Genomic DNA, 56,152 nt, shown 5'->3' on the forward strand with positions numbered 1-56,152 from the left:
TGCGTGCCTTCTTCGGTCAGATCAGTGACCGCGACATTGGCGCCTTCATCGGCGAACACGCGGGCCGTGGCGCGGCCCATGCCGCTGGCGGCACCGGTGACGAGAACGGTGAGGCCCTTCACCGAGCGGCTGAGCTGTTTGAATTCGGACACGACGGACCTCCCAATTGCTTTTTTGCGTTGTGAGACATGCAACGCTGGCACCGATCGGCAGAGAGGTCAAACCAGCGATCCCTCATCGCCGGGCGCGCAGCGCGTTAACGCAAGTTTCTCCGTTGGCTTTTCGAAAAGGATCATGCTCAATCAAGAAAACAGCAACAACGGAGGAACGCGATGAACGAACTCGATTTCGGCGGCAAGCAGATACTGGTGGTCGGCGGCTCCAGCGGCATCGGCAACGGCATCGCGCAGGCGTTCCGCGCCAAGGGCGCGCGCGTTGCCGTGTACGGCACCCGCGCGCAGGCGAGCGACTATTCCGTAGAAGAAGGCTCGCATCTCGATGGCCTTGACTATGCGCAGCTCGACGTCAGCAATTCGCAGGCGATCGAAAGCCTCACGCCGTCGTTCGATCGGCTCGACGTGCTGGTGCTGGCGCAAGGTGCGGTGATTTACCGCCGCGGGGAATTCCAGATGGAAGGTTTCCGCAAGGTGATGGAAGTCAATCTGATGAGCCTGATGGCCTGCGCCACCAAATTCCACGCGATGCTGAGCGCAGCTAAGGGATCGCTGATCATCGTGAGCTCGACCGCAGCCTATCATTCCACCATGGGCAATCCGGCCTACAACGCCTCGAAGACCGGCGCGGTCGGTCTGACCCGCACGCTCGGCGAGGCCTGGGCGGAGAACGGCATCCGCGTCAACGGCATCGCGCCGGGCCTTGTCGACACCAAGATGACCAAGGCGACGACGGCGAATCCAAAGCGGCTCGAAGGCGCCCTCGAGCGCATTCCGCTGAAGCGTCTCGGCACGCCCGCCGACATGGCCGGCGCCGCGCTGTTCCTGGCCTCGCCGCTCGCGTCCTACGTCGTCGGCCAGACCATCATCGTCGATGGCGGGCTGATCCTTTAGCTCCAGGAACTTGCGCGAGGTTCGGCGGTTGGCTCCCTGACAGTTCAGGGAGCACTTGTGATGGACAAAGATCGGATTTTCGGAACGGCGAAGGAATTCGCGGGCAAGGCCGAAGGCGCCGTCGGCGATGCGACCGGCGATGCGCAGACCCAGGCGTCGGGCCGCGCGCGCGAAGCCGCAGGCGCGGTGCAGGATCTCTATGGGCAGGCCAAAGACGCCGCGCGCGACGCCGCCGACACCGCGGTCAACTACGCCAAGGATACGTTCAAGGACGCCTATGAGAACCGCGGCGAGACCATCCGCGGCGGGCAGAAGGCGATGGCGCAAACGGTGCGGGACAATCCGCTCGGATCGCTCCTGATCGCCGGCGGCATCGGCTTTGCGCTGGCGCTGTTGATGACGCGCCCGCCGCGCCGCCCGTTGTCGTCACGCTGGCGCTACTACGGTTGAGCTGCACGACAAAATCGTAGGGCGGGTTAGCGTTAGCGTAACCCGCCATTCTCTCCGCACACACGACTCATCGCGTACACGACATCGGCGGGTTACGGCTTCGCCTAACCCGCCCTACGATTTTGCCATGATCTGAACGCGCGCGCGTCGCGCGCGCCTACTGCCAGGGATTCCCCGGCACCGCGGCACGTTGTCCGACGTTGCGCGGCGGACGCGGCGGCGGGGCGACCAGCGGGCGCTGCTGCTGCGGCGCGCCGAATCCGAAGATGTCACGCAGCCACGGCTGCGTCTGTGGCTGCTGTTGCGGCTGGGCCTGGGCCGGACGGAACACGCGCCTCGGCGGCTTCGGCGCGGTGATGATCGAGCCGTCGGGCGCGATCGCCGTGGTCGAAGGCGGCGGATTGGCAGGGCCACCCGCTGGTGCGGCCGGCGTGGTCGCAGCAACCGGCACGTCGCCCTTGGCCTGCTCGCGCCCCATCTCGCGGCGCGGCCAGGCGAAATCATCGGCGCGGCCGGCCGGCGGCGCCAAGGCCTCGCCTTTCACTAGCGTGCGTGCGGCGAGCGCATCGACGGCGGCGGGCCGCGAGCCCGGTCCGCCGAGCAATTGATCGGTGCCGACCGTGGAGGCGACCAGCGGCAGCACGGGTCCAGCCAGCGGTCGCGGCGCGGGCTTGCCCGGCTCGGTGCTGGTCTCGGGCGTTGCCGGTTCGCTCGGCAGCGCGATCGGGCCGGTGCGCACCGCGAGCAGGCGGGTCACCTCGCGCTCGACATAGTGCGCGAGCTTGCGCGCGCCGGCCTTGGTGAAGAACACGCCGTCATCGGAGCGCAGCTTGCGCGGCTGGCCTTCGAAGTCCGGGCCCTTCGGCATGAAGCGGCCGGCCTCGTCGACAAAGCCGTCCCAGACGTCGACATAGGTGATGCCGGCCTTGCCGGCGCCGTCGCGATAGAGCGCGTCGAGGAACAGCATGTCCGACGTGCCCTTCTGGCCGCGGATCGCGGGCAGGCCGACCCACAGCACCGGCACACCCTTGCTCTTCAGCACGTTGATCAGCTCCTCGATCTTCTTGCCGTAGAGCTCGACCCAGCGGTCGTCGCGGAAGTCATAGAGGCCATTGGGCGAGCGCGCGGTCTTTTCCGGCGCGGCCTGCGAGTCGGTGTCGGCGTCGTCGGCCGGCAGCTCGGCATCGGCCGGCTTGCTGTCGGCCTTGGCGTCAGCCTTGCCATCAGTCTTGCCGTCGGTCTTGGCGGCGGCATCGGGCTTGTCACCGGGCTTTGCGTCCGGTTTGGCGCGCGCGTCCTTTTTCTCGTCCTTCTTGTCGACCTTCTTCTCCACGACCGGTTCGCGGATCGAGGTGCGGTCGTTGAGGCCGAGCATCACAACGATGGCGTCGGGGTTCTCGGTGGCGAGAATGCCCTTGGCGGCCGCAGCCCAGTCCGCCGGATCGCCCTTGGGCTGATAGCGGATCAGGCCGGAGACCGTCTTGTGCTTGCGGATCACGCCCATGTCGGGCTGGTCGGAATAGGCATCTTCCAGGCCGTAGGCGAGCCAGTCGGCCATGGCGTCGCCGATCACAAGCACGTTGCGCTCGGCCGCGGCTTCGCGCTTGGCCGGCGGTGGAGCGCGCGAGAAATCCTCGCGTGGCCGCTGCGGCTGTGATGATTGCGGCTGCTGCTGGAATGGCGCGAAGAAATCGCCCCCGAACCAGCCGCCACCGCCACCGCCACCGTGCTGCGGCGGAGCGCGGCGCTGCGGTTGCGGCGGTCCACCACCGAAGCCGGGGAAGCCGAAGAACTGCGCCGAAGCGGGCTCGGCAATGCCGATCAACAGCGCAAGCGCCACCGTCAGCGCGACCAGCGGACCGGCTTCGGTGAGTAGGCGCAGGAAGGATTTCGGCTTCGCCATCGAGTTCGTCGCAATGATCAGGAAGTACGTGAGCATATTAGCGGAATCGGGCCGCAAGCGGGCAGCTTTTCCACCATAAATCGGGTGCCTCCGGCCGCCGTCAAGTCGCCGGGCAAATATCGGATTTCACGGTTAGTTTTGGGGGGAGGGGCAAGTACCTCGTCCGGGTTCGCTTCGCGCCCCGGAATGACATCGTTGAGCTGTAGCCCGGATGGAGCGAAGCGTAATCCGGGATCAGACGAGCCGCATGGTGAGAACCCCGGATTTCGCTGCGCTTCATCCGGGCTACGGCAGCCTGTGACCTCGGCCTACCGCCCCCGCAGCCGCTCCAGCACCTCGGCGGTGGCAAAGCCGTCGGCGGGCGCCCCGATCGAGACCTGGAAGCCGCGCAGCGCCTCGCGGGTCTGGCCGCCGAACTGGCCATCGGGCGTGCCCTTGTAGAAGCCGCGCTGGGCCAGCAGCTGCTGCAGTTCCAGCCGTTCGGCGCGTGACAGCACCCGTTCCTGGCGCGGCCAGGGCTGCACGAAGGGCTGGCCGCCGCGCAGGCGGTCGGCGAAATGCCCGATGGCGAGCGCATAGGCCTCGGCCGGGTTGTACTTCATGATCACCCGGAAATTCTGCAGCATCAGGAAGCCCGGACCTTCGGCACCGGCGGGCGCCAGCAGATAGGCCTTGTCGGATGGCCGCGGGAACGACTGGCCGCCCGGCCGCTTGACGCCGAGTTGCTCCCATTGCGACAGCGGCATCGCCTTGGCACGGTCGGCCAGCATGTAGTTCAGGCCCTGTGGCAGCACCACCTCGTAGCCCCAGCTCGCGCCGGTCTGCCAGCCGTCCTTCTTCAGATTGTTGGCGGTCGAGGCGATCAGGTCGTTCGGATCGTCGACGACGTCGCGGCGGCCGTCGCCATCGCCGTCGACGGCGTAGCGCTTGAACGCGGTCGGCATGAACTGGGTCGGGCCGAAGGCGCCGGCCCAGGAGCCGCGCATCTGTTCGGGCTTGAGATCGCCGCGGTTGAGAATTTCCAGCGCCGACAGGAACTCGTCCTTGAAATAGGCCTGGCGGCGGCCGATGCAGGCGAGCGTCGCGGTCGACTGCACCACGCTGCGATCGCCCATCTGGGTCGAGTAGTTCGACTCGATGCCCCAGATCGCCGCGATGATGTAGCGATCGACGCCATAGGCCTTCTCGGTCGCGTCGAACTGCGGCTTGTATTTGGCGAGGATCTCGCGGCCCTTCGCGAGCCTGGTATCGCTGACGAGAATGTCGAGATAGTCCCAGATCGCCTTGGTGAATTCCGGCTGCGAATCCAAGAGATCCATGATGCGCAGGTCGGGCTGCAGGCCCGCGGTGAAGCGCTCGAAGTTCTGCTGGGTGATGTTGCGCCGCGCGGCATCCGGCCACATCGCTGCGACGCAGTTCGGGAAGTCGGATGCGGCCTGGCGGATCGCGGCGGCCGTCATCAGCGGGTGTCCGGAGGCGCCGTCTTCGCCACTCCAGGGCGGCGCTGCGCCGTCCTGTCCGGTTGCGGCCTGCGGCGGCGTTGCGGCGTTCGGGGAGAAGATGCTGTCGATCAGATTGGTCAGGCCGTTGCCGGCCGATTGCGCTTGCGTCGTGCCCGGCAGCAGCAGGGCCAGCGCGATCAGGCTCGCGCTGCAAAGCCTGGTCCTTGGTTTTCCGGTCGCGCGCATGTGTCGTGTGCCTGTCAAAATCGTGCCGCCTCAGAAGGCCCCGTCACGGTTTCCAATAGCTTAACAAAGGGCGGCATTTGGGGCGTGACGAAATCGCGCGCGACGGTTTGATCGGGACAAATCGTCCGGCGTCGTCAATCCGCCTTCGACTGTTCCCTGAGACCAGCCAGAACAGCTTCGGCATTCTCAAAGCAATCGCCGCCCGGCGGCGTGGCTTCGATCCGGGCGATCACGGCCTCGAGCCCGGCCTGGGTTTCAGCCAATCGGCGCTGCAAGGCTGCGACCTCGACCACCTTGGTCTTGAGCGCGGCCACCAGCTTGTCGCGGCTCCAGTCTCCCTTGCCGTGTGGCGGCAGCAGGTTCCGGATCTCGTCGAGCGAGAACCCGGCCTGCTGGGCCATCACGATGATCTCGAGGACCTGCCTGGTTCCGCGCGAATACTGCCGATAGCCATTCAGGCCGCGATCGATCGACCCGATCAGGCCCTCCCGCTCATAGAAGCGGATGCGCGACGGCGCGAGGCCGGACTCCCGAGCCAGTTCCCCGATCTTCACCGCCGCGCTCCTTGCTGCTTGACCTTAAAGTTCACTTTAAGGTTAGGGTGCGCGCAGATCAACAAGGAACTCGATAAAGGACCTGTTCATGTCGCCGTTCGATTCACTCACTTTGCCCAACGGGACCAGCGTTCCCAACCGTATCGCCAAGGCGGCGATGGAGGAGAACATGGCTGACGCCGGGCATCTCCCGTCGGCCGAACTGCTGCGCCTCTATCAGGCCTGGGCCGACGGTGGCGCCGGCCTCATCATCACCGGCAACGTCATGATCGATCGCCGCGCCATGACCGGTCCGGGTGGCGTCGTGCTGGAGGACGGCACGCCGCTTGAAGCCTTTCGAAACTGGGCGCGGATTGGCCGGGCTAGGGGCGCGCAAATCTGGCTGCAGCTCAGTCATCCTGGGCGGCAGATGATGAAAAACATGGGCCAGCCAACCCTGGCGCCATCGGCGGTGGCGCTCGATCTCGGCAAGCATTCGAACCTGTTTGCGATGCCGAAAGCGATGACCGAGCACGACATCGACGAGGTGATCGCGCGCTTCGTCACGGCCGCGAAACTCGCCGAGCAGGCCGGCTTCTCCGGCGTGCAGATCCATGCGGCGCACGGCTATCTGATCAGCCAGTTCCTGTCGCCCTTGAGCAACCGGCGCACCGACCGCTGGGGCGGCTCGCTGCAAAACAGGGCGCGTCTTTTGATCGAAACCGTCAAGGCCGTCCGCGCCGCGGTGTCGCCGGGCTTCTCGATCGCGGTGAAATTGAACTCGGCCGATTTCCAGCGCGGCGGCTTCGACGCAGCCGATGCGAAGACGGTCGTCGAGATGCTGAACGAACTGCCGGTGGATCTGGTGGAACTGTCGGGCGGCAGCTACGAGGCGCCGGCGATGCAGGGCGATGCACGCGACGGCCGCACGCTGGCGCGCGAGGCCTATTTCCTCGACTTCGCGCGCGATATCGCCGGAGTCGCCAGCATGCCGGTGATGGTCACCGGCGGCATTCGCCGCATCGGCGTCGTTCAGCAAGTGCTCGACAGCGGTATCGCCATCGCGGGTATCGCCACCGCGCTTGCCGTCAGGCCGGATTTGCCGAATGCGTGGCGCAGGGCTGAGGATCTGCGGCCAGAAGTCGCGCCCATCCGCTGGAAGAGCAAGCCGCTGGCCTCGCTTGCCGCCATGGCCGTCGTGAAATTCCAGCTGCGGCGGTTGAGCCGGGGTCGCACGGCCAATCCGAACGTTTCGCCGCTGAAGGCGTTGGTTCTCGCCCAATTGCGCACGGCCTCGCTCACCCGCAAATATCGCCGCTGGATCGCGTCATCTGCCAACGCGACGGCTGCATCTCGCGGCGCGTCGGTTTTGCCACGCGCGAACGCGCGGGCCGTCGGGATGCCTCGGTAGACGGCCATTCAGTTCGGAAACACTTGGGTGGACAAGGCGGATTGGTGCGCATCACACATCCGCCTTTGTTCTCGGCTGCAAAACGGGTACCAAGGAGCGATTAGATTTCGCGCCGCCGTCCCACCCGTCTCAAGGCTTCCGATAATCCCATGAAGATCCGCAAAGCCGTGTTTCCCGTCGCCGGTCTCGGCACCCGCGTGCTGCCCGCCACCAAGGCGATGCCGAAGGAGATGTTGACGATCGTCGACAAGCCCTTGATCCAGTACGTGGTCGATGAGGCCCGCGAAGCCGGCATCGAGCACTTCGTGTTCGTCACCGGCCGCAACAAGGGCGTCATCGAGGATCACTTCGACCGTATGTTCGAGCTCGACACCACGCTCGCGCAGCGCGGCAAGAAGACCGAGCAGGACATCCTGGCGCAGAACCAGCCTGAAGCCGGCGCGATGAGCTTCACCCGGCAGCAATCACCGCTCGGGCTCGGCCACGCGGTGTGGTGCGCGCGCGACATCGTCGGCAACGAGCCGTTCGCGGTGGTGCTGCCGGACGAACTGGTGCTGAACACGCCGGGCTGCCTGAAGCAGATGATCGATGCCGCCAACAAGCTCGGTGACAAGTCGAACGTGATCGCGGTCGAGGCGGTGCCCGACGAGCTCACCCATCAATACGGCATCTGCGGCGTCGGAAAACGCACCGGCAACATCTTCGAGGTGGACGGCATGGTCGAGAAGCCGCCAAAGGGCACCGCGCCGTCGAACCTGTCGATCACCGGCCGCTACATCCTGCAGCCGGAGATCTTCAACATCCTGGCCACCCAGGAGCGCGGCGCCGGCGGCGAGATCCAGCTCACCGACGCGATGATCGGCCTCGCCAAGACGCAGAAGTTCTACGGCGTCGAGTTCGAGGGCGAGCGCCATGATTGCGGCTCCAAGCCCGGCTTCCTCCGCGCCAACATCGCCTTCGGCCTCAAGCGCCCCGAGCTGCGCGACGGCCTGATCGCCGAGATGAAGAAGTATCTGGAGAAGTAGGGGCGCTGCCTCATCTCGTCATTCGCGAGAATGCGGACGTATGATTCACAGACCGCGCCACATATTCGATGTCGTCCCTGCGAAAGCAGGGACCCATACTCCGCAGCAGGCGTAGTGAATGGGACTCGTCGTTCCAGAACTGATCAACAATGAACGTTCGTGGTTATGGGTCCCTGCTTTCGCAGGGACGACAATTGTGAGTGTGGCGCGACCTCTGCGTCAGACACGGACGGCATCGTCTCCACCGCACCCCGAACCGATCACGCCACCTTGCGCCGCCCCGCACGCTTCGTGTCCTTCGCCCCATCCTGCTTCGGCGCGCGCAATTCCCGGGCGGCGAGCGAGACCACCTCGGCGATCTGCTGCAGCTGCGCGGCGAGCGGGCTGGTTTTGCGCCAGACCATGCCGATGGTGCGCGAGGGCTGCGGGTTCTTGAAGCGCGAGACCGTGACGGGCGCCGAGCGCGTCTCGACCGTTACGGCCATCTCAGGAATCAAGGTGACGCCGATGCCGGCGCCGACCATCTGCACCAGCGTCGACAGCGAGCTTGCATCCAGCACCTCGCGCGGCGGCGAGGATTGCATGTTGCAGAACGACAGCGCCTGGTCGCGGAAGCAATGGCCTTCCTCGAGCAGCAACAGCCGCATCTCGCGCAGCATCTCGGCGCTCGGCACCGGCGTCTTGGCATCCTCGCCCGGCCGCACCAGCAGGAAATTCTCGGAGAACAGCGCGACCTCGGTCAGCGACGGTTCATGCACCGGCAGCGCCACGATCGCGGTGTCGAGCCGGCCCTCGGCGACTTCCTTGATCAGCTTCGGCGTCAGCGTCTCGCGAACATGGATGTCGAGTTCGGGATGCAGCCGCGCCAGCGTCTCGATCACCCGCGGCAGCAGATATGGCGCAATGGTCGGGATCATGCCGACGCGCAGCCGCCCGGCAAGCTTGTCGCGCGAGGCGCGTGCGAAGTCGCCGAGCTCGTCGACCGAGCGCAGGATGTCGCGCACGCGATGCAGCAGGTCCTCACCGAAGGTCGTCAGGGTGACCTGCCGGGCATTGCGTTCGATCAGCACGCCGCCGACGGCCCGTTCCAATTCGCGGATCTGCATCGACAGCGCCGGCTGCGACACCGCGCAGGCATCCGCGGCGCGCCCGAAATGCCCGTGCTGGGCCAGCGCATCGAAATACCTCAGTTGCCGGAGTGTGACATTTATCATCAGATTATCTTATCGACGCGATCACTAAAGTCAATTTCACCTGATGGATTGGGGCGCGTAGAATCGTTCTTGGAAGAGCTCCAGCGCATTCCAGAATCCATCACCTCGGAGAAGAAACATGGACGCAAAAACCGACGACGGCGCGGGCAAATGCCCATTCACGGGCGGGCCCCGCGGGCACGCGAATCGCGACTGGTGGCCGGAGACGCTCGACGTTCAGGTGCTGCATCACAATTCCAACCTGTCCGATCCGATGGGCAAGGGCTTCGACTACGCCAAGGAATTCAAGTCCCTCGATCTCAATGCCGTGATCAAGGACCTCACGGCCCTAATGACGACGTCGCAGGAATGGTGGCCGGCTGACTTCGGCCATTACGGTGGCCTGATGATCCGCATGGCCTGGCACTCGGCGGGTACCTATCGCATCACCGACGGCCGTGGCGGCGCCGGTGCCGGTCAGCAGCGTTTCGCCCCGCTCAACAGCTGGCCTGACAACGCCAACCTCGACAAGGCGCGCCGGCTGCTGTGGCCGATCAAGCAGAAATACGGCCGCAAGATCTCCTGGGCCGACCTGATGGTCCTCGCCGGCAACGTCGCGCTGGAATCGATGGGCTTCAAGACGTTCGGTTTTGCCGGTGGCCGCGCCGACGTGTGGGAGCCGGAAGAGCTGTACTGGGGTCCGGAAGGCACCTGGCTCGGCGACGAGCGCTACAGCGGCGAGCGCCAGCTCTCCGAGCCGCTCGGCGCGGTGCAGATGGGCCTGATCTACGTCAACCCGGAAGGCCCGAACGGCAATCCGGACCCGGTTGCCGCCGCGAAGGACATCCGCGAGACGTTCTTCCGCATGGCGATGAACGACGAGGAGACGGTTGCGCTGATCGCCGGTGGCCACACCTTCGGCAAGACCCACGGTGCGGGCGATCCGTCGTTGATCGGTCCGGAGCCGGAAGGTGGCGCGATCGAGGAACAGGGCCTGGGGTGGAAGAGCAAGTTCGGCACCGGCGTCGGCGCTGACGCGATCACCGGCGGTCCCGAGGTCACCTGGACCCAGACCCCGACCAAGTGGAGCAACCACTTCTTCGAGAACCTGTTCAAGTACGAATGGGAGCTGACGAAGAGCCCGGCGGGTGCGAAGCAGTGGAAGGCAAAGGGCGCGGCGGCAGACATTCCGGACGCGTTCGATTCGTCGAAGAAGCATGTCCCGACGATGCTGACCACCGACCTGTCGCTGCGCTTCGACCCGGCCTACGAGAAGATCTCGCGCCGGTTCTACGAGCATCCGGATCAGTTCGCGGACGCCTTCGCCCGCGCCTGGTTCAAGCTCACGCACCGCGACATGGGTCCGATCGCGCGCTACCTCGGCCCGCTGGTGCCGAAGGAGACGCTGATCTGGCAGGACCCGGTGCCTGCGCTCGATCACGCCGTGATCGACGACAAGGATATCGAAGCGCTCAAGGCGAAGATCCTGGCCTCGGGTCTCTCGGTGTCCGAACTGGTGTCGACCGCGTGGGCCTCGGCCTCCACGTTCCGCGGCTCCGACAAGCGCGGCGGCGCCAACGGCGCGCGCATTCGCCTTGCTCCGCAGAAGGACTGGGATGTCAACGAGCCGGCGCAGCTCAAGGGTGTGCTGGCCAAGCTCGAAGCCATCCAGAAGGAGTTCGGCAAGAAGGTCTCGCTGGCCGATCTCATCGTGCTCGGCGGCGCGGCCGCGATCGAGAAGGCTGCGAAGGACGGCGGCACCAATGTGAAGGTCCCCTTCACGCCGGGCCGCACCGATGCGACGCAGGACCAGACCGACGTCGAATCGTTCGCTCCGCTCGAGCCGCGAGCTGACGGCTTCCGCAACTACATCAGCGGCAAGCATCAGTTCCTGCAGCCCGAGGAGGCCTTGGTCGACCGTGCGCAGCTCCTGCGGCTGACCGGACCGGAATTGACGGTCCTCGTCGGCGGCCTGCGCGTGCTCGGCGCCAACGCCAAGAAGTCGAAGCACGGCGTCTTCACCGGCAAGCCGGGGACGCTGACCAACGACTTCTTCCTCAACCTGCTCGACATGGGCACGGTGTGGAGCGATGCCGGCCAGGGCGTCTATGAAGGCCGCGACCGCAAGACCAAGGCGGTGAAGTGGACCGGCACCCGCGCCGACCTGATCTTCGGCTCGCACTCGCAGCTGCGCGCGTTCGCCGAGGTCTACGGCTCGTCGGATGCCAAGGAGCAGTTCGTGAACGACTTCGTCGCGGCCTGGGCCAAGGTGATGAACGCCGATCGCTTCGATCTCGCCAAGTAAAATTGGACGAGTAAGCGGCCGGTACGTCACGGCAATCAGGGACAGGGCGGCGCTTCGGCGCCGCCCTGTTTCATTTCGGGGACGCAATTTGGAAGAGATAAGCTTTCCGCAGCCTTGCTCAGTCGTGCAGCTTCATGTCCCGCATCATCTCCTCGAACTCCGCCTGCGTCGGAATCGCCGGCGGCGATTGCGCCGCGCTGCTCATCACGATGGGAGCATCGCATTGCGAGGCCCCGCGCGAAGGCTCGAAGATCGCGGTCAGGCTCGCCCAGCACACCAGGAGAGCCACGATCCAGTCCAGTACATTGGATGCTATCATTGCAGCACCAGCATCAGCATTTCCATGCGCTGATGGTGCAGCCGACGCGGCGTTTGCGCAATTCGGAAGCTACGAAACGTGACTTCGGCGTGGCCGAGCGGAATGCCGAAGCCTGGACGCTATCCGGTCCGCGCGCGGCGCCCTTCGATCGGATAGGCCGGATCGTTGAAGCCCGGCGTCGAGGGATGGCCGGCCACGACGAGGCGGTCGATCAGGGCTTCGTCCTCGGCGGTGAAGCGGTAGTCGAGCGCGCGGATGTAGTCGTCCCATTGCGCTTCGGTGCGCGGTCCCGCAATGACCGCGCTGACGAACGACGAGTTCAGCACCCACGACACCGCGAACTGTCCGGCGGTGATGCCGCGGCTCTCGGCGTGACGCTTGATCTCCTGCGCGAGTTGCAGCGATTCCGGCCGCCACTCGGTCTGCATCATCCGCTTGTCGTTGCGGCCGGCGCGGGTGTCGGCGGGCGGTGCGTCATCGGGTGCGTATTTGCCGGTCAGCACGCCGCGGGCCAGCGGGCTGTAGGGCACGATGCCGAGGCCGTAATAAGCGCAGGCCGGGAAATGCTCGACCTCCGGCATCCGGTTCATCGCATTGTAATAGGGTTGGCTCGCGACGGGACGGTCGATGCCGAGTCGGTCGCAGATGTTGCAGATCTCGGCGACGCGCCAGGCGCGGTAGTTGGAGACGCCGAAATAGCGCACCTTGCCGGCGCGGATCAGGTCGCCCATCGCGCGCACGGTCTCGTCGAGCGGCGTCGTGTGGTCTTCCTTGTGCAGGTAGTAGACGTCGATGTAGTCGGTGCCGAGCCGCTTCAGGCTTTCGTCTGCGGCCTGGAGCACCCAGCGCCGCGACAGCCCGCCATGGTTCGGATCGTCGCCGATCGGATTGGCGAGCTTGGTCGCGAGCACCCAGTTCGAACGGGCGTTGGAGATCGCGCGGCCGACGACCTCCTCGGATTTGCCGCCATTATAGGCGTCGGCGCTGTCGATGAAGTTGATGCCGGCCTCGCGCGCCTTCGCCGCGATCCGCGACGAGGTCGCCTCGTCGGTCGGTCCGCCGAACATCATGGTGCCGAGGCAAATCGGCGAGACCTTCAGGCCGCTGCGGCCGAGTTGGCGATATTGCATCGGGCTTTCCTTTCCTGTTGTCATTCCGGGGCGATGCGCAGCATCGAACCCGGAATCTCGAGATTCCGGGTCTGGTCCTTCGGACCATCCCGGAATGACAAGGATCAACTCTCGTTCTTCAGGATCTTGAACACGCCGTTGGCCATCGCGATGCAGCGCTTGTCGACGGTGACCTCAGTCGTGATGAAGATCAGGCTGCGGGTCGAGCGCACCACGCGCGGACGCGTCGTCAGGATCTCGCCGATCTTGCCGGCCTCGACGAAATGGGTGTCGAGCTGCACCGTCGCAAGCGTCGGCTTGCCTGAGACGAAGCGTGCGGCCATGCCGCAGGCGCGGTCGGCGAAGGTCATGATCACGCCGCCCTGCACGAGGCCACGGCGATTGTGGTGCTTGTCCTCGGTGATCAGCGCGAGCTCGAGCGCGCCGTCCTTCAGCCGCTCCCACAACGGGCCGATCAGCGTCAGGAAACCCGTGGTGTCGGCGATCTTCCAGCCGTCGGATTTGAGTTTGTCCGCGGCCTTGGCCGTCATGAGGAGGGATCCCTTGCTTGCAAATGATTGATCGCAGGAGGCATGTCGTTCCGCTCATTTCATCAAACGCTGTTGTGTTGTAGTCAAGCTCCATGGCCCGCACATTTGACGATGCCACCCGGCGGAATATCGCAGAGCTCTGCGCCGCGTTCGCGCGCCTCGCGCCGGCCGACGCCGCGCCGACGCTGAAGCGCGCCGCGGTCGCGATCGCGCTGACCGAGGGTGATGACAACAGCAGCACCGCCTTCCTGCTGACCCGCCGCAGCGCGCGCCTGCGCGCCCACGCCGCGCAATGGGCGCTGCCCGGTGGACGCTGCGACGCCGGCGAGACCCAGCCCCAGGCCGCACTGCGCGAACTGCACGAGGAGCTTGGCCTCGCGCTGTCCGAACGCGATGTGCTCGGCATGCTCGACGACTATCCGACGCGATCCGGCTATCTGATCACGCCGGTCGTGGTCTGGGCCGGTGCGCATGCGCCGATCACGCCGAACCCGGACGAGGTCGCGTCCGTCCATCGCATCGGCCTCGACGCAATCGAGCTCGACGATGCGTTCAGCTTCGTCACGATTCCCGAGAGCGCGCGGCGCGTGATCCGCTTCCGGCTCGGTGGTCAGCAGATACATGCGCCGACCGCCGCGTTGATCTATCAGTTCCGTGAGGTGCTCGCCGGCCGCAACACCCGCGTCGCCGATCTCGAGCAGCCGGTATTCGCATGGAAGTAGGCCGCAACGATGCGGCTATTTGTGACGCCGCTTGCGGGCGTTCATCTTCATTACCGTGCCTTGGGCAACAGGCGAATGCGCTGCGGTCGCGGGTTCCGGCGGCGCCCGCGACACATTCTCGTAACAAGAGAGCCGTGAGCGCGTATCCGGAAACGACCCGCAATCCGGACGCTCGGCGTGCGCAGGTGCGGCGAGCGTCAACGCGCCGGCGGTGGCGAGCCAGAGTGCCATTCTCATCGCAATCTCCACAGCTTTGCTCCGAGAACACCGCATTGTGGCGAAAATTCTGGACCTGATCGCGGCATCCGGCCGCTTGCGCTCCGGACATTTCCGGGCTGACTTCGCGGCGGCGCTTGCTACAACGAGGCCATGCGCCCGCAACTGATTCGCCTCGTTCCTGGATTTGTCGCGCTCGCGCTCGCCGCCAGCGCGCCGTCGGTATCGGCCGGCGAGGCCGATGCGTTGCCGCCGTCCGTCGCCAATGCGATGGCGCAGGCCTCCCCGCAGGCGATCATGGAGTATCGCCGCAAGCTGCAGGAATATCAGGCAGCGCGCGACGCCTTCGAGCAGGACGCCACCGCCTATTGGAGCGCGATCGCCGACAAGCGGCGCGGCCGCAACGCCAAGCGCCGCGACCGCGTGCAGATCACGCTCGACGACTACGTGCTGCAACAGCCGCCGGTCTACGAGGGTCCGAAGCGGCCGGTCAATCCGGCGCCGGAAGAAGAGGGCGGCAAGCCGCCGCGTCCGCCCAAAACCATTCCGGTGGTCTCGGATCTCGTCAGGGCGGCGGCCGAACAATTCCAGTTCACGCCGCAGCGGCCGTCGAGCGAGGTGGAGTTCAAGCGCGCCTATGCTCGCTACGCGCGTGCCGCGGGGCTGACGCCGGAGCAGGCGGTGCGGGTCTATTCGTTCGAGACCGGCGGCACCGGCAATTACGACGTACAGGCGGGCATCGAGCATGGCGGCAAGCGCGCCATCTCCACTGCGATGGGCTACAACCAGCTGCTCACCACCAACACCGTCGAGCTCCTGGCCGAACAGGGCCATGAATTCGTCCGGGACCTGACTGCGCGGGTGGCGGCGACGCAGGGGCCGGCGCGCAAGGCCATGGAGCACAAGCTCGCGGTGCTGAAGAAGATGGTTGCGTTCACGCTGACCGTGCCCGACGACTGGTCGGCGCATCAGCGCCTCGCCGATACGCCGCAGGGCTGGGCCTGTCACGCCATGGTGCTCGACATCGATATCGGCCCGATGCTGCAGACCCACAAGCTGCTGACCTCGGTGATCTTTGCCCGCAACAAGGGCTACACGAGGCCGCTGACCGCGGCCGAACTCGAGATGATGAACCTGACCGGCGACGGCACCGGGCTCGACATGGTGACCATGCCGCAGGCGATGCGCGAGCAGGTGCCGACCACGAATTTCTTCCAGCGCTCCGGCTACGAACGCAATCCGGTCGCGATCCGTCACAACACCGTGGCCAAGCTGCTCGCCATCACCAACGAGCGGATGGATTTCAACAGCAACAAGCCCGGCGCACGAGAATTGGCCGCGGCGTTCTGAGGTCTGCCGAAGACGTCAGAGCATCGTCGGTTCTGATTGAATCAGAACCGAAGCTCCAGACCCTTCTCTTGACGCGTTTTCTTCACGCGAACCGGCGTCCACGTCGCTCGAAAGCGCTCTAGTTCGAGCCGAACATGAACTTGCCGTCGCCCTCGAGATAGGGCCCGGAGCGCATGTAGAGCTGGCCGTTGTGGCCGATGAAGAACAGCGTCCCCTTCGGCACCTTCTTGGCGCCCTTCAGCAGCGTGTTGGCATTGCTGGTCCCCATCTTGTAGGTCCAGGTCTTGCCGTCCTTGTCATAGGCGTAGCCCATGTCGGTCTTCAGCTCCCAGGGCGCAGCCTCCTGCGCGAATGCGCATGTCGTCAGCGCGGCAAACGCCGCAGTCGCAATAAAGGTCTTGGTCAAAAAATGCGTCATGATCCACCTCCGGCCGAGAAAAACGGCGTCGTCCCCACGTTCTTGAACAAATCACGAACAGCATTTGCGCGTCAATACGACAATCGGCGCGACCGCTATCGTCCACCGGCGACTTTGTGATTTCCCGCATCAAGCTTGGCGACTATCTTCGCGTTACCGTTTACAAACGCCTCGATTGGCGGAAACACTACCTGGGGGTGATCGCGATGATCCACGTCATGAAGATCGGTATCGGTGTCGCTCTGTCGTTCATGGCGCTGGCGTCAGTCGCGCAGGCGGACGAGTTCAAGCTCTCCAACAACCAGCGGATCTCCTGCAGCCGCGGCCTGTCGGCCGGCAAGCTCAACACGTCGACCTGCAAGTCCTACGCCTACCTGTTCAACGCCAAGACCTCCGAATACTTCCGCTGCCAGGTCTCGCTGGCGCTGACGCGGGACAACAAGGAGGTCATCAACGTGCAGGCCGACGGCGGCTGCACCAAGAAGCCGCGCATCTTCGAGACCGACGGCAATTACACGTTCGACGCCACCGAGACCGAGCCGCCGAACACCAATTCGTTCTTCGGTCCGGGCGGCTATGCGATCTGGGCCAGCGATACCAACACCCAGAAGATCCGCGGCTGCATCACCATCTCGTCCGGTCTCGGCTCGGACATCTCGAAATGCCTCGACATGACGTTTCAGTGACGGCTGGGCGGGCCGCGTGATGCGCAAGCTGCGCCCGGCCCCGCTGTGCCGCTCCTGGCTGTTTCTCGAAGGCGCCAACGAGGCGGTTCTGCAGAACGCGGCCGCCAGCGGCGCCGACGTGCTGATCCACGAGCTCGAGGACTTCACTCCGCCGCCGCTGCGCCCGAAGGCGCGGGCGCTGGCGGCCGAGCTCTACGCGGCTTGGCGCGACCAGGGCGTGGTGGTCGCGGTCCGCGTCAATCCGTTGGACCAGGACGGCATGGACGATCTTGCCGCCGTGATGCGCGGCCATCCTGACATCGTCGCGCTGCCGAAGGTCGCCGAGCCGCACCATGTCGCGAGACTCGACGAGGCGGTGACACGGTTCGAGCGCGACAATGGCATCGCCGAGGGATCGACGTCGCTGTTGCCGAACATCGAGTTCGCGCGCGGCCTGGTGCAGACCGGCGCGATCGCGGCGGCGAGCCGGCGCACCATCGGTTGTCTGATGGCCGCCGAAGACCTCGCCGCCGATCTTGGCGCCGAGCGCGGCAGCGATGGCCTGGAGCTCGCTTACGCGCGGCAGCGCTTCATTGTCGAATGTCGCGCGGCCAATGTCGTCGCGGTCGACTGTCCCTACACCTGGAGCGATGCTGCGGGCGTCGAGCGCGACACGATCTGGGCGCGACGGCTGGGTTACACCGCAAAGAGCCTGGTCGATCCAACGCATGCCGCCATCGTCAACGGCGTGCTCACGCCGAGCGAAGATGAGTTGCGCCAGGCGGGCAGGATCGTAGCTGCGTTCGAAGCGGCGCGGGCACAGGGCCTCGGGCGTGTCGAACTTGACGGCTCGCTGCTCGAAGTCCCGACCTATTCCAACGCAAAGCGCCTGATCGCGCGCGGCGAAGCGCTGCGCGCGATCGATCGCGACGCTGGAGCCTGACCGGAGGCCATGCCTCAGGACGCGGGTTGTTTCTCCGAGAAGTGCATGCGCGAGCGGGCGAACTTCTTGACGCCCATCGGCTTGCCGAACAGGTAGCCCTGGACCTGATCGAAATCCATCTCATGCGCGGCGAGGAAGTCCGCGCGCGTCTCGACCCCCTGCGCAATAACCTGCGCGCCGGCGTCGTGTGCGAGCTCGACGATACGCCGGCACACCGTCTGCTTCAGGCGCTGATCCGCGCATCCGGTGACGTATTGATGATCGACCTTCAGCTGGACGAACGGAAAGTTCGGCAATCCCAGCAAGGATGGCCAGTTCGCGCCGACATTGTCGATCGAGATGCCGATATTGTGCAGGCGAACGCGCCGGGCGACATCGATCGCCAGGTCGAGATTGTCGACCACCTCGGTGCTGTCGATCTCGATCAGCAGGCCGGCGAAGGCGGCATGATCCGGAATTCGGTAGCAAAGTTCGCGCACTGCGTGATCGTCGGCGAGAAACGAGATCGGCAGGTTGATCGAGAGATCGACCGGTCCGATCTGTTCGAGCAGATAGCGCCAGTCCTCGATCGCGCGCTCGATCACGAACTCGGACAGCGCATGAAAATGCGGATCGCTTTCGTCGGGGATGAAGTAGGCAGGCGGCACGACGCCCCATGCGGGATGGCGCATCCGGATCAGCGCCTCTGCGCCGCTCGGAACCAAGGTCCGGAGATGAATTTTCTGCTGATACCACAGCTCGAGCCAGCCGGCCTTCAGCGCTTCGGGCACATCCACTGCCGGGCTCGGTGCGGGCTCGAGCGGCATCAATGACGCAAGACTGTCACGAAGGGTTCCGGCGCTGAACGGGGTGGAGAGCGCCGGCAGCATGGCGATACCGTACTCATCGCCGATCTGCCGGACCGCTTTGACGATGATGGAGTCCGGCTGGCCGATGACGAGGACCTTGCCGCCGTAGTCCTTTCTCACCAAAGTCTCGAGAATTTTACTGACTTCGATGCCGTCCACGGACACGCCGAGCACCAGAAGATCGGGCCGTTCCGCGTCCAGCACGGTGTCGAGTTCCAAAGCCTGGCCGCATTCGCTGGTGATGAAGCCGAGGTCTTCCAGCGCCTCTGCGAGGAAGGTCCGAAGGTGTTTTTTGCTGTCCGCAATGCATGCGCGTGGGGTCAGCTTGCGATGTCCGAACCAGCCGGCTCGCGTTTGTCCGATGTGACTGATGTGGTTCATGCCCCGCCTTATCCGTAATTACCCCGGCCTGACTCGTACATCCATGAGCGGCGGCAATCATGGAAATTTCTGGTTCATACATTGATTGGTTCGCTAACCTTAAAGGATTCAATTCGACTCAAATGATCGCGGAATCGCCACGTCTTGCCGCAGTTTCAGGCGCAACAAATGCGTCATCTGGCGTTCATGAGAGCAATCGCGTCTGACTGTGCACCGCACCGGAAACGTTGCGTGCGTGTGTCATCGCGAGACGACGTTAATGACTGTGGTGTCGGGTCGATGCCGAAGCGGAATTGCACCATTGTCGGACATCAAATCGAGTTGCCGCCGCGCACCAACCGCGAATCAGATCATCCGTTCTGCGATGCCAATGCAGTTGTGCGTGATGTCGTCGTGGGCGTTCGCAATGTCTCCGGCATCAACGCGCAGTAGCCGATCAGCCCGGCACAGGCGACGGCCGCAAGGAACAAGAATGCGGCGCTGTAGCCGGCGTGAACGATGATAAACCCGGCGACCGCCGTGCTCAGCGCGCCGCCGATGCCGGTTGCGGTGGCGATCGCGCCCTGGCTGACGTTGAAATGCCCGGTGCCGTGCGTGAGATCGGCGACGACGAGCGGGAACAGCGCGCCGAAGATTCCGGCGCCGATGCCGTCGAGCAATTGCACCGACACCAGCCAGTACGGGTTGTCCGACAACGGATAGAGCGCGCCGCGAATAGCGAGCACCGCGAGCGCCACGGCAAAGATCGGCTTGCGGCCCCAGACGTCGGCCTTGCGCCCGACCAGCATCGCAACCGGCACCATCACCAGCTGCGCCGCGATAATGCAGACCGACATCAGCGATGTCCCGAGGTTGCGGTTGACCAATGCGAGCTTCTGTCCGACCAGCGGCAGCATCGCGGCATTGGCAAAATGAAAGATCACGGTCGCGGCCGCGAAGATCAGCAGCGGCTTGCAGGTCAGCAGCACGCGAAAGCCGGATGGCCGGTCATGCAGCGTGCCGTGCTCCTCCGCGATATCGTCGAGCCCGCGCGCGACCTGATGATCGATGGCGGCGGGTGGGATCGAGAGCGTCGCGGCGACGCTGGCGAGCGCCATTGCCGCGAGCAGCCAGAACACGACGACGGGACCGAACCAGTAGGCGGTGCCGCCGGCGATCGCCGCGGCCACCGCGTTGCCGGCATGATTGAAGGCCTCGTTGCGGCCGGTCCGCGCCGCGAACGCCTTGGGGCCGACAATGCCGAGCGTCACCGCGGCGATCGCCGGCGCGAACACCGAGCCCGAGGCGGCCGCAAGCGCCTGGGTCGCGGCGACCAGCGCGAAGTGGTCGAGCAGCGGCAGCAGCAGGCAGGCGGCGGTCACGGCGAGCGCGGCTGCGATCATCAAGGTGCGCTTGGCGCGGCTGCGGTCGATCAGGGCACCGGCCGGTGTCTGGGCGACGATCCCGGCGATCGCCGCGATCGACATCACCGACCCGATCGAGGCCTCGTCCCATCTCCGTTCGGTTAGGAGGTAGATCGCAAGATAAGGGCCGAGCCCGTCCCGCACGTCGGCGAGGAAGAAGTTCAACGCATCAAGCGCGTGCTCAACGGGCGTCCCGGACGGCTGCAAGTGATACCTCGCGGCGAGATTGCGCACCTCAACCCGCTCGCAGGCACAGGGTTCCTGCGCAGGTAAAGTGGTGCTGTTATCAGGGATTTTCGGCCCTGCATGCGTCATTTGGATGGGTTGACCCGGCAGGGGTGTGCGGCCAATTTCCGGCCCGGCTTAGGGGAGAATAATACTCATGAATTCAAGGTTGATGGCTGCCGCGATCGTGGCCGCCAGTGTTTTGTCCGCGCCTGTCGCACAGGCCCAGCAGTTCATTAACGTGCTCACCGGCGGCACCTCGGGCGTCTACTATCCGCTCGGCGTCGCGATCGGGAAGATCTACGGCGACAAGATCCCCGATGTGAAGACCCAGGTGCAGGCGACCAAGGCCTCGGTGGAGAACCTGGTGCTGCTGCAGCAGGGCCGCGGCGAGATCGCTTTCACGCTCGGCGATTCGCTGAAAGCCGCCTGGGAAGGCGACGCCGAAGCCGGCTTCAAGAACAAGCTCGACAAGCTGCGCACCATCGGCGCGATCTATCCGAACTACATCCAGATCGTCGCCACCGCCGAAAGCGGCATCAAGACGCTCGCCGATCTCAAGGGCAAGAGCCTGTCGGTCGGCGCGCCGAAGTCCGGCACCGAGCTCAACTCGCGCGCGATCCTCGCGGCCGCCGGCATGAGCTACAAGGATCTCGGCAAGGTCGAGTATCTGCCGTTCGCCGAATCGGTCGACCTGATGAAGAACCGCCAGCTCAACGCCACGCTGCAGTCCGCCGGCCTCGGCGTGGCCTCGCTGAAGGACCTCTCGACCTCCAGCGAGATCACCGTGGTTGCCGTGCCGAAGGAGACCGTCGACAAGATCGGCCCGCCCTTCGTCTCCGTGATCATTCCGGCCAACACCTATACCGGCCAGGACAAGGACGTGCCGACCGCGGCGGTCGTGAACTACCTCGTCACCTCGAGCGCGGTGTCGGACGATCTGGCCTATCAGATGACCAAGCTGATCTACGAATCGCTGCCGGAGCTTGCCAATGCCCACGCCGCGGGCAAGGAGATCAAGCTGGCGGCCGCTGCGACCGGCAGCCCGGTGCCGCTGCATCCCGGCGCGATCCGCTATTACAAGGAAAAGGGCTTGATCAAGTAGGGCCAGCTACGTTTCGAGGTGTCATGGCCGGGCTCGACCCGGCCATCCATCCTCTAAGGACATTATTTTGCGATGGATGCGCGGGTCAGGCCCGCGCATGACGATTTGGCCAAGGTGCTATAAGCGTCGCGGGCACGGCGGGGGACTAATCATATGCAGCAGCAAATTGCGGGCGAGCAGCCCATCAAGGTTGAATTCGACAATTTCGAGCACGGCTTTCCGGAGGGCTTCGGCCCGGGCAACTGGGGGCGTCTGGCCTATGCCATCGGTCTCGCCTTCGCGGTGTTCCAGCTCTACGTCGCGGCCTTCAATTATCTGCCGAGCCAGGTGGTGCGCGGCGTCCATGTCGGCTTCCTGATCCTGCTGACCTTCGGCCTGATCGGCAATTTCACCGCCAAGACCGATTTCGGCCGCGCAGTGAGCTGGATCGTCGGCGCGAGCGGCTTCCTCTGCGGGCTCTATCAGTGGATCTTCTATGCCGACCTGATCGCCCGCGACGGCGATCCGACCCACATGGATCTTGCGGTCGGCACGCTGCTCGCGATCCTGATCTTCGAGGGTACGCGGCGGCTGATGGGGGCGGCGCTGCCGCTGATGTGCGGCGCCTGTCTGCTCTACTGGTTCTTCGGACAATATCTGCCGTCGCCGTTCAACCATCGCGGCTATGATTTCGACCAGATCGTCACTCATCTCTCGTTCGGCACCGAAGGCTTCTACGGCGTGCCGATCTACGTGTCCGCGACCTACATCTTCCTGTTCATCCTGTTCGGCTCGTTCCTGGAGCGCGCGGGGATGATCCAGCTGTTCACCGACGTCTCGCTCGGCCTGTTCGGCCGCACCCGTGGCGGACCGGCGAAGGTGGCGGTGTTCGCCTCGGGCATGATGGGCACGATCTCCGGCTCCGGCGTCGCCAACGTCGTGACCGTCGGCCAGTTCACGATTCCCTTGATGATCAAGTTCGGCTACCGCCGCGCGTTCGCCGCCGGTGTCGAGGCCACCGCCTCGATGGGCGGCCAGATCATGCCGCCGGTGATGGGCGCGGTCGCCTTCATCATGGCCGAGACGCTCGGCGTGCCCTATTCGGAGATCGTCAAGGCCGCCGTGATTCCGGCGATCCTGTATTTCGCCTCGGCGTTCTGGATGGTGCATCTGGAAGCCGGCAAGCATGGCCTCGTCGGCATGAAGCGCTCGGAAATCCCGAGCGCCTGGAAGGCACTCGTCGCCCGCTGGTATCTCGTGTTGCCGCTCGCAGCGCTGGTCTACATGCTGTTCGAAGGCTTCACGCCGCTCTATGCCGGCAGCATGGGGCTCGCATTGACGGTCGCGCTGATCCTCGGCGCCAGCATCACGCTCGGCTTCTCCAACACCGTCGTGCGCTACATCTTCTGGATCGGCCTCGCGCTGGTGGTTGCCGCAGTCTCACGCCACGGGCTCGAGATCGTTCCGGTGGCCAGCGTCGTCGTTGGTCTGATGGTCATCGCTGCGATCACGCGCGGCGGCCGCGCCACGCTCCGAGCCTGCCGCGACTCGCTCGCCGACAGCGCCAAGTCGGCGCTGACCGTCGGCATGGCCTGCGCCATCGTCGGCACCATCATCGGGATGATGACACAGACCGGTGTCGGCACCATCTTCGGCAGCTGGATCATCGGGCTCGGCGCCAAGAGCCTGTTCCTGGCGCTGATCATGACGATGCTGCTGTCGATCCTGCTCGGCACCGGCATCCCAACGATCCCGACCTACATCATCACCGCGGCGCTCGCCGCACCTGCGCTGGCCAAGCTCGGCGTGCCGCTGATCGCAAGCCACATGTTCGCGTTCTACTACGGCATCATGGCCGACCTCTCGCCGCCGGTCGCGCTCGCGGCGCTGGCGGCGGCGCCGATCGCCAAGGAGAATCCGGACAAGATCGGCTGGGAGGCGATGCGGATCGCGCTTGCCGGCTACGTCATCCCCTTCATCTTCGTCTATTCGCCGGCGCTGATGCTGCAAGGCAATGATCCGATGGCCGTGCAACTCGGGTTCTATGGCGCGGTCGCGCTGGCGACCTTCAAGGCGCTGGTGGCGATCGGGTTGTTCGGCATCGTCGCGATCGGCTTCCTGTTCACGCGGCTGACCCTGATCGAGATCGTGGTCGCCTTCGGCGCCGCGCTCTGCCTGCTCGGCGATTTCCGGTTCTCCGATACGGCGGGCTTCACGCTCGCGGCGGCTGTCGTGCTGTGGCAATGGCGGCAGCGTCCGCGCGATGTGGTGGCGGCGGCTTGAGCCTCTGCCTCGCATCCGCCGGTGTCGTGAAGGCGCTGTCGATTGCGGCGTTCACGCTTAGCTGGACGCATTCGATCGAGAAGACCGCCTGGCAGGAAGACTGGCAGGTCACGCCGGCCGGGCTGACGCTGCAACAGGCGCGCATCAGGGGCACTGGCGCCGGCATGGAGCCGCCGCCGGAGGCGCGCCTCGTCGATGGCTGGTTTGAATGGTCGCCGCAGCCGGTGCCCAGGGTGGAAGTCGTGCTCGGCAATTCCGGCGCCGCGGGCGAATGGCACCTGTGCGAGGCGGGACGCTGCCAGACGCTATCGGAGATTTTCGGCCATCCGATCGGTGCTAATGTCACGACGATGAGTGTGTGCCGCGATCCGTAGCCCGGATGGAGCGCCAGCGTAATCCGAGGCCAGTATTCCCGGATTGCGCTTCGCTTCATCCGGGCTACGGATTACGTCAGGCTGCAAGAACAACAAGGGAGAACAGGCGATGGATCGGCTCAAGGGCAAGGTCGCGATGGTGGTCGGCGCGGGCTCGATCGGGCCCGGCTGGGGCAATGGCAAGGCGACCGCCGTGACCTTCGCGCGCGAGGGTGCCAGCGTGTTCTGCGTCGATCGCAACGGCGCGGCGGCCGAGGAGACGGTCAAGATCATCACCGACGAGGGCGGCAAGGCGGCCGCATTCACTGCAGATGTCTCGCGCGCGAGCGAGGTCGAGGCGATGGTCGCAGCCTGCCTGAAGGCCTATGGCCGCATCGACGTGCTCGACAACAATGTCGGCATCGCCGAGGTCGGCAGCGTGGTGGAGGTCGCGGAAGCCGACTGGGACCGCGTCTTCGCGGTCAACCTCAAGAGCGCCTATCTGTCGATGAAGCATGTCATTCCGGTCATGATCAAGCAGGGCGGCGGCTCGATCATCAACATCTCCTCGATCGCCTCGATCCGCCATGTCGGCATTTCCTATGTCAGCTACAACGCGAGCAAGGCGGCGATGAACCAGATGACGCGCTCGACCGCGGTCGAGTTCGCCTCCAAGCATGTGCGCGTCAACGCGATCCTGCCGGGATTGATGAAGACGCCGATGGTCGAACACTCGGCGGGGCTGGCGCAGAGTTACGCCAAGGGCGATGTCGAGGCGATGTGGCGTGCCCGCGACGCGCAGGTGCCGATGGGACACATGGGTGACGCTTGGGACGTTGCCAATGCCGCGCTGTTCCTTGCGTCGGACGAATCGAAATATGTCACAGGCATCGAGCTCGTGGTCGACGGCGGCATCACTTCGAAGTCGGGCGCCTGAGGAGCCAGGAGTATCACGCCTCGACGCTGAGCTCGGCGCGGTCGAGCTCTTCCTCGACCAGATGGAAGGCATCGTCGCCGATGGTCTCGCTGCGCCGCAGCTTGAGCAGCGCCTGACGCGCGGCCGCGATGGCGCGGCGGCGGATCGGATCCGACGGCAGCTCGCGTGAGGTCAGGCCGCCGTCGGGGTCGTTCTCCGCACGCATGAGCACGGCGCGATATTCGAGCCGGAGGATCTCGGCTTCTTCCGACGGATCGGCGTCGATCTCCTCGAGCGCGGCGCGGAATACCACGCTGCGGGCATGGGCCGCCTCGCGTCCGACCGGATCGTCGTCATCGAAATTGAGCGCCAGGATCAGCGGCCGCAAGGTCAGTCCCTGGATCACGAGCGAGCCCAACACCACGGCAAACGCCGTCAGCAGGATCAGGTCTCGGTACGGAAACCATTCAGGCAGTGCAAACGCGGCGGCGAGCGTGACGATGCCGCGCATGCCGCACCACGATACGATGAAGCCGCGCTTCAGGGTCGGCACGGCCTCCACCACATGGGCGGGCAGCCAATTGCGTGCCTTCAGCAGGCGCAGCAGCGCGCCGTAGGGCATCACCCAGAGGATGCGGGCGAGGATCACGACGGCGAGGATCGCGGCGGCAAAGCTGCAATATTTCCACCGCACCTCGTCGTCGAGTTCGGACCAGATCGGGCGCAGTTGCAGGCCGATCAGCATGAAGGCGAGCACGTTGAGCACGAACACGACGGTCTCCCACACTGCATAGGACGACACGCGCAGCCGTGCCGAGGTGCGGGCCGGCGCGGTGCGGGCGATGGTGATCGCATAGGCGATGATGGTCAGGATACCGGACAGGCCGAGATGCTCGGCGACGATCCACACCATGAAGGTGCCGCCGAATTGCGTGATGATCGCGCTCGGCGCCTCGGTGATGCGGCGGGTGATCATCATCCAGACCCGCGCGAACAGGTAGCCGGCGGCGAGGCTGCCGACCAGCGCAACCGTGATCGACGGCACGAACTCGCGGATCTTCATGTGCTCGGCGGCGACCAGGCCGACCGCGACGCGATAGATCAACAGCGAAGTGGCATCGTTGAGCAGGCTTTCGCCCTCGAGGATCTTCTGGATCCGGTAGGGCAGGTTGACCTGGCGCAGGATCGCGGTGGCCGCGGCCGCGTCGGGCGGCGCCACGATGGCGCCGAGCGCGATTGCGACCGGCCAGGGCATGTCCGGGCGCAGCCAGCGCGCGACCACGGCGACCGCCGCCGTCGTGACGCCGACCGCGACCACCACTAGCGTCGAGACCGGCAGCCAGTTGTTGCGGAGATCGCGCAGCGAGGTGTCGTAGGCGGCATCGAGCAGCACTGGTGCCACGAACAGCGCCAGCGCCAGTTTCGGTTCCAGTGCCCAGGTCGGGGCCCATGGCAGCAGGGTCAGCAGCACGCCGCCGAGCGCAAGAAAGGTCGGGTAGGGCACCTTGATCCGCCGCGCCAGCGCCGACAGCGCCACCGCTGCGAGCAACAGGCCGATGATCCATTCGAATGTCAGCAAGGCGAACCCCCAAATGCGGCTCAACGCGCGGCTCCGAGTGCAGCCGATCGTCGCAATTGACGTATAATCCAGCGTGTGGTTTGGCGGCAATCGCGTCGCCGGACTTCGGGGGCCGGCGGTTCAGGCGCAGGAGGGATGTCTTGTCGGCGATCGGAATGCGACGCAGCTCTGCAAATCTGGCCGTAATGCTTGTCTGCGTTGGCTTGCCGCTCGCGCTGATATCAGGCGTTGCACGGGCGACCAGCAGTGAACCCGGCAAGGACGTGCAGGCCGATGCCGGACCCTGCATCGCCGCGGCTGCGGCGGCGGATGACGACAAGACCGTCGATGCTTGCGGCGCGCTGATCGACAATGAGAAGACGGCCAAGCCGGATCGAATCAAGGCGCTGCTGGCGCGCGCGAGCGCCTATGACCGCAAGCAGATGATCGACCGCGCGATCGCGGATTACGACACCGTGCTCGGGCTCGATCCGTCGCTTGCCGACGCCCACAATGCGCGCGGCGAGCTGTGGCGCCGCAAGGGCGACCGGCCGAAGGCGATCATGGATTTTGGCGCCGCCGTCAAGCTCAACCCCGATCACGCCGCTGCCAAGGCCAACTACAAGTCGTTGTCGCTGGAGCTGGAACGGATCGGCGCCATGATGGCGGTGGCAGGCAAGCCGAGCTTCGATTGCCGCAAGGCACGCCGGCCGGTGGAGAAGGCGATCTGCGCCAATCCCGCGCTCGCCGATCTCGATCGCGAGATCGGCGCATCGACCTTCCGCACGGTGCGCGAGGCGCAGGACCCGCGCCAGGCGCGCGAGCTGCAGCGCGCGCAGGATCAGTTCATCGCCCGCCGCAACGCCGAATTCGGCAAGCCGGACTATGACCTGCAAAAGGCAATGCGCGAGCGGCTGCAGCGGATCAACGGGGTCGACGGTTATTAGCCGGGCTCCGCCGGCCCGGCCGAAGGTCGCGGTCATTTCGGCTTGAAACGGCGCCGCTTCCCGTGACAATGGTCGGCAAATGACGCGCGACCGCGCGAGGGAGAAACGCGATGAACATCCAGCAGAGCCGGTATCATGAGGTGTATGCCCGCTCGCTTCGAGACCCCGAGGGCTTTTGGGCGGAAGCGGCGCGCGAGATCGATTGGATCGAGCCGGCCAAAAAGATCTACGATCCCTCCGTGGGCGCCTACGGACGCTGGTTCGCCGGCGCCGTGGTCAACACCTGCTACAACGCGCTGGATCGCCACGTCGCCGGCGGCCGCGCCGACCAGGTCGCGCTGATCCACGATTCCCCGCTCACCAACACGATCACCAAATTCACCTATTCCGAGCTGCTGAAGGAAGTGCAGACGCTGGCCGCGGTGATGCAGGATTTCGGCGTGGCCAAGGGCGATCGCGTCATCCTCTATATGCCGATGGTGCCGGAGGCCGTCGTCGCGATGCTCGCCTGCGCGCGGATCGGCGCGGTGCACAGCGTGGTATTCGGCGGCTTCGCGGCCAAGGAGCTGGCGACCCGCATAGACGACGCCAAGCCGAAGCTGATCTTCTCGGCGAGCTGCGGCCTCGAGCCCGGGCGTATCGTGCAGTACAAGCCGCTGCTCGACGAAGCGATCCGCCTCGCCGGCGCCAAGCCGGACACCTGCATCATCCTGCAACGGCCGCAGCAGGCCTGCGAGCTCACCGCGGGCCGCGACCACGACTGGGCAACGTTGCGCCGCGCCGCGTTCGACGCCGGCAAGGCCGCGCCCTGCGTGCCGGTCGCCGCGACCGATCCGCTCTACATCCTCTACACCTCGGGCACGACCGGAATCCCGAAGGGCGTGGTGCGCGACAATGGCGGGCATCTGGTCGCGCTGAAATGGTCGATGCACAATCTCTACGGCGTAAAGCCCGGCGAGATCTGGTGGTGCGGCTCCGACATCGGCTGGGTGGTCGGCCACTCCTACATCGTCTATGGCCCGCTGATCCACGGCGCGACCACGATCATGTATGAAGGCAAGCCGGTCGGTACGCCGGATGCCGGCGCGTTCTGGCGCGTGATCTCAGAGCACAAGGCGGTCGCCTTCTTCACCGCGCCGACCGCATTCCGTGCGATCAAGAAGGAAGACCCCGAAGGCAAGCTGCTGAGGAGCTACGATCTCTCGCGCTTCCGCACGCTGTTTCTCGCCGGCGAGCGCGCCGATCCGCCGACGGTGGAATGGGCGGAGCAGCAGCTCAAGGTGCCGGTCATCGATCACTGGTGGCAGACCGAGACCGGCTGGTGCATTGCCGGCAATCCGGTGGGGCTCGGCCAGTTGCCGGTCAAGCATGGTTCGCCGACCGTGCCGATGCCCGGCTATCAGGTCGACATCGTTGACGAGGCGGCGAAACCGGTCCCTGCGGGCACCATGGGCTCGATCGTGATCAAGCTGCCGATGCCGCCGGCCTGCCTGCCGACGCTGTGGCAGCAGGACGATCGCTTCAGGGACGCCTATCTCACGGAATTCCCCGGCTACTACAAGACCTCGGATGCAGGCTACAAGGATGCGGACGGCTATGTCTGGGTGATGGGCCGCACCGACGACATCATCAATGTCGCCGGCCATCGGCTCTCCACCGGCGGCATGGAGGAGATCCTCGCCTCGCATCCCGATGTCGCCGAATGCGCCGTGCTCGGCGTCAAGGATGCGGTCAAGGGCGAGGTGCCCTGCGGCTTCCTGGTGCTGAAGGCCGGCGTGACCAAGGCGCCGGATCAGGTCGAGAAGGAGGTGGTGGCGCTGGTGCGCGAGAAGCTCGGCCCGGTCGCGGCATTCAAGCTCGCCATCACGGTGGCGCGGCTGCCGAAGACCCGCTCCGGCAAGATCCTGCGCGGCACCATCAAGAAGATCGCCGACGGTGAGCCCTGGACCATGCCCGCGACGATTGAGGACCCCAAGGTGCTCGACGAAATCGGCGAGGCGCTGAAGGGCAAGGCGTAGGTTGCCCGTTGTGCCATCGGCGCGCTGCCGAGAGAGTGCGTTGCTCGGCACCCCTCTCCCCACCCTCTCCCACAAGGGGAGAGGGAGCCTTACCAGCGTACTCACCTGACGTAAGGTAGCCACCGGGCGGCAGGGTTCCCTCTCCCCTTGCGGGAGAGGGTTAGGGAGAGGGGCGGCCCCGGGCGAGATGGTTGATGTACGCGCCATCGTGCAATCGGGCCGCGCACCCTCGAAACCCATCGGAAGCAAAATGGCCTTGATTTTGATGGATTGCCGGGTCATCCCGGCCTTCCCTGTCATATGCCACGAGATACGGACCACCGGATGCGATCCATTTCCGCACGCGCGCCTCTCGCTCTGCTGCTCGCACTGCCGCTGCTGGCAGGCTGTCTCGAGCGCGGCCGATCGCCGATCGCGGAGAGCATGGGTGACGACGATCAGTACTGCCAGGCTGGCGGCAAGGTGGCGGTCGGCTCGCCCGAATATGTCGCCTGCCGCAAGGATCGCGACGTCCAGCGCCAGAACGCCGAAGCCCGCACCGACCGGCGGCAGCGCGATCTCGGCGAATACATGATGAACAATCCAGACCGCCACTAGGCGCGCTGGCTACTGCCCGGCCGGTCGGGTATGCGTGGACTGCCGCCGGGCCAAATTCCGGCGAGGTGTCGGCTCGCCGCATGCGACAATGAGCGGCTGTTTGGATGAGACCAGGTCCTGTGCTTGTGGAAGGCGAGCTCGCGTTGCAGTGTGACAGGATTGGAGAGCTCGACGGGCTGCGCGCGATCGCGCTGCTGACCGTCGTCATCTGGCACTATTTCGGCGCGCCGGACGGCCCGCAGGGCTGGCCGTGGAAGCTGCTGCATGTCGGCCGCTTCGGCGTCGACCTGTTCTTCATCCTGTCCGGCTATCTCATCACGGATATTCTTCTGCGCCACCGCGCGGCCGAACGATATTACTCGGCCTTCTACGGCAGGCGCGCGTTTCGCATCTGGCCGCTCTACTACCTGATGTGCGCTTGCGCGGCGATCGGCTGGTATTTTTCGCTAAGTCCTGATCTGTTCGACACCAGGGGCGTGCCCGGCTGGCTGTATTTGTTCGGCTTGCAGAACTTCGGCATGGCCAAGGCGCAGACCGACGGCGCTTACTTTCTGGCCGTCACCTGGTCGCTCGCGATCGAGGAGCAGTTTTATCTGCTGTTTCCGTTGCTGGTGCGGAACATCCCGTCCGAGCGGCTGTTCGCGATCCTGCTCGTGCCGATCCTGATCTGCCCGATCGGACGCCTGATCGATAGTGCGCTGCCGGACGCCTACGGCTGGTACGTGCTGCCGCAATTCAGGATCGATTCGCTTGCGATCGGCGCGCTGATCGCCTGGTGGCGCCTCTATCGCAAGCCGGATGCCGAGGTCTCCAGACGCGTCGCCGCCATCCTCAAATGGTCGAGCATGTCGCTTCCCCTGCTGTGGCTGTTCGGATGGAAGCGCTGGTCGGTGGCGTTCTCGCACACGCAGGTCGAGATCTTCTTCGGTTCTCTGCTGTTCGTCGTTCTGGAAAATCGCGGCGCGCCAAAGCTCGCGCTGCTGCGCAGTTCGGTCGCGACCTTCTTCGCCAGGACGTCCTACGCGGCGTATCTCACCCACCACGTCATCCTGTACCTGCTGTTCGCCGTGCTGCATCAACCGAGGACAGTGGCGAGCCTCGCCGGCTTCTCGCTGACCTTCGGCGCGCTCGCACTGACGTTCGCCCTGTGTGCCCTGAGCTATCGCTATTTCGAACGTCCGCTGCTCGACTTCGCCCACCGGCGCTTCACGTTCGGGTAAGCGAAAGCGGGCCATCGGCGCGCCGTTCGCGGGATCAAGGCTCCGCGTGCACCAAACAAAAACGCGGCGGGTTGCCCGCCGCGTTTCGTATTCCGGTCCTCGAGAAACGAGCCTGCGCTTACTCCTCGTCGTCGGCCTTCTTGCCGCCGATCGTCTTCAGCTTGGCGAACACGGCATCGACATTGAGATCGTCGTGCCGCTCGATCGGCTGATCGTCCAGCTCGTCCTTGCGCGTGGTCTCGGAGGCCGGCAGCAGCGTGGCGCCGCCGTAGACGGTCGTGGTCGGCTTCTCCTTGGCGGCGCGCTGCACCTCGAAATCGAGCTCGATCTGCGAGCACAGGCCGAGCGTCACCGGGTCCATGGGGGTCAGGGTCGAGGCGTTCCAGTGGGTGCGGTCGCGCACGCTTGCGATCGTGGTCTTGGTGGTGCCGACCAGACGCATGATCTGGGCGTCCTTCAGCTCGGGATGGTTGCGCACCAGCCAGAGGATCGCGCTCGGCCGCTCATGGCGGCGCGACACCGGGGTGTAGCGCGGGCCCTTCTTCTTGGCGGCGGTCGGCAGCACCACCTTGCTCTCCTGGAGCCTGAGACGGTAATTCTGGTCCCGCTCGCCGCGCTCGATCTCCTCGCGGGTCAGCTGGCCGTTCGAAATCGGGTCCATGCCCTTGATGCCCTGGGCGGCGTCGCCGTCGGCGATGGCACGCACCTCCAGGGGGTGCATTTTGGTGAAATCGGCCACCTGATCGAACGTCAGGGCGGTATTATCGACCAACCACACGGCAGTCGCCTTCGGCATCAGCGGTGCGTTGCTCATGGCAAATCTCCTTTGTGCTTCGCCCACCTCTGTAGAGGCGAAGCTGGTAGTCATCGGCGATGACGGGAATTATAGGGCCTATATAAGCCCTCCGGGGGGAATGGCGCAATGGGCCAGCAAAATCGCCTTGACAGCGCCCGAAAGCAGTCCCAAGTCCTTATCCTAACTGGCCGTTCCCCGCCCGCCGGCGAGGGGTGATTCGGTCCCGAGATTGCCCCGAGACAGCCTGATGTCAGCGAAAAAACCCGATCTTAGAATCGTGCTTTGTTCCCCCCGCGGCTTTTGCGCCGGGGTGGTCCGCGCCATCGATACGGTCGAACGCGCGCTCACCATTTATGGTGCCCCGGTCTATGTCCGGCACGAAATCGTCCATAACAAGTATGTGGTCGACAGCCTGAAGACCAAAGGCGCCATTTTCGTCGAGGAATTGGCCGAAATCCCCGACGATACCAACGCGCCGGTGGTATTTTCGGCCCACGGTGTGCCCAAGTCGGTTCCGGCCGAGGCCAAATCCCGCAATTTCTTCTCGCTGGATGCGACCTGCCCGCTGGTGACCAAGGTCCACCGCGAGGCGGCGATCCATTTCAAGCGCGGCCGCGAGATCCTGTTGATCGGGCATTCCCATCACCCCGAGGTGGTCGGCACCCTGGGCCAACTCCCGGTCGGCGCCGTGACCCTGATCGAGACCGCCGAGGATGCAAAGACCTTCGTCCCGAAGGACCCCAACAACCTCGCCTTCGTGACCCAGACCACGCTGTCGATCGACGACACCGCGGAGATCGTGGCGCTGCTCAAGCAGCGCTTCCCGAACGTCAACGGTCCGCACAAGGAAGACATCTGCTACGCCACCACCAACCGCCAGCTTGCGGTGAAGAAGGTGGCGCCGGTGGTCGATGCCCTGATCGTGGTCGGCGCGCCGAACTCGTCGAACTCGCAGCGCCTGCGCGAGGTCGCCGAGCGCGAGGGCTGCCCCATTGCCGTTCTGGCCCAGCGCGCCAGCGACATCGACTGGAGCAGGTTCGAAGGCATCACGAGCCTCGGCATCACCGCGGGCGCCTCGGCGCCGGAAGTGATCGTCGAGGAGATCATGGGCGCCTTCGCCGAGCGCTTCGAGCTTCACGTGGAGACGGTCTCGGCCGCGGAAGAGAACGAGTTCTTCCCGCTGCCGCGTTCGCTGCGGCCCGACGCTGCCGCCGCGGAATAGACCATATGGCGGTTTACACCGACGTTGCCGCCGAAGACCTCGCGGAATTCCTCAAGAGCTACGACATCGGCGAATTGCTCTCCTACAAGGGCATCGCCGAGGGCGTCGAGAATTCGAACTTCCTGCTGCACACCAGCCAGGGCGCCTACATCCTCACGCTCTATGAGAAGCGCGTGGCGGAGGACGACCTGCCGTATTTCCTGTCGCTGATGGCGCATCTCGCCGAGCGCGGGGTGTCGTGCCCGCAGCCGGCGCGCAACCGCAAGGGCGAGGTCTATAGCCGGCTTGCCGGCCGGCCGGCGGCGATCATCAATTTCCTCGAAGGCGTGTGGCCGCGGCGGCCGAACGTGGCGCATTGCTCAGGCGTCGGCGAGGCGCTGGCCAAGATGCATCTGGCTGGCCGCGACTTTCCGCTGGTCCGCAACAATCCGCTGTCGGTTTCCGGCTGGCGGCCGCTGTTCGATCTTGCCGCCGCGCGGGCCGACAGCGTGCAGCCGGGTCTGCACGACTTCATCGCGCGCGAGCTCGATCATCTCGAGGCCGCGTGGCCGGCGGACCTTCCGGTCGGCGTGATCCATGCCGATCTGTTTCCCGACAACGTCTTCTTCCTCGGCGACAAGCTCTCGGGCCTGATCGACTTTCCGTTCGCCTGCAACGACATCCTGGCCTACGACGTCGCGATCTGCCTCAACGCCTGGTGCTTCGAGCCGGATCATTCCTTCAACGTCACCAAGGCGCGCGCGCTGCTCAATGCCTATAACCGCGAGCGGCAATTGTCGGCGGCGGAAGAGGCCGCGCTGCCGCTGCTCGCGCGCGGCGCCGCGCTCCGTTTCCTGCTGACGCGCCTGGTCGATTTCCTCAACGTGCCCGCGGGTGCGCTGGTGCAGCCGAAGGACCCGCTGGAATACGTCCGCAAGCTGCGCTTCCACCAGAACGTCGCTGCCATCAACGACTACGGCATCACGCCGGCAGGATGCGCGGCGTGAGCGACAAGCCGCATGTGATTGTCTTTACCGATGGTGCCTGCTCCGGAAACCCCGGACCGGGCGGCTGGGGCGCGATCCTCAGATTCGGCGACGTCGAGAAGGAATTGAAGGGCGGCGAGGCGCACACCACCAACAACCGCATGGAGCTGATGGCGGCGATCTCGGCGCTGGAAGCCCTGAAGAAGCCCTGCGTGGTCGACCTCACCACCGACAGCCAGTACGTCCGCCAGGGCATCACCGGATGGATTCACGGCTGGAAGCGCAACGGCTGGCGTACGGCCGACAAGAAGCCGGTGAAGAATGTCGAGCTGTGGCAGCGCCTCGACGCCGCGCTGAAGCCGCACGAGGTGCGCTGGCACTGGATCAAGGGCCATGCCGGCCACGCCGAGAACGAACGCGCCGACGAACTGGCGCGCGAAGGCGTGGCGATGGCGCGGTTGAAGGGGTAGGGCGCGCTGCGCGCCGCATGTCGGCCGCGTAGGAGGAGCTGCGTAGGATGGGTTTCGCTACGCTCTACCCATCCTACAGACCAGCATTCCGGCTATCGCTATTCCCACTACTGTCATCGCCCGCGAAAGCGGGCGATCCAGTATTCCAGAGACAGTGGTGATTTGAAACGAGAGGCCGCGGCGTACTGGGTTGCCCGGTCAAGCCGGGCAACGACAGTGTGCGCGCGGCGTCAGCTCAGAGCTGCCCGAGCAGCGTGTCGCCGCCGGAGACCTCGACCTTGCCCGGAGCCGGCTCCTTGTTGAGCTTCTTCACCACGCCGTCCTCGACCAGCATCGAGTAGCGGTGGGAGCGGATGCCGAGGCCGTTGCCGGAGGCGTCGAGCTCCATGCCGATCGCCTTGGCGAAGTCGGCATTGCCGTCGGCCAGGAAGACGGCTTCGTCGCGCTGGTCGGTGTCGCGCTTCCAGGCGTTCATCACGAAGGCGTCGTTGACCGAGACGATCGCGATGGTGTCGACGCCCTTGTTCTTCATGGCATAGGCGTTGAGGAAGATGCTCGGCAGATGCATCTTGTGGCAGGTGCCGGTGTAGGCGCCGGGCACTGCGAACAGGGCGACCTTCTTGCCCTTGAAAATGTCGTCGGTGGTTTTGACCTGCGGACCCTCGGCGGTCATTACGCGAAACTTGGCTTCCGGCAGCTTGTCGCCAACATTGATCGTCATCGTTGTTCTCCCTCGGTGAAGCGGAATTGTCTTAAACCCGGCGCTCGGACGGCACAATACGACCTGCCGCAGGAACGGCAATGCCGAAGGTGAGAGCGTTTTCGAGCGAAGTGGGTACCGGTTCGCGCGAAGAAAACGCGTCAAAACAAGAATCGGGAGCCCCGTTCCGATGCAATCGGAACGGAAAAGGCTCCAGTCACCGTTCCGTCATCAGCCGGAAAACCCGCCGGCGTCGAGAAAGGCCTGTTCGTCGGCGGTGGTTTCCCGGCCCAGCACCCGGTTACGGTGCGGGAAGCGGCCGAACCGGCGGATGATGTCGGCGTGATCCTCGGCGTATTTCAGGTTGTCGGGATGGCAGTCATATTGCCGGAACAGCGTCACGCAACGCTGCTGGTCGTCGAGGTCCTCCGAATGCTCGAAAGGCAGATAGAGGAATTCGCGCAGCACCGGGTCGGTCCGCGCATCGACGCCGCGGTCGATGGCGCGCCTTGCCACTTCACGCGCCAGCGCGTCACTTGAAAAGGTCTTGGCGTCGCCTCGAAACAGATTTCGCGGAAACTGGTCGAGCACGATGATCAACGCCAGCGCGCCCTCGTCGCTTGCCTCCCATGACGACAATTCGCCGACAGCCGCCTTCTGCCAGGAGGCAAGGAAGCGGCTGCGGATTTCGGCATCGAAGGCGTCGTCGTGCTTGTACCAGCGGTCGCGGCCGGCTTCTCGCCAGAACGCGATAACGTCGGCAGGCGTCGCGAAGCGCGCGTCAGTCGTATCCAACGGCAGCCTCACTCGCGCTCTACGCCGCGGCCTTCTTCTCGTCGCGCAGCTCGCGACGCAGGATCTTGCCGACATTGGTCTTCGGCAGGTCGGCCCTGAACTCGATCTGCTTCGGCACCTTGTAGGCGGTGAGCTGGGTGGCGGCGAACTTGATGATGTCCTCCGCTGTGACGCTCGGGTCCTTCTTGACCACGAAGGCCTTCACCGCCTCGCCGGACTTCGCATCGGGCACGCCGATCACGGCGCATTCGAGCACGCCGGGATGGCTCGCCAGCACTTCCTCGATCTCGTTCGGATAGACGTTGAAGCCGGAGACCAGGATCATGTCCTTCTTGCGATCGACGATCTTGGTATAGCCCTTCTCGTCCATCACGCCGATGTCGCCGGTGCGGAAATAGCCATCCGCCGTCATCACCTTGGCGGTCTCTTCGGGGCGGTTCCAATACCCCGACATCACCTGCGGGCCCTTGGCGCAGATCTCGCCGGCTTCACCGAGCGGCAACTCATTGCCGTCGTCGTCGCGGATCGAGAGCCAAGTCGAGGGGACCGGAAGGCCGATCGTCCCGGAGAACTCCGTGATCGTCGCGGGATTGCAGGTCAGCGTCGGCGAGGTCTCCGACAGGCCATAGCCTTCCGACAACGAGATTCCCGTCACTTTTAGCCATTTTTCAGCGACCGGCTTTTGCGTGGCCATGCCGCCGCCATTGGCGATCTTCAGCTTGGAGAAATCCAGCTTGTCGAAGCCTGGCGTGTTCAACAGGCCATTATAGAGCGTGTTGACTGCCGGGAAGAAGCTGACCTGGTACTTCGACAGTTCCTTGACGAAGCCTGCCATGTCGCGCGGATTCGGAATCAGCAGATTGGTGCCGCCGGCCCGCATACCCAGCAGATAGCACGCGGTCAGCGCAAAGACGTGATAGAGCGGCAGCGCACAGACGATGACCATCTGCTCGACGATCGGCGGCTTCGCCAGCGCCGGCTGCAGCCAGGCGTCGTTCTGCAGCACGTTGGCCAGGATGTTGCGATGGAGCAGGGTAGCGCCCTTGGAGACGCCGGTGGTGCCGCCGGTATATTGCAGGAAGGCGACGTCATCGAGCGTCAGCGCCGGCTTGTTCATCTTCCGGCCGCGACCGGCCGACAGCGCATCATTGAAGCCGACGGCGCCGGGGATCGACCAGGCCGGCACCATCTTCTTCACCCGGCGCACGACGAGGTTGACGATCACGCCCTTGAAGCCGAGCAGGTCGCCCATGCTGCCGACGATCACGTGCTTGACGGCCGTGTTCGCAAGCACCTTCTGCACGGTGGTGGCAAAGTTCTCCAGCACGATGATCGCTTCCGCGCCGGAATCCTTGAGCTGATGCTCGAGCTCGCGCGGGGTGTAGAGTGGATTGACGTTGACCACGGCATAGCCGGCACGCAGCACGGCGGCGGTCGCGACCGGATATTGCAGCACGTTCGGCATCATCAGCGCGACCCGTGCGCCCTTCTGCAGGCCCTTGCTCTGCAGGTAGGCGCCGAGCGCCGTCGACATCTCGTCGAGCTCGCGATAGGTGATCGCCTTGTCCATGCAGATGAACGCCTTGCGATCGGCGAACTTCTTGAAGCTCTCTTCCAGCAATTCGACCAGCGACGAATATTGCGTGACGTCGATATCGGCGGGCACGCCGGCCGGATAATGCTTGAGCCAGATGCGCTCCATAATGGTCATTCCCTCTCATATAAATTTGGCTGATGTCCCGGATTGCTTCCGGGTTTTCCGACCCTTGACCGCGTCTTGGCCGCTTTATTTCAGGCAGTATTGAGCGATGCCGCGGCCAATGGCAAGCCGCTGCGCGCTATCGACGCATTGGGAGATCGGAGGGGGTGGCGCCCTGCTAGCCTGCCGGCTTGGCGTCGGCTTTTGGCTTCTCAGCCTTGGGCTTCTCGGCCTTGGGCTTTGGAGCAGGCTTTGCCGCCGCCGGCTTGCTGGCAGGCTTTGCGGCGGCCGGCTTGTCCGCGGCGGGCTTCGCAACTGCGGCATCCGGCTTGGCGTTGGCGTGACGCACCGGCTTGGCCGCCGGCTTGTTGTCCGACTTGGACGCGCTCTTGCCGTCACCCTTGGCGTCATCAGCCGCGTCGGACTTCTTGCCGGCGACACGGGTGTGCTTGCCCTTGGCGCGCTTGGCCGGCTGCAGCTTCTCGGTGTCGGCGTCGACCGCGGCGATCAATGCAGCGCCGGTCTTGGTCGGCCCCGTATAAACCACGACCGGCTCGGACGCCGCCGCCGGCTGCGCCAGCATGTCGGCCGGTTTTGTCGGCATCGCGGCCTGCAGGCCCGAGGCGAAGAAGCTCACGCCGCTGTCGCCGTTGGTGCTCGCGCCGGCGCTGGCGACGGTGTCTTCTCCATCCTCGTCGCTGGCGGGCCGCTTGTGCTTGGCGCCGCACATCTCCTCGCGCAGGTTCGGCGGGGTGGAATCGATCGGCACCAGATTGTCGACGGTGCCGAGCGAGGGCCGCAGCCACGCCAGCCCGTTATTGGCAAAGCCGCGATCCAAAAGCTGCGCGGCGCGGATCGCGCGCATGCGGCCCGAGGAGGCGCCGAGCACCACGGCGATCAGCCGCTTGCCGTCGCGTGTCGCCGACGCCACGAGATTGTAGCCGGAGGCGCAGATGAAGCCGGTCTTGAAGCCGTCGGCACCGGGATAGCGGCCGATCAGCTTGTTGAAGTTCTGGGTGATGCGGCGGCCGAAGCGGATCGACGGGATGTGGACGAAATACTCGTATTCCGGCAGGTCGCGGATGATGGCGCGGGCGAGGATCGCCATGTCGCGCGCCGAGGTGATCTGGCCGTCGGCGGGCAGGCCGTTCGGGTTGACGTAGCTCGTTTGCGTCATGCCGAGCTTTTGCGCGGTCTGGTTCATTTCGCCGGCAAAGCCGTCGATCGAGCCGCCGATGCCCTCGGCCAGCACCACGGCCATGTCGTTGGCCGACTTCACCAGCATCATCTTCAGCGCGTTGTCGACGGTGACCTGGGTGCCGGGCCGAAGGCCCATCTTCGAAGGCGACTGCGATGACGCGGTCGGCGACACCGTGAGCAGCGTGTCGAGCGAGACGCGGCCATCCTTGACCGCCTTCAGCGTCACATAGGCGGTCATCAGTTTGCTGAGCGAGGCCGGATACCACGGCATCGTGGCGTTGTCGGCCTGCAGCACCTTTCCGGTATCGGCCTCGACGACCAGCAGCGCCTCGGCCTGCGCGATCTGCGGCGTTGCGATGGCGAGCATCGCTGTGGCCAGAATCCATTTCAACGACGGGCGCAGCGGGCGAGGAAAATACACGACGGTTCCGGTCCTTTGAGACCCGCCTTCAAGAAGGAGGTCTTGCGATGTGACGTACGGGTTTCAAGCGTGTCCGGCGCCGCATTGCGGCGATGCAAACCTATACCGGCTTGCCAGCTGAGAACAGAGGCCGCCCAATTATATCGTGGACGAAATCGGCTGAATTTCGGCAGCCGCCTCAATTGGAAAGGGCAGAATTATGGTGCCTCGATGCCGGCGCGCGCCTGTTCCTGGACCATGAACTGGGCCCGCGCCAGTTCGGCAAAACGCCCGCCTTTCGCCACCAGTTCATCGAAAGTTCCGCTTTCGATCACCCGTCCCTGGTCGAACAACAGGATGCGGGTGGCGTAGCGGATGGTCGAGAGACGGTGCGCGATCACGAAGGTGGTGCGGCCCTTCATCACTTCGTCGAGAGCAGCATTGACCTTGGCCTCGGTGACGGCGTCGAGCGCGCTGGTTGCCTCGTCGAGGATCAGGATTGGCGGATCCTTGAGCAGCGCACGCGCAATCGACAGCCGCTGCCGCTCGCCGCCGGACAGCATGCGGCCGCGCTCGCCGGCATGGGTGTCGAACTTCTTTTCGCTGCGCTCGATGAAATCCAGCGCCTGCGCGCGCGCCGCGGCGGTACGCAGCTCCTCATCGGTCGCATCGGGCTTGCCGACGCGCAGGTTGTCGGCGAGCGAGCGGTTGAACAGCAGCGCCTCCTGGAACACCACGCCGATGTTCCGCCGCAGCGCCGTCAGCTTCAGCGCGCGGATGTCCATACCGTCGATCTCGATGATGCCGGATTGCGGATCGAACGCGCGATGCAGCAGCGCGATCGCGGTGGATTTGCCGGCGCCGGTCGAGCCGACCAGCGCGATGGTCTGGCCGGGCAATGCGGTGAAGCTGAGGTCCTCGATCGCCGGCCGCTTGCCGTCATAGGAGAACGAGACGTCGTTGAATTCGACCAGCCCCGACAGCCGGCCGGGATCGACGGCGCCGGGCCGGTCGCGCACCGCCGGCACCGCATCGAGCACGTCGAAGAATTCCTGCAGCCGCGGCGCTTCCATGAACACATTGTTGATGAAGCTCACCACCTGCTCGAGCTTCTGGATCAGCATGGTGGCGAACGAGACGAACATCACGATCTCGCCGACCGTGGTGAGGCCCTCATTGTGGAGCGCGATGCCGACCGTGAAGATCGCGAGCACCGTAATGGTGGTCGAGGCGCGCGTGATCACGGTGACCAGCGCCCACCATGACAGCACCGGCATCTGCACCGCGAGCAGCTTGTCGGCGACGTAGCGCAGGCCCTGCACCTCGGAATCGATCCGCACGAAGCTCTGCACCAGCGCGACATTGCCGAGCGCGTCGGAGGCGCGCGCCGAGAGGTCGCTGTAATAGGCCTCGACCTCGCTCTGCATGCCGTAGGTCTTGCGCACCACCAGCGTGGTCAGCACGGTGAACACGACGCAGAGCGCGAACAGCAGGATCGCCAGTCGCCAGTTGATGTAGAGCGCGAGCGGCAGCAGCACGATCAGCGACACAATGGCGGCGAAGTGTTCGCGGAAGAAGCCGAGCCAGAGCCGCCACAGCGCGTCGGTGCCGTTCAGCATCACCTTCATCAGCCGCCCGGAATGGGTACCGGAGTGGAAGGTCAGCGGCAGCTGCAGGATGTGCTCGAAATAATCCGTCAGCACGGCCTGGCGCTGGCGGTGCGCCAGCCGGTCGGCCTGCAACGCGACGATCGCGCTGCAGCCGATCGTGAACAGGCCGAATGCCGCCCACGCCGCGAGCAGCGGCCATGCCGAGGAGGTCGCGAACAGCCCGGTGACCGGCCGGCCCGACAGCACGTCGACGATTTTGCCGAACAGCACCGGCTCGGCGAATTGCGCGGTGGCGAGCAGCATGTTGGCGGCGGCGAGGATCCAGCCGAGCCGCGCCTCCTTGCCGAGCAGTTCGAGGACGCGGGTATAGAGGCGAAGCATGGACATGCCGGCGGGACTCGTCAGCGGTGGGCGCCCGGTCAGGCGGGACGCAATTTAATCAGGGTTCGCCAGCGAGGGCCAGCGGTGACAGCGCGTCATGCTCAGGGTGATGGGTTGAACAGCGGTGCAACACATCCGGTGTCGTCCCTGCGAAAGCAGGGACCCATAACCACGGGGTTGGATTGTTGAGGAAGGCTGGAGCCCCAGCGCTGCGCAACAATGGCCTTCGGTGGTAATGGGTCCCTGCTTTCGCAGGGACGACACTGAGTGTTTAGTGCCGCTCGTCGGTCGTGCATTCGCAGGCTTTAATTGACCAGCCGGCCGTCGATCGGCGGCAAGAACTGGTCGTCGAAGATGTCGGCGGCGTGCGGCCGCTTCTGGAATTTGAAGTCCTCCGCGAGCTGGTCGACCGACCGCTCGAAGCGCTCCGGCTCGATGCCGCCGAGGCCGTTACGCTTCACCTCGCCGGTCAGGATGTTGTCGCGGATGATGGCGCCCAGCCGCTCGAGCTCCAGGTCGCGCGAACCGCCATCCATCCGGCTCACCACCTCGCTCGCCGCGCGGGCCGGGTCCTTGACCGCGAGGTTGGTGCCGCCGATCACCGCGCGCACGAAGCCTTTCACCGCGTCCGGCTTCGCCGCCGCAAGGCGCGGGCTGACGATCACGGCAAAGCCATAGGCTTCGCAGCCATAGTCGGCGAAGCGCAGCACCGCGAGATCGTCGGCGGGCACGCCGCGATCGCGCAGATTGATTGCGGAGAGATAGGAGAAGCCGGTCACGGCATCGATTTGGCCCGCGGAAAGCATCGGCTCGCGTACCGCGGCGCTAATCGTGTTCTGCTTCACGCTCGCGAGCTTGATGCCGTTCTGCCTGGCGACCGCGGGCCACAGCCGGATCGAAAGGTCGCCCTCGGCGACGCCGAGGTTCTTGCCCTGGATGTCGGTCAGCACCTGGATGCCCCTGCTCTTGCGGGCAATGATCGCATAAGGCGCCTGGTTGAACAGCACGAACACCGCCTTGACAGCGGCAGCACCAGGCTTGTCGCGAAAGCGGATCAGCGAGTTGATGTCGACGAGGGCGAAGTCGCTCGAGCCGTCGGCGACGCGCGCGATGGCGTCCGCCGAACTGGTGGCGACGTTGGTGCCGACCGCAAGGCCCTCGGCGCTGAACAGGCCGCCGGCCGACGCCATCACGAATGGCGCCGCGGCGGCGTCAGGCGGACGGTCGAGTGTGAACTGGATGGTGAGCGGCTGCGGCGCATCGCCGGCGCGCAGCGGTGTGACGGCCGGCCACACGCCGCCCGAAAGGCCGATCATGCCGGCGAGTATCCAGCGGAGAACGGTGGTCCGACTTACCTGCATCATGACATCCGGGAGGCGAGACAAAGTGCCGCGCCGGCTGCGCCTGCTTCATGACATCGAATGCGCCAGGGCAGGGTGCAATTCAAGCATCAATTTCAAGCGTTATTTGCTGGCATCCTGCCCCAGGCAAGGTGAACGGCCGATGACTGCCATGATTTAACCCCGGGGTTGTTCAGCTTGCATTCGGTTTGGGGAACCTAATCTTGGGGTAGTGGTTAGCTCACCAGGGCCCGTCGGGCCGGCTTCCACAAAGGATGACTACAATGTTTGCGCGAAAGGGTGTTTTTTCGTCCATTGGCCGCGCAGCCACATTGGCAACGGTTGCCGCGGTGGCGTTGACGGCCGTTGAGCCGACGATGGCGTTCGCAGGCTCTGCTCCGGCGGGCAAGGCGGCCGCTGTAACCACATCGCACGGCACGAGCGGCGCGACCGACATCAGCGCGCGCCGTCGCTACTATCGTGGCGGAGGCGGTGGCGCCGCCGCTGCGGCTGTGTTCGCCGGGATCGTCGGCACGGGTCTGGCGATCGCCGCAACCCAGAGCCGTCGCGACTATTACGACTCCTATGGCTACTACGACGGCGGCCCGGGCTACTACGGCGGTCCCGCCTATTATGGTGGTGGCCCGGCCTATTACGGCGGCGGACCGTATTATGGTTATCACGGCTATTACGGGCGCCGCTCGGCACTGCCCTATACGCCGTACTGACACGCATCGTCAGTTCTCGGAACTGTCACAAAGGATCGAATCCACCGGCTGCGAGGCCGGTGGATTTTTCGTTGTCGGCTCGCCCGTTAACACGCTGGCGACGCGCTTCGATTAGGCTCAAAGGATGAGTGATTCGATCGAGCGGCTTTACCAGGCGGTGATCGCGGCCAAGGATCTTGATCCGGCTACGTCGCGCACGGCACGGCTGTTCCAGCGCGGGCCGGCCAAGATGGCCAAAAAGCTCGCCGAGGAAGCGATCGAGGTCGTGATCGACGCCGTCAGCGGCAAGCCGGACGCCGTCGTCCGCGAGAGCGCGGACCTGCTCTACAATCTCACCGTTCTATGGGCATCGGCCGGCGTGAAGCCGGGGGATGTCTGGCGCGAGATGGAGCGGCGCGAGCGGCTGCTCGGGATCGCCGAGAAGCTGCCGAAGTCGCCAGTTAAGCTCCCCAAGACCGCGCCCGTTCCGGTGGTTCGGCGTCGAATTGTCGCGCTGGAGAACCGGCTGCGCAAACGGCAGCCGTAAATCAACCAAATTCGATCCATTCCCGGCATGGACAAATCCGCTCCACGATGGTTCATCGCGCCCATGTTGAAACGGATTTACGACTGGTGCGTCGCGGCGGCCGACAAGCCCTACGCACTCTGGATTCTCGCGGCCGTCGCCTTCGCCGAGAGCTCCTTCTTCCCGATCCCTCCTGACATCATGCTGTTGCCGATGTCGTTGGCGCGGCCGAAGCGGGCCTGGTGGTTCGCGGCCGTCTGCACCGTCGCGTCGGTTGCCGGCGGCGTGCTCGGCTACGCGATCGGCGCGCTGCTCTACGACTCGCTCGGGCAGTGGCTGATCCATCTCTATGGCCTCTCCGACAAGGTCGACGCGTTCCGCGCCTCCTATGCCGAGTGGGGTGCCGTGATCATCCTGGTGAAGGGGCTGACGCCGATCCCCTACAAGCTGGTGACGATCACGTCGGGCTTTGCCGGTTACAACATCTGGCTGTTCATCCTGTGCTCGATCGTCGCACGCGGCGGCCGCTTCTTCTTCGTCGCGGTGCTGCTCAACCGCTATGGCGATGTCATCCGCGCCGAGCTCGAGAAGCGGCTCGGCCTGTGGGTCGCGATTGGCGCGATCGTGCTGGTGCTGGGCTTTGTCGTCGCATTCAAGCTGATCTAGAGCTTCGGTTCTGATTGAATCAGAACTGAAGCTCTAGCTTGTTGTTTCGACGCGTTTTCTTCACGCGAACCGGTATCCACTTCGCTCGAAAGCGCTCTAACCAAAGTTCTAGCTGTTCGCGTCTTTGCTCGCGGACGGCTTCGGACTACGGTCGCTGCGTTGGCTGATGGAATCGACGACCGGTGAATCTCACGAGACTCAATCCCGCCAAGGCGCGCGTTGCGATGGCGGGCCTTGCGCTGTCGATGGCGCTGCCTGCGATCGACGGTGGATGGGCGCAGACTGCGCCGCCCGCGCTCGGCGTGCAGTCGCCGGCGCAGCAGCCGGCTGAGTCTCCGCAGCAACAACAGATCGAGCTGCCGCCGGCGCCGGTCGAGCGCGAGAATCCCGGACTGATCAACGAAATCGGAAAGCTGTTCGAGAAGTCGAAGTCGGCGCTGCCGTCGTTGAAGAGCCCCAGCGAGACCATCAACGATCTGTCGAACATCGCGCGCCCCTCGACGATGGTGACCGGGCGCGCCGCCTGCGTGGTGGCCTCGAACGGCGCGCCGGACTGCAAGATCGGCGCCGACCGGCTGTGCCAGAGCAAGGGGTTCAAGGAAGGCAAGAGCATCGATACCGACGCCTCCGAGAAATGCTCGCCGCTGGTCTATCTGCCGGGCCACAAGCGCGGGCCGAACGATTGCAAGACGGAAAATTTCGTGACACGGGCGGTCTGCCAGTAGAGGCGGTCGAAACCGCGTCTGGGATGCCAGATGCGCCCGAAAACACGGCATCTGGATGAGGTTTTGTCATCCTTTTTGCAGCGCCGTAACGCAATACTTGACACTGGAAAGATTGCCTTGTTGGTATGACGGTCAGCATCGCGACCAACCAACTTGAGGATCCGCCGCCAATGTCCATGCCTGCTCTGTTCAAGGGCCGCCTGTCTCTTCCCGTGATCGGGGCACCGCTGTTCATCATCTCGGTGCCCGACCTCGTCATCGCCCAGTGCAAGGCCGGCGTGGTCGGCTCGTTTCCGTCGCTGAACGCGCGGCCGCCCGAACTGCTCGACGAATGGCTGTACCGGATCAAGGAAGAGCTTGCCGCCTACGACAAGGCGCATCCGGAGCGCCCGTCAGCGCCGTTCGCGGTGAACCAGATCGTGCACAAGTCGAACAACCGGCTCGATCACGACATGGCGCTTTGCGAGAAGCACAAGGTGCCGATGATCATCTCCTCGCTCGGCGCGCGCGAGGAGCTCAACCAGGCGGTCCACGGCTGGGGCGGCATCGTGTTCCACGACGTGATCAACCAGAAGTTCGCGCACAAGGCGATCGAGAAGGGCGCCGACGGCCTGATCCTGGTCGCGGCCGGCGCAGGCGGTCATGCCGGCACGCTGTCGCCGTTCCCGTTCGTGTCGGAGACGCGGCAGTGGTTCGACGGGCCGATCGCGCTGTCGGGCACCATCGCCAACGGCCGCGCCATTCGCGCGGCGCGCATCATCGGCGCCGACTTCGCCTATATCGGCTCCGCCTTCATCGCGACCAAAGAGGCAAACGCGGTCGAGGGCTACAAGAGCATGATCACCAATTCGTCCGCCGAGGACATCGTCTACTCCAATTTGTTCACCGGCGTGCACGGCAACTATTTGAAGCCGTCGATCGTCGCCGCCGGTATGGATCCGGAAAACCTGCCGACCTCCGATCCCTCGAAGATGAGCTTCGGCACCGACTCCTCCGGAGAGCGCGCCAAGCCGAAGGCGTGGAAGGAGATCTGGGGCTCCGGCCAGGGCGTCGGCAGCATCTCCAAGGTGGTGCCCGCGGCCGAGCTGATTGGTCGGTTCAAGAAAGAGTATGACGAAGCGGTCGATCCGGCGCTTGCCTAAAGCACGGTGACCAAGATGGATCACCGCGCTTTAGCTTTCTGTTTGAGCATGATCTACGCGCAAACGCTTCGCGTTTGTCGCGGGGAAAACCGCTCCACACTTTTCCGGATCATGCTCTGATGGAGCCGATCTTTCGCGTTGACGGTGACCGCGTCGTCACCAGTCCCGATGCCGCGGGTCCATGGGACCCGCGGATGCAGCACGGTTCCGCGCCGGCCGCGCTGGTGGTGTGGGCCGCAGAAGCCATCCCGACGTCGGTGCCGATGCGGATCGCGCGGGTCACGATCGACCTGATGCGTCCGGTGCCGGTGGCGCCGCTGACGGTCTCGAGCGAGATCCTGCGCGACGGCCGCAAGATCCAGCTCTGCGCTGTCAGGCTGCTCGCCGACGGCGTTCTCGTCGTCTCGGCCACCGTGCTCAAGATCAAGCAGCAGGCGGCCGAGCTGCCGCCGGATGTCGCGGCCCTTCCGGTCGATCTGCCGGGCCCCGACAAAAGCATCGTCGAGCCGGGCAATCTCGCGAACAGTCCGTTCGTGAAAAACATCTCGATGCGCGCCGCGCGCGGCCGCTTCGGCGTGCTGGGCCCGGGCGCGATCTGGTTCCGCGTCAACCAGCCGCTGATCGCAGGCGTCGCCGTTTCGCAGGCGACGCGTGCGGTGGTCGCCTCGGATTTCTCGAACGGCGTTTCGCCGGCGCTCGATTTCAGCCAGTGGACCTTCATCAACGCCGATCTCACCGTGAGCCTGGCGCGCGAGCCGGTCGGCGACTGGGTCCTGCTCGATAGCGAGTCCTGGATCGGGCCTGACGGCGCAGGGCTTGCAATGTCGCGGCTCGCCGACATCAGCGGCTATTTCGGCCGTACCGTCCAGAGCCTCGTGATCGAGCGGCGCTAGCGCCGGGCCGGTTTCAACCACCACGCTGGAGAGAAGGGCAGCCCGCAGCGGCCGCCCTTGTGCAAAAATACCCCTGCGCGTCCGGAACGGTTGGCGGCACCAACGAGTTTTGGTCTCGTTAGGGGGGTGTCATGACGCGCATCGATCTCGCCGCCGGTTTCCTGGCCAAGGCCGTCCGGCGGCCCCGTGCGTTGCGGGTTGATGGTATCGGCGCTCCGGAGCGGCCCGGAGCCTCGCAGTGAAGCCCGGCCCGTCCTCGGAACGCGCGGTCATCCTCGCCGCGAGCGAGCGGGACGCCGTCAAGACCGCCCACCTGATCAAGGAAGCCGGCTACTACGCCAACATCTGCGGCGACCTCGCCGAGCTCGAGCACCAGGTCGCGAGCGGGGCGGGTCTTGCCATCATTGCCGATGAGGCGATCAGGACCGCCGACCTTGCCGGCCTGACGCGTTGGCTGAACGAGCAGCCGTCATGGTCGGATTTTCCCATCGTGCTGATGAGCGAGAAGGGCGGGCCCGAACGCAATCCCGAAGCGGCGCGGCTCGGCCGCGCGCTCGGCAATGTCACCTTCATCGAGCGGCCGTTCCATCCGACCACGCTGGTGAGCCTGGTCGCCGCGGCGGTGCGCGGCCGCCGCCGCCAGTACCAGACCCGCCAGATATTGGAAGACCTGACCGAGAGCGAAGACCTGTTGCAGACCGCGCTCGATGCCGGCCATCTCGGCGCGCTCGAACTTCATCTGCCGGATTTCGAGCTCGAGGCGTCGCCGACCTGCAAGACATTTTTCGGGCGCAAGCCTCGCGGTCCCTTCACCTATCAGGATCTGCTCGAGGCGGTGCATCCCGATGACCGCGCCCGCCGCAGCGAAACCGTCGAGCAAACGCTGCGCACCGGCGCGGATTACCGGATCGAGTATCGCATCATCTGGCCCGACGGCACCCAGCACTGGCTCGATGTCCGCGCCCGCGCGGTACGCCGGCCCGACGGCAGCATCCGGTCGCTGGTCGGGGTCTGCTCCGACATCACCGCGCGCAAGATCGCGGAGATCGAGCGCGAGGCGCTGCTGGCGCAGCTCGCCGCGGAACGCACCGCGCTTGCCGAGCTCACCGCGACGCTGGAGCAGCGGGTCGAGCAGCGCACCGCCGACCTGATGAAGGAGGTCGCCGCGCGTGAACGGGCGCAGGAACAGCTCCGCCATGCGCAGAAGATGGAGGCGATCGGTCAGCTTACCGGCGGCGTCGCGCACGATTTCAACAATCTGCTGATGGCGGTGATGGGCAATCTCGATCTGCTGCGCAAGCGGTTGCCGGAGGACCCGCGCCTGCGCCGGCTGGTCGACGGCGCGTTGCAAGGCGCCGAGCGCGGCGCCTCGCTGACGCAGCGGCTATTGGCCTTCGCACGGCAGCAGGATCTGCGCGCGGTGCCGGTCGATCTCGGCGCACTGGTGCGCGACATGAGCGAATTGCTCGAGCGCTCGCTTGGGCCGCGCATCACGCTGCGGCTCGACATCCCGGACGGACTGCCGGCGGCCTGCGTCGATACCAACCAGCTCGAGCTTGCGGTGCTCAACCTTGCGATCAACGCGCGCGATGCGATGCCGGATGGCGGCGTGATCGAGATCCGCCTCGCGGCCTGGCAGGCCAAGAACGATCAAGCCAAGAACGATCAAGCCAAGAGCGATCAGGTCAGGAGCGATCAGGTCAAGGGCGATCCCGCGCTGCAGCCAGGCAATTACCTGAAACTGTCGGTGGTCGATAGCGGCAGCGGCATGTCGCCGGACGTGCTGAAGCGGGCGATCGAGCCGTTCTTCTCGTCAAAGCCGGTGGGCAAGGGGACCGGGCTTGGCCTGTCGATGGTGCATGGGCTCGCGGTGCAGCTCGGCGGCGCGCTGCAGCTGTCGAGCGCGGTCGGCAAGGGCACCACGGCCGTGCTGGTGCTGCCGGTCGCGACAACAGCGCCGGCGGTCGAGAGTCCGGCGCCGGCGGCGCAGAAGGTCAAGCGCTCGGCGGTGATCCTGCTGGTCGACGACGATCCGCTGATCGCGATGTCGACCATGGAGATGCTGGAGGACCTCGGCCATCGCGTGATCGGCGCCAGTTCCGGACCGCACGCGCTCGATATCCTCAGGAGCGACCAGGAGATCGACCTGATGATGACCGATCACGTGATGCCCGGCATGACCGGCCTCGAACTCGCCGCGGCCTCGCGCGAGTTGCGCCCGCATCTCGTCGTCCTGCTCGCCACCGGCTATGCCGAACTGCCCGACGGCACCCAGGTCGACCTGCCGCGGCTGGCCAAGCCCTACCACCAGGATCAGCTGCGCGAGCGGCTCGATCAGCTGCTGGGGCAGGGGGGCGAGCGGCTCGCTCCTGTCGCAAATCCCAGCGCTCTCTCACCGTCACCCTGAGGAGCCGCGAAGCGGCGTCTCGAAGGGCGTCGGCCCGGCTCTTGCCGCGATGGGTCGAGACGCGCGCTGAAACATCGGGGCCGTGGATCATTCGAGACGGCCGCTGCGCGGCCTCCTCAGGATGACAGGCGAGCATTGGTGTTCGCAGCTCTTTGTCTACGTCATTGCGAGCGAAGCGAAGCAATCCATGTCTCGGCTCGGGGAAAGATGGATTGCTTCGTCGCTGTCGCTCCTCGCAATGACGAATGCGGCGTGATCGCTCACCCCACCATGCGGTCGCGGCCGGACCAGAAGCGCGCTTTCAGCACCTTCTTGTCGACCTTGCCGACGCCAGTCATCGGCAGCTCCTTGACGAACTGGATCTGCTTCGGCGCGTGCGCCGAGCCCTTCTTCGCCTTCACGAGGCTGATCAGCTCGTCGGCGTCGGGCACAGCGCCCTCGCGTGCCACCACGACGGCGGTGACGGCCTCGCCCCATTTGTCGTCGGGCACGCCGACCACGGCGACCATCGCGACGTCGGCGTGCTGCGACAGCACATCCTCGACTTCGCGCGGAAAGATGTTGAAGCCGCCGGAGACGATCATGTCCTTCTTGCGATCGAGGATGAACATGTAGCCGCGCTCGTCCTTGCGGGCGATGTCGCCGGTGTGCAGCCAGCCGCTCTTCAGCGTCTCCGCCGTGATGTCGGGCCGCTTCCAGTATTCGGCCATCACATGCGTGGCGCGCACGCAGATCTCGCCGGCCTCGCCGGTCGCGACCTCCTGGTCGTCCTGATCGAGGATCTTCACCTGGCAGGCGGTGATCGGGAAGCCGCAGGACAGGAACAGCTCCGGCGTCTTCGGGTCATGGTCCGCCTTGCGCAGCACCGAGACTGGATAGCATTCGGTCTGGCCATAAAGCTGCGAGAACACCGGGCCGATCCGCTCGATGCCTTCGACCAGCCGGCTCGGCGACATCGCGGAGGCGCCGTAGAGCAACAGCTCGAGCGAGGAGAGGTCGGTTTTGGGCAGCGCCGGATGATCCAGCATCACATAGATCATGGTCGGCACGAACAGCGTGAAGTTGATCTTCTCGCGCGCGATGGTCGTGAACACCGCCTCCGGATCGAACCCCTTCAGCATGTGCACGGTGCCGCCGCGCATCAGCGTCGGCAGCACTTTTGTACCCGCGACATGGCTGATGGGGGCCACCGTGAGGTAGCGCGGCGTCTCGGGAATCTCGAAGTCGGCGAGGATGGCGGCGGCGAAGCCGCCATATTCGCGGTGATAACGCAGCGCGCCCTTGGATTTGCCGGTCGTGCCGCCAGTATAGTTTAGGGTCGAGATGTCGTCCTCGCGGGCGAAGTTCTTCGCGGTCGCGCTGCCGGCATCCTCGACCACCTGCAACAGGTCGGCACCGTAATCTGCCGGGCCGAGCGTGAACACGGTCTTCAGGCCTGCGGCCTTCGCGGCGAGCTCGCCGCCGCGATCGCGAAACGTGATGCCGTCGACGATCAGCATCTCGGCTTCGGAGTCTTCGATCTGGAACAGCTGGTCGTCGAGCGAGCCGAGCGGATGCAGCCAGGTGATCGCGAGCCGTGACAATTGCGCGGCGACGCCGGCGCACCAGCTGTCGGCGCGGTTGGCGGTGAGCAGCGCGACGCGGGTGCCCGGCGCAAAGCCGAGCCGCATGAACACGCTCTGCATCCGTCCGATCAAATCGGTCGCGCCCTGATAGCTGAGCGAGCCGCCCGGCCATGCGAAGGCCGTGCGCGACGGATAGCGTGCCAGCGCCCGCAAGGTCTGCTCGCACACCGCCGGAAATGCATAGAGCGGATTGCTCATCTCGTGGTCTCCTCCCGCTTTGCCTTTGGCCTCTTGCGTGCCAATGTTGGCGACAACGCTAACACAATGATGCAGGGAAGAAACGACTTGTCCGCTGATCCTCTCGCGCGTTTTCGCGATCGCCTTCGGCTGCCGCTGATCGCAGCGCCGATGTTTCTTGTGTCGGGTGTCGAGCTGGTGGTAGCCGCCTGCCGTAATGGCGTGATCGGTTCGTTTCCGACGGTGAATTGCCGTGAGACGGAACAGCTCGATGCCTGGCTCGGCGACATCGCGCGCCGCCTGGAGGCGCATGCCGATGCAAGCGGCAAAGCCGCAGCGCCGATTTGTCCGAACCTGATCGTGCACCGCTCCAACGCGCGGCTGGCGCAGGACCTCGCGGTGCTGCTGCGGCACAAGCCCGAACTCGTGATCACCTCGGTCGGCTCGCCGGCGCCGGTGCTCGCACCTCTGCACGATGCCGGCGCGCTGGTGTTCGCCGACGTCGCCTCGATCCGTCATGCCGAGCGGGCGGCAGCGGCCGGCGCCGACGGGCTGGTGCTGCTCACCGCGGGCGCCGGCGGGCAGACCGGCTGGCTCAATCCGTTCGTGTTCGTCCGCGCGGTGCGCGCATTCTTCGACGGCCCGATCGTGCTGGCCGGCGGCATCAGCGACGGCCACGCGCTGCGCGCCGCAGAGGCGCTCGGCTGCGATCTCGCCTATATGGGCACCAAGTTCATCGCGACGCGCGAGAGCATGGCGGACGCGAGATACAAGCAGATGCTGGTCGACGCGACCGCCGACGACATCCTGCTCACGACGGCCTTCACGGGCTTGCAGACCAACATGCTGCGGCCCTCGATCGAGGCCGCCGGGCTCGATCCCGACAACCTGCCGTCGCGCGGCGCGATCGACATCGGCAAGGACATCGACATCGGCGCCCGCGAAAACCGGCCAAAACGCTGGCGCGACATCTGGAGCGGCGGTCATTCCACCTCAGGGGTGACCGGGGTGCTTGGCGTCGACGAACTCGTTGCACTGACGGCGACGGAGTACGAGGCGGCGAGCGCGCGGGTGCGGCTCGCCTGATCCATCAAGTCCCGCCTGTCCGCTTAACGCGGCATTAACCATGCCAGTCCCAACAATAGCGTCACGAGATGGTCTGCCGCCGCGGCTGGCCGCCCGGCAGTTGTGGGAATGCGACATGGCTTTTGAGGCGCACTTCGCCAAGGATCTGACCAAGACCCCGGCATCGCTCGACGATCTCCGGACCCGCGTGTTCTACGCCCTGCAGCGGCACCCGCTGTGCCGTCAGGTCGAATTCGACATCGTCAGCACGCCGCGCACCCGCCGCACCAACTGGACGGTCAGCCTGCACGCGGTCCAGCCCGGCGCCCTCTGGACCGCGCATGAGATCGTGGCCGACATCCAGGAAGCCTATGAGCTTGACGCCGCAGCCTGATTTTCGGGCCGTTTCGGGACGATTTCACCTATTTGGCGCTGTCACGGCACGGTAACGCCGCATTTCTCGCGCAGTTTGCGGCAACACCGGCCGGGAATGGAGTAGTTTTTGACCAGAGCCATCACCCTCGCCGCGCTGACCTGCTTCCTCCTCGCCGGCGCCGCGATAACAGCCATTTTGGGCCGCGACAGCCTGCCCGCGGCGCAGGCCGACATTGGTCCGGTCGCCAATCGCGCCAGCAAGCAGGACAAGCTCGCGGTCGCGACGCTCGCGACCGCCGCCTTCGAGGCGCCACGGCCCGCCGAGCCTCCCGCCAGTCCATCGCCGCTCCTGCTGCGGGCGCAAGCCGCGATCCCCGGCGCGACCGATACCGTGCGGCCAGGCCTATGCTTCCGCCGAGCCTGCCGATATCGGCCTGCCGAAGATCAATGACCCCGTCGACGCGGCCCAGCCGCAGATCGCCGAGCCCGCCGCACCGGCGCCGGCAGCCCCCGCCGCGCTGCCGAAGCCCAAGGCGGCCGCCAAGCCGGCGCCGCAGAAGACCTACGCCCTGCTCAGCGACGCGCAGATCGCCGGCATCAAGGACCGGCTCAAGCTGTCGTCATCGCAGGAGTATTACTGGCCGGCGGTTGAGACTGCGCTGCGCGCCGTCGCGCGCAAAATCCACGCCAAGCGCCAGGGCGATCCCGCATCGGGAACCATGCCGATCGATCCCGACTCCGAGGAAGTCCAGCAGCTGAAGTCGGCGGCGATGCCGCTGCTGTTCCAGCTCCGCGAGGATCAGAAGAACGAGGTCCGTTCGCTGGCACGCCTGATCGGCCTCGAACGCGTCGCTTCGATGATCTGAGCGCAAGGGTCGGCCGCGCCGACCTGCTGCCGGCGCGTTCTAGAGCGTTTTCGAGCGAAGTGGACACCGGTTCGCGTGAAGAAAACGCGTCAAGACAACAATCTAGAGCTTCGGCTCTGATTCAATCAGAACCGAAGCGCTAGTGGGCTTCCAGCGGACGCAGCTTATCCACCTTGCCCTGGGTTTCGACGAGCAGTTGCTTCATGAAGTCCTTGTTGCGCTTGAGCCAGGGCTCCAGCGTCTGCCGTACATCGCCCGGCGACTTCTTCTCGATGGCCTGTGCAAGCCGGGTCTGAAACGTCCCCCAATCCTTGAACATCTCCTTCAAGAGAGAATCGTCGGAGATGTTGATCGTCGACTTGATGTCGCCGACGGTCTCGAGTTCGCGCATGTTGCCCTGTCGCAGGATCGAATCGAGGTTTTCCAGGCATTCGTGGTAGCGCTGCAGCAGATCGTCCCATCGCTTGGCGCTGAAGTCATCGTCCAGGTTCTCGACCGCGTTGTACAGCGGCTCGAGAAACGACCATCGGAAGCGCCGCGCCAGTCGCAGCAGGATTGAGAGGAAGACGATGTCTTTCGGCATGTTCTGCGCGACCATCAGTCTTGGATCCTCGCTGAATGGCGGCATCGGCACGAAGATGATGACGACCGAGAACGGCGTGTTGTCGAGATATTCGAGCCGGGCGATGACCGGTTGATACAGCTTCAAATCGCGGAAGATCGGACTGAGGACCTGCTCGCGGTTTCGCCGGCTGGCAATGTCCACGTCGGAAAACGAGTTCGCGACGTAGCTCGTCAACTCGTCGAGCCAGGCGCCACTGTCATACCGATTTTGTGCGCTGAGCAGGTCCTCCCAATCGAGACCAGCCGTATCAGGGCCGGACAGCAGCGTGGTGGTGGCGGGATCCGCCTCCAGCCTGGCATCCGTCAGGAATCCGCGCGCACGGTCTGACGGCGGCAATGCCTTCAGCGCATCGGCCTTTTGCCGAAACGACAACTCGTCGCTGAACACGATGCGAAGCCGCAGACGAAACAGCTCTTCCGGGCGGGTGATCTGCATGAACTGCGCGTGCAGGTCCTTCACCGCCTCGTTGAAGTCGCGGGCGTGATTGGCGTTCAGTTTCGGCCGCAGCGGCACGGCACCGAAGGTCGGCCGCACGAACAGATCTTCGAGAAACCGCCGGACCTCGTCCTCGCCGATCCCGTAAAACTCGTTTTCCGCCAGCATCGGAAACGAGGGTGAGCTATCGACCGAGAACCACAGCACCTTTGACATGAGCTTCAGCGCGCGTTTGTAGCCATCGAACTGGGCGATCTCGGACGCGCACCACGTCCAATTGTGCTCGGCATTGGTGTGAATGAAGATCAGGCAGTCGGCCTTCGCCGTGTTGTCGATCATCCATTGCCGCCATTCCGTGCCACCGGGAATTTCCTCGCAGACAAAGCACTCCACCGAACGCTGACCGTCCAGGCTGCTGAGATATTCGAGCCGCGCCTTCAACAGGCGCGCGAGAAATCTGTCTTCGGCGCGATGGCTGATAAAGACCGAGAAATCATTTTGCATGGCAAATTCCGATCTGCATGAATTTGATGCGACGGCTGGCCGTATCTCGTCGGCCGAATGCCGCGGCTGCACGTCCTGCCGCGGACTGAATGATAGCTCGTCTCTGAATTGTGCGATCGCCGGGCGCGAAAAAGA

50 protein-coding genes and 1 pseudogene (1 of these 51 cut by a window edge) are annotated in these 56,152 nt (G+C 65.1%); 30 read left to right on the plus strand and 21 right to left on the minus strand.

What is annotated here, in order from left to right; all coding sequences use genetic code 11:
* On the minus strand, positions 1–152 hold the start of the coding sequence (locus ACOIX3_RS04505) for an SDR family NAD(P)-dependent oxidoreductase (RefSeq protein WP_420968577.1). It extends 628 nt beyond the left edge of the window; only the first 152 of its 780 coding nucleotides appear in the window; the start codon lies at positions 150–152; its stop codon lies off the left edge, out of view.
* Positions 153–332: 180 nt separating this feature from the next.
* Between ACOIX3_RS04505 and ACOIX3_RS04510 the strand changes: the two genes are divergently transcribed.
* Together ACOIX3_RS04510 and ACOIX3_RS04515 are read left to right on the plus strand one after the other, a co-directional pair.
* A complete protein-coding gene (locus ACOIX3_RS04510) occupies positions 333–1,067 on the plus strand; it encodes an SDR family NAD(P)-dependent oxidoreductase (protein WP_420968579.1) in 735 nt (244 codons plus the stop codon).
* Positions 1,068–1,127: 60 nt separating this feature from the next.
* A complete protein-coding gene (locus ACOIX3_RS04515; protein ID WP_420968580.1) occupies positions 1,128–1,517 on the plus strand; it encodes a CsbD family protein in 390 nt (129 codons plus the stop codon).
* A gap of 157 nt (positions 1,518–1,674) precedes the next feature.
* On the opposite strand, the gene ACOIX3_RS04520 is transcribed toward ACOIX3_RS04515, so the two are convergent.
* The 3 genes from ACOIX3_RS04520 to ACOIX3_RS04530 form a co-directional block, all read right to left on the minus strand.
* Complete coding sequence (locus ACOIX3_RS04520; protein WP_420971971.1) at positions 1,675–3,420, minus strand: SGNH family hydrolase; 1,746 nt, start codon at positions 3,418–3,420, stop codon at positions 1,675–1,677.
* A 308-nt stretch (positions 3,421–3,728) separates the two neighbouring features.
* The gene (locus ACOIX3_RS04525) at positions 3,729–5,108 is read right to left on the minus strand and encodes a lytic murein transglycosylase (RefSeq protein WP_420968582.1); all 1,380 of its coding nucleotides are present in this window, start codon (positions 5,106–5,108) and stop codon (positions 3,729–3,731) included.
* 134 nt (positions 5,109–5,242) lie between these two features.
* Complete coding sequence (locus ACOIX3_RS04530; protein ID WP_420968583.1) at positions 5,243–5,662, minus strand: MerR family transcriptional regulator; 420 nt, start codon at positions 5,660–5,662, stop codon at positions 5,243–5,245.
* An 88-nt stretch (positions 5,663–5,750) separates the two neighbouring features.
* Between ACOIX3_RS04530 and ACOIX3_RS04535 the strand changes: the two genes are divergently transcribed.
* Both ACOIX3_RS04535 and galU read left to right on the plus strand, forming a co-directional pair.
* On the plus strand, positions 5,751–7,052 hold the full coding sequence (locus tag ACOIX3_RS04535; protein WP_420968585.1) for an NADH:flavin oxidoreductase/NADH oxidase family protein: 1,302 nt from the start codon (positions 5,751–5,753) through the stop codon (positions 7,050–7,052).
* A gap of 149 nt (positions 7,053–7,201) precedes the next feature.
* Positions 7,202–8,077: a UTP--glucose-1-phosphate uridylyltransferase GalU gene (gene galU, locus ACOIX3_RS04540; protein ID WP_092118845.1), complete on the plus strand. Its 876-nt coding sequence runs from the start codon at positions 7,202–7,204 to the stop codon at positions 8,075–8,077.
* Positions 8,078–8,337: 260 nt separating this feature from the next.
* Here galU and ACOIX3_RS04545 read toward each other — a convergent pair whose 3' ends face one another.
* Positions 8,338–9,291 (minus strand): hydrogen peroxide-inducible genes activator, encoded by a 954-nt coding sequence (locus ACOIX3_RS04545; RefSeq protein ID WP_229170989.1) that lies wholly within the window; start codon positions 9,289–9,291, stop codon positions 8,338–8,340.
* Positions 9,292–9,409: 118 nt separating this feature from the next.
* Between ACOIX3_RS04545 and katG the strand changes: the two genes are divergently transcribed.
* The gene (katG, locus tag ACOIX3_RS04550; protein ID WP_420968588.1) at positions 9,410–11,575 is read left to right on the plus strand and encodes a catalase/peroxidase HPI; all 2,166 of its coding nucleotides are present in this window, start codon (positions 9,410–9,412) and stop codon (positions 11,573–11,575) included.
* Positions 11,576–11,693: 118 nt separating this feature from the next.
* Here the strand turns inward: katG and ACOIX3_RS04555 are convergent, their stop codons facing one another.
* From ACOIX3_RS04555 to ACOIX3_RS04565, 3 genes are all read right to left on the minus strand, one after another.
* Positions 11,694–11,894 (minus strand): hypothetical protein, encoded by a 201-nt coding sequence (locus ACOIX3_RS04555; protein WP_420968590.1) that lies wholly within the window; start codon positions 11,892–11,894, stop codon positions 11,694–11,696.
* A 119-nt stretch (positions 11,895–12,013) separates the two neighbouring features.
* On the minus strand, positions 12,014–13,024 hold the full coding sequence (locus ACOIX3_RS04560) for an aldo/keto reductase (protein ID WP_420968592.1): 1,011 nt from the start codon (positions 13,022–13,024) through the stop codon (positions 12,014–12,016).
* A gap of 104 nt (positions 13,025–13,128) precedes the next feature.
* Positions 13,129–13,554 carry a PaaI family thioesterase gene (locus ACOIX3_RS04565; protein ID WP_420968594.1) on the minus strand — a complete coding sequence of 142 codons (426 nt, stop codon included), beginning with the start codon at positions 13,552–13,554 and terminating at the stop codon, positions 13,129–13,131.
* A gap of 92 nt (positions 13,555–13,646) precedes the next feature.
* Between ACOIX3_RS04565 and ACOIX3_RS04570 the strand changes: the two genes are divergently transcribed.
* Together ACOIX3_RS04570 and ACOIX3_RS04575 are read left to right on the plus strand one after the other, a co-directional pair.
* Entirely contained in the window at positions 13,647–14,276 is a 630-nt protein-coding gene (locus ACOIX3_RS04570; protein ID WP_420968596.1) for an NUDIX hydrolase, read from the plus strand.
* Between the two features lie 369 nt (positions 14,277–14,645).
* Positions 14,646–15,842, plus strand: a complete 1,197-nt coding sequence (locus ACOIX3_RS04575; RefSeq protein ID WP_420968598.1) for a hypothetical protein — start codon at positions 14,646–14,648, stop codon at positions 15,840–15,842.
* 118 nt (positions 15,843–15,960) lie between these two features.
* Here the strand turns inward: ACOIX3_RS04575 and ACOIX3_RS04580 are convergent, their stop codons facing one another.
* A complete protein-coding gene (locus tag ACOIX3_RS04580; protein ID WP_420968600.1) occupies positions 15,961–16,260 on the minus strand; it encodes a hypothetical protein in 300 nt (99 codons plus the stop codon).
* 206 nt (positions 16,261–16,466) lie between these two features.
* Here ACOIX3_RS04580 and ACOIX3_RS04585 point away from each other — a divergent pair, with 206 nt between their 5' ends.
* On the plus strand, positions 16,467–16,946 hold the full coding sequence (locus ACOIX3_RS04585) for a hypothetical protein (RefSeq protein ID WP_420968602.1): 480 nt from the start codon (positions 16,467–16,469) through the stop codon (positions 16,944–16,946).
* Between the two features lie 19 nt (positions 16,947–16,965).
* Positions 16,966–17,868 (plus strand): HpcH/HpaI aldolase/citrate lyase family protein, encoded by a 903-nt coding sequence (locus ACOIX3_RS04590; RefSeq protein ID WP_420968604.1) that lies wholly within the window; start codon positions 16,966–16,968, stop codon positions 17,866–17,868.
* A 14-nt stretch (positions 17,869–17,882) separates the two neighbouring features.
* Here ACOIX3_RS04590 and ACOIX3_RS04595 read toward each other — a convergent pair whose 3' ends face one another.
* A complete protein-coding gene (locus ACOIX3_RS04595; protein ID WP_420968606.1) occupies positions 17,883–19,097 on the minus strand; it encodes an EAL domain-containing protein in 1,215 nt (404 codons plus the stop codon).
* 350 nt (positions 19,098–19,447) lie between these two features.
* The gene (locus ACOIX3_RS04600; RefSeq protein ID WP_420968608.1) at positions 19,448–20,734 is read right to left on the minus strand and encodes an MFS transporter; all 1,287 of its coding nucleotides are present in this window, start codon (positions 20,732–20,734) and stop codon (positions 19,448–19,450) included.
* Between the two features lie 148 nt (positions 20,735–20,882).
* Here ACOIX3_RS04600 and ACOIX3_RS04605 point away from each other — a divergent pair, with 148 nt between their 5' ends.
* From ACOIX3_RS04605 to ACOIX3_RS04620, 4 genes are all read left to right on the plus strand, one after another.
* Complete coding sequence (locus tag ACOIX3_RS04605; protein ID WP_420968610.1) at positions 20,883–21,830, plus strand: TAXI family TRAP transporter solute-binding subunit; 948 nt, start codon at positions 20,883–20,885, stop codon at positions 21,828–21,830.
* A gap of 153 nt (positions 21,831–21,983) precedes the next feature.
* Entirely contained in the window at positions 21,984–24,092 is a 2,109-nt protein-coding gene (locus ACOIX3_RS04610; protein ID WP_420968612.1) for a TRAP transporter permease, read from the plus strand.
* A complete protein-coding gene (locus ACOIX3_RS04615) occupies positions 24,053–24,466 on the plus strand; it encodes a DUF1850 domain-containing protein (protein WP_420968614.1) in 414 nt (137 codons plus the stop codon). The genes ACOIX3_RS04610 and ACOIX3_RS04615 overlap by 40 nt, the downstream gene beginning before the upstream one ends.
* A 109-nt stretch (positions 24,467–24,575) precedes the next feature.
* Positions 24,576–25,382, plus strand: a complete 807-nt coding sequence (locus ACOIX3_RS04620; protein ID WP_420968616.1) for an SDR family NAD(P)-dependent oxidoreductase — start codon at positions 24,576–24,578, stop codon at positions 25,380–25,382.
* A 13-nt stretch (positions 25,383–25,395) separates the two neighbouring features.
* Here the strand turns inward: ACOIX3_RS04620 and ACOIX3_RS04625 are convergent, their stop codons facing one another.
* Positions 25,396–26,940: a cation:proton antiporter gene (locus ACOIX3_RS04625; RefSeq protein WP_420971972.1), complete on the minus strand. Its 1,545-nt coding sequence runs from the start codon at positions 26,938–26,940 to the stop codon at positions 25,396–25,398.
* A gap of 155 nt (positions 26,941–27,095) precedes the next feature.
* On the opposite strand from ACOIX3_RS04625, the gene ACOIX3_RS04630 reads away from it, so the two are divergent.
* The 4 genes from ACOIX3_RS04630 to ACOIX3_RS04645 all read left to right on the plus strand — a co-directional run bounded on the left by ACOIX3_RS04630 (position 27,096) and on the right by ACOIX3_RS04645 (position 31,701).
* Positions 27,096–27,866 carry a hypothetical protein gene (locus tag ACOIX3_RS04630; RefSeq protein WP_420968618.1) on the plus strand — a complete coding sequence of 257 codons (771 nt, stop codon included), beginning with the start codon at positions 27,096–27,098 and terminating at the stop codon, positions 27,864–27,866.
* Positions 27,867–27,976: 110 nt separating this feature from the next.
* A complete protein-coding gene (locus ACOIX3_RS04635; protein ID WP_420968619.1) occupies positions 27,977–29,884 on the plus strand; it encodes a propionyl-CoA synthetase in 1,908 nt (635 codons plus the stop codon).
* A 324-nt stretch (positions 29,885–30,208) separates the two neighbouring features.
* A complete protein-coding gene (locus ACOIX3_RS04640) occupies positions 30,209–30,481 on the plus strand; it encodes a hypothetical protein (protein WP_194458312.1) in 273 nt (90 codons plus the stop codon).
* 104 nt (positions 30,482–30,585) lie between these two features.
* Positions 30,586–31,701, plus strand: a complete 1,116-nt coding sequence (locus ACOIX3_RS04645) for an acyltransferase family protein (RefSeq protein WP_420968621.1) — start codon at positions 30,586–30,588, stop codon at positions 31,699–31,701.
* A 118-nt stretch (positions 31,702–31,819) separates the two neighbouring features.
* Here ACOIX3_RS04645 and ACOIX3_RS04650 read toward each other — a convergent pair whose 3' ends face one another.
* Entirely contained in the window at positions 31,820–32,515 is a 696-nt protein-coding gene (locus ACOIX3_RS04650) for a DUF1013 domain-containing protein (protein WP_050405544.1), read from the minus strand.
* 229 nt (positions 32,516–32,744) lie between these two features.
* Between ACOIX3_RS04650 and ispH the strand changes: the two genes are divergently transcribed.
* The 3 genes from ispH to rnhA are packed head-to-tail and all read left to right on the plus strand — an operon-like array spanning position 32,745 to position 35,154.
* The gene (ispH, locus tag ACOIX3_RS04655) at positions 32,745–33,719 is read left to right on the plus strand and encodes a 4-hydroxy-3-methylbut-2-enyl diphosphate reductase (RefSeq protein WP_092118785.1); all 975 of its coding nucleotides are present in this window, start codon (positions 32,745–32,747) and stop codon (positions 33,717–33,719) included.
* A 5-nt stretch (positions 33,720–33,724) separates the two neighbouring features.
* Complete coding sequence (locus tag ACOIX3_RS04660) at positions 33,725–34,705, plus strand: homoserine kinase (RefSeq protein WP_420968622.1); 981 nt, start codon at positions 33,725–33,727, stop codon at positions 34,703–34,705.
* The gene (gene rnhA / locus ACOIX3_RS04665; RefSeq protein WP_171947839.1) at positions 34,693–35,154 is read left to right on the plus strand and encodes a ribonuclease HI; all 462 of its coding nucleotides are present in this window, start codon (positions 34,693–34,695) and stop codon (positions 35,152–35,154) included. The genes ACOIX3_RS04660 and rnhA overlap by 13 nt, the downstream gene beginning before the upstream one ends.
* Positions 35,155–35,389: 235 nt before the next feature.
* Here rnhA and ACOIX3_RS04670 read toward each other — a convergent pair whose 3' ends face one another.
* The 6 genes from ACOIX3_RS04670 to ACOIX3_RS04695 all read right to left on the minus strand — a co-directional run bounded on the left by ACOIX3_RS04670 (position 35,390) and on the right by ACOIX3_RS04695 (position 43,300).
* Entirely contained in the window at positions 35,390–35,875 is a 486-nt protein-coding gene (locus ACOIX3_RS04670) for a peroxiredoxin (protein ID WP_050419364.1), read from the minus strand.
* 210 nt (positions 35,876–36,085) lie between these two features.
* Positions 36,086–36,649 carry a DUF924 family protein gene (locus tag ACOIX3_RS04675; protein WP_420968623.1) on the minus strand — a complete coding sequence of 188 codons (564 nt, stop codon included), beginning with the start codon at positions 36,647–36,649 and terminating at the stop codon, positions 36,086–36,088.
* Positions 36,650–36,668: 19 nt separating this feature from the next.
* Positions 36,669–38,351, minus strand: a complete 1,683-nt coding sequence (locus tag ACOIX3_RS04680; protein WP_420971973.1) for a long-chain fatty acid--CoA ligase — start codon at positions 38,349–38,351, stop codon at positions 36,669–36,671.
* A 175-nt stretch (positions 38,352–38,526) separates the two neighbouring features.
* Positions 38,527–39,915, minus strand: coding sequence for a D-alanyl-D-alanine carboxypeptidase family protein (locus ACOIX3_RS04685; protein WP_420968625.1), 1,389 nt, complete (start codon positions 39,913–39,915; stop codon positions 38,527–38,529).
* A gap of 251 nt (positions 39,916–40,166) precedes the next feature.
* The gene (locus ACOIX3_RS04690; RefSeq protein WP_420968626.1) at positions 40,167–41,945 is read right to left on the minus strand and encodes a glucan ABC transporter ATP-binding protein/ permease; all 1,779 of its coding nucleotides are present in this window, start codon (positions 41,943–41,945) and stop codon (positions 40,167–40,169) included.
* A 299-nt stretch (positions 41,946–42,244) separates the two neighbouring features.
* Complete coding sequence (locus tag ACOIX3_RS04695) at positions 42,245–43,300, minus strand: ABC transporter substrate-binding protein (RefSeq protein ID WP_420968627.1); 1,056 nt, start codon at positions 43,298–43,300, stop codon at positions 42,245–42,247.
* Between the two features lie 263 nt (positions 43,301–43,563).
* Between ACOIX3_RS04695 and ACOIX3_RS04700 the strand changes: the two genes are divergently transcribed.
* From ACOIX3_RS04700 to ACOIX3_RS04730, 7 genes are all read left to right on the plus strand, one after another.
* Positions 43,564–44,007: a hypothetical protein gene (locus tag ACOIX3_RS04700; protein ID WP_420968628.1), complete on the plus strand. Its 444-nt coding sequence runs from the start codon at positions 43,564–43,566 to the stop codon at positions 44,005–44,007.
* Between the two features lie 124 nt (positions 44,008–44,131).
* Entirely contained in the window at positions 44,132–44,533 is a 402-nt protein-coding gene (gene hisE / locus ACOIX3_RS04705; RefSeq protein WP_420968629.1) for a phosphoribosyl-ATP diphosphatase, read from the plus strand.
* Between the two features lie 63 nt (positions 44,534–44,596).
* Positions 44,597–45,178, plus strand: coding sequence for a YqaA family protein (locus ACOIX3_RS04710; protein WP_212314108.1), 582 nt, complete (start codon positions 44,597–44,599; stop codon positions 45,176–45,178).
* 224 nt (positions 45,179–45,402) lie between these two features.
* The gene (locus ACOIX3_RS04715) at positions 45,403–45,903 is read left to right on the plus strand and encodes a hypothetical protein (protein ID WP_420971974.1); all 501 of its coding nucleotides are present in this window, start codon (positions 45,403–45,405) and stop codon (positions 45,901–45,903) included.
* 170 nt (positions 45,904–46,073) lie between these two features.
* Entirely contained in the window at positions 46,074–47,045 is a 972-nt protein-coding gene (locus tag ACOIX3_RS04720; protein ID WP_420968630.1) for an NAD(P)H-dependent flavin oxidoreductase, read from the plus strand.
* Positions 47,046–47,164: 119 nt separating this feature from the next.
* Positions 47,165–47,938 carry a thioesterase family protein gene (locus ACOIX3_RS04725; protein WP_420968631.1) on the plus strand — a complete coding sequence of 258 codons (774 nt, stop codon included), beginning with the start codon at positions 47,165–47,167 and terminating at the stop codon, positions 47,936–47,938.
* Between the two features lie 238 nt (positions 47,939–48,176).
* Positions 48,177–50,345: an ATP-binding protein gene (locus ACOIX3_RS04730; protein ID WP_420968633.1), complete on the plus strand. Its 2,169-nt coding sequence runs from the start codon at positions 48,177–48,179 to the stop codon at positions 50,343–50,345.
* 260 nt (positions 50,346–50,605) lie between these two features.
* On the opposite strand, the gene ACOIX3_RS04735 is transcribed toward ACOIX3_RS04730, so the two are convergent.
* Positions 50,606–52,168: an AMP-binding protein gene (locus ACOIX3_RS04735; protein WP_420968634.1), complete on the minus strand. Its 1,563-nt coding sequence runs from the start codon at positions 52,166–52,168 to the stop codon at positions 50,606–50,608.
* A gap of 66 nt (positions 52,169–52,234) precedes the next feature.
* Here ACOIX3_RS04735 and ACOIX3_RS04740 point away from each other — a divergent pair, with 66 nt between their 5' ends.
* The 3 genes and pseudogenes from ACOIX3_RS04740 to ACOIX3_RS04750 all read left to right on the plus strand — a co-directional run bounded on the left by ACOIX3_RS04740 (position 52,235) and on the right by ACOIX3_RS04750 (position 54,453).
* Positions 52,235–53,233, plus strand: a complete 999-nt coding sequence (locus ACOIX3_RS04740; RefSeq protein ID WP_420968635.1) for an NAD(P)H-dependent flavin oxidoreductase — start codon at positions 52,235–52,237, stop codon at positions 53,231–53,233.
* A gap of 115 nt (positions 53,234–53,348) precedes the next feature.
* A complete protein-coding gene (locus ACOIX3_RS04745; RefSeq protein ID WP_420968636.1) occupies positions 53,349–53,606 on the plus strand; it encodes a hypothetical protein in 258 nt (85 codons plus the stop codon).
* A gap of 108 nt (positions 53,607–53,714) precedes the next feature.
* A pseudogene (locus ACOIX3_RS04750) lies at positions 53,715–54,453 on the plus strand (hypothetical protein).
* Positions 54,454–54,592: 139 nt separating this feature from the next.
* Here the strand turns inward: ACOIX3_RS04750 and ACOIX3_RS04755 are convergent.
* The gene (locus ACOIX3_RS04755; RefSeq protein WP_420968637.1) at positions 54,593–56,017 is read right to left on the minus strand and encodes a toll/interleukin-1 receptor domain-containing protein; all 1,425 of its coding nucleotides are present in this window, start codon (positions 56,015–56,017) and stop codon (positions 54,593–54,595) included.
* Between the last annotated feature and the right edge of the window lie 135 nt (positions 56,018–56,152).

The organism is Bradyrhizobium sp. B120 (assembly GCF_049075665.1).
In the GTDB taxonomy this organism is placed as follows: Bacteria; Pseudomonadota; Alphaproteobacteria; order Rhizobiales; family Xanthobacteraceae; genus Bradyrhizobium.

Coding starts and splice junctions, on each gene's coding strand:
- ACOIX3_RS04725 (WP_420968631.1), top strand. CDS start 47,165: ATGGAGCCGATCTTTCGCGTTGACGGTGACCGCGTCGTCACCAGTCCC.
- ACOIX3_RS04630 (WP_420968618.1), top strand. CDS start 27,096: ATGCGACGCAGCTCTGCAAATCTGGCCGTAATGCTTGTCTGCGTTGGC.
- ACOIX3_RS04575 (WP_420968598.1), top strand. CDS start 14,646: ATGCGCCCGCAACTGATTCGCCTCGTTCCTGGATTTGTCGCGCTCGCG.
- ACOIX3_RS04660 (WP_420968622.1), top strand. CDS start 33,725: ATGGCGGTTTACACCGACGTTGCCGCCGAAGACCTCGCGGAATTCCTC.
- ACOIX3_RS04585 (WP_420968602.1), top strand. CDS start 16,467: ATGATCCACGTCATGAAGATCGGTATCGGTGTCGCTCTGTCGTTCATG.
- ACOIX3_RS04700 (WP_420968628.1), top strand. CDS start 43,564: ATGTTTGCGCGAAAGGGTGTTTTTTCGTCCATTGGCCGCGCAGCCACA.
- ACOIX3_RS04510 (WP_420968579.1), top strand. CDS start 333: ATGAACGAACTCGATTTCGGCGGCAAGCAGATACTGGTGGTCGGCGGC.
- ACOIX3_RS04710 (WP_212314108.1), top strand. CDS start 44,597: ATGTTGAAACGGATTTACGACTGGTGCGTCGCGGCGGCCGACAAGCCC.
- ACOIX3_RS04520 (WP_420971971.1), bottom strand. CDS start 3,420: ATGGCGAAGCCGAAATCCTTCCTGCGCCTACTCACCGAAGCCGGTCCG.
- ACOIX3_RS04620 (WP_420968616.1), top strand. CDS start 24,576: ATGGATCGGCTCAAGGGCAAGGTCGCGATGGTGGTCGGCGCGGGCTCG.
- ACOIX3_RS04645 (WP_420968621.1), top strand. CDS start 30,586: ATGAGACCAGGTCCTGTGCTTGTGGAAGGCGAGCTCGCGTTGCAGTGT.
- ACOIX3_RS04745 (WP_420968636.1), top strand. CDS start 53,349: ATGGCTTTTGAGGCGCACTTCGCCAAGGATCTGACCAAGACCCCGGCA.
- ACOIX3_RS04680 (WP_420971973.1), bottom strand. CDS start 38,351: ATGGAGCGCATCTGGCTCAAGCATTATCCGGCCGGCGTGCCCGCCGAT.
- ACOIX3_RS04635 (WP_420968619.1), top strand. CDS start 27,977: ATGAACATCCAGCAGAGCCGGTATCATGAGGTGTATGCCCGCTCGCTT.
- ACOIX3_RS04570 (WP_420968596.1), top strand. CDS start 13,647: ATGGCCCGCACATTTGACGATGCCACCCGGCGGAATATCGCAGAGCTC.
- ACOIX3_RS04525 (WP_420968582.1), bottom strand. CDS start 5,108: ATGCGCGCGACCGGAAAACCAAGGACCAGGCTTTGCAGCGCGAGCCTG.
- ACOIX3_RS04735 (WP_420968634.1), bottom strand. CDS start 52,168: ATGAGCAATCCGCTCTATGCATTTCCGGCGGTGTGCGAGCAGACCTTG.
- rnhA (WP_171947839.1), top strand. CDS start 34,693: ATGCGCGGCGTGAGCGACAAGCCGCATGTGATTGTCTTTACCGATGGT.
- ACOIX3_RS04580 (WP_420968600.1), bottom strand. CDS start 16,260: ATGACGCATTTTTTGACCAAGACCTTTATTGCGACTGCGGCGTTTGCC.
- katG (WP_420968588.1), top strand. CDS start 9,410: ATGGACGCAAAAACCGACGACGGCGCGGGCAAATGCCCATTCACGGGC.
- ACOIX3_RS04670 (WP_050419364.1), bottom strand. CDS start 35,875: ATGACGATCAATGTTGGCGACAAGCTGCCGGAAGCCAAGTTTCGCGTA.
- ACOIX3_RS04595 (WP_420968606.1), bottom strand. CDS start 19,097: ATGAACCACATCAGTCACATCGGACAAACGCGAGCCGGCTGGTTCGGA.
- ACOIX3_RS04555 (WP_420968590.1), bottom strand. CDS start 11,894: ATGATAGCATCCAATGTACTGGACTGGATCGTGGCTCTCCTGGTGTGC.
- ACOIX3_RS04650 (WP_050405544.1), bottom strand. CDS start 32,515: ATGAGCAACGCACCGCTGATGCCGAAGGCGACTGCCGTGTGGTTGGTC.
- ACOIX3_RS04535 (WP_420968585.1), top strand. CDS start 5,751: ATGTCGCCGTTCGATTCACTCACTTTGCCCAACGGGACCAGCGTTCCC.
- ACOIX3_RS04545 (WP_229170989.1), bottom strand. CDS start 9,291: ATGATAAATGTCACACTCCGGCAACTGAGGTATTTCGATGCGCTGGCC.
- ACOIX3_RS04610 (WP_420968612.1), top strand. CDS start 21,984: ATGCAGCAGCAAATTGCGGGCGAGCAGCCCATCAAGGTTGAATTCGAC.
- ACOIX3_RS04565 (WP_420968594.1), bottom strand. CDS start 13,554: ATGACGGCCAAGGCCGCGGACAAACTCAAATCCGACGGCTGGAAGATC.
- ACOIX3_RS04720 (WP_420968630.1), top strand. CDS start 46,074: ATGTCCATGCCTGCTCTGTTCAAGGGCCGCCTGTCTCTTCCCGTGATC.
- ACOIX3_RS04590 (WP_420968604.1), top strand. CDS start 16,966: ATGCGCAAGCTGCGCCCGGCCCCGCTGTGCCGCTCCTGGCTGTTTCTC.
- ACOIX3_RS04740 (WP_420968635.1), top strand. CDS start 52,235: ATGATGCAGGGAAGAAACGACTTGTCCGCTGATCCTCTCGCGCGTTTT.
- ACOIX3_RS04715 (WP_420971974.1), top strand. CDS start 45,403: ATGGCGGGCCTTGCGCTGTCGATGGCGCTGCCTGCGATCGACGGTGGA.
- ACOIX3_RS04755 (WP_420968637.1), bottom strand. CDS start 56,017: ATGCAAAATGATTTCTCGGTCTTTATCAGCCATCGCGCCGAAGACAGA.
- ACOIX3_RS04560 (WP_420968592.1), bottom strand. CDS start 13,024: ATGCAATATCGCCAACTCGGCCGCAGCGGCCTGAAGGTCTCGCCGATT.
- ispH (WP_092118785.1), top strand. CDS start 32,745: ATGTCAGCGAAAAAACCCGATCTTAGAATCGTGCTTTGTTCCCCCCGC.
- ACOIX3_RS04515 (WP_420968580.1), top strand. CDS start 1,128: ATGGACAAAGATCGGATTTTCGGAACGGCGAAGGAATTCGCGGGCAAG.
- ACOIX3_RS04615 (WP_420968614.1), top strand. CDS start 24,053: ATGGCGGCAGCGTCCGCGCGATGTGGTGGCGGCGGCTTGAGCCTCTGC.
- ACOIX3_RS04605 (WP_420968610.1), top strand. CDS start 20,883: ATGAATTCAAGGTTGATGGCTGCCGCGATCGTGGCCGCCAGTGTTTTG.
- ACOIX3_RS04695 (WP_420968627.1), bottom strand. CDS start 43,300: ATGCAGGTAAGTCGGACCACCGTTCTCCGCTGGATACTCGCCGGCATG.
- hisE (WP_420968629.1), top strand. CDS start 44,132: ATGAGTGATTCGATCGAGCGGCTTTACCAGGCGGTGATCGCGGCCAAG.
- ACOIX3_RS04640 (WP_194458312.1), top strand. CDS start 30,209: ATGCGATCCATTTCCGCACGCGCGCCTCTCGCTCTGCTGCTCGCACTG.
- ACOIX3_RS04690 (WP_420968626.1), bottom strand. CDS start 41,945: ATGTCCATGCTTCGCCTCTATACCCGCGTCCTCGAACTGCTCGGCAAG.
- ACOIX3_RS04685 (WP_420968625.1), bottom strand. CDS start 39,915: ATGCTCGCCATCGCAACGCCGCAGATCGCGCAGGCCGAGGCGCTGCTG.
- galU (WP_092118845.1), top strand. CDS start 7,202: ATGAAGATCCGCAAAGCCGTGTTTCCCGTCGCCGGTCTCGGCACCCGC.